This window comes from Bradyrhizobium sp. 63_E2_N1_3, assembly GCF_052076005.1.
In the GTDB taxonomy this organism is placed as follows: Bacteria; Pseudomonadota; Alphaproteobacteria; order Rhizobiales; family Xanthobacteraceae; genus Bradyrhizobium; species Bradyrhizobium barranii.
In genome coordinates this window covers 8,250,001-8,306,368 of the sequence record NZ_CP197235.1, presented here as the reverse complement: position 1 = coordinate 8,306,368, position 56,368 = coordinate 8,250,001, and the positions used below count along the sequence as shown (strand labels likewise).

General features: G+C 64.9%; 50 protein-coding genes, 2 tRNA genes, 1 rRNA gene, 1 pseudogene and 1 riboswitch (1 of these 55 cut by a window edge). Of the genes and pseudogenes, 30 read left to right on the top strand and 24 right to left on the bottom strand.

Translation table 11 applies throughout. The features are described from left to right. On the top strand, positions 1 to 445 hold the 3' portion of the coding sequence (locus AB7531_RS39470) for a DMT family transporter (protein WP_063985810.1). The gene continues 437 nt to the left of window position 1, outside the view; 445 of the gene's 882 nt are visible here — the last part of the coding sequence; the start codon falls outside the window, past its left edge; it ends in the stop codon at positions 443 to 445. A gap of 5 nt (positions 446 to 450) precedes the next feature. Here AB7531_RS39470 and AB7531_RS39465 read toward each other — a convergent pair whose 3' ends face one another. Beyond that, entirely contained in the window at positions 451 to 1,698 is a 1,248-nt protein-coding gene (locus AB7531_RS39465; RefSeq protein ID WP_063985809.1) for a glycosyltransferase family 87 protein, read from the bottom strand. Between the two features lie 334 nt (positions 1,699 to 2,032). Between AB7531_RS39465 and AB7531_RS39460 the strand changes: the two genes are divergently transcribed. The 3 genes from AB7531_RS39460 to AB7531_RS39450 all read left to right on the top strand — a co-directional run bounded on the left by AB7531_RS39460 (position 2,033) and on the right by AB7531_RS39450 (position 6,061). Further along, positions 2,033 to 3,034, top strand: coding sequence for a glycoside hydrolase family 16 protein (locus tag AB7531_RS39460; protein ID WP_063985808.1), 1,002 nt, complete (start codon positions 2,033 to 2,035; stop codon positions 3,032 to 3,034). Positions 3,035 to 3,036: 2 nt separating this feature from the next. Then, positions 3,037 to 4,530 carry a GH1 family beta-glucosidase gene (locus AB7531_RS39455; protein WP_063985807.1) on the top strand — a complete coding sequence of 498 codons (1,494 nt, stop codon included), beginning with the start codon at positions 3,037 to 3,039 and terminating at the stop codon, positions 4,528 to 4,530. Between the two features lie 187 nt (positions 4,531 to 4,717). After that, the gene (locus AB7531_RS39450) at positions 4,718 to 6,061 is read left to right on the top strand and encodes an FAD-dependent oxidoreductase (RefSeq protein WP_084795311.1); all 1,344 of its coding nucleotides are present in this window, start codon (positions 4,718 to 4,720) and stop codon (positions 6,059 to 6,061) included. Positions 6,062 to 6,151: 90 nt separating this feature from the next. On the opposite strand, the gene AB7531_RS39445 is transcribed toward AB7531_RS39450, so the two are convergent. The 7 genes from AB7531_RS39445 to AB7531_RS39415 all read right to left on the bottom strand — a co-directional run bounded on the left by AB7531_RS39445 (position 6,152) and on the right by AB7531_RS39415 (position 14,813). Further along, positions 6,152 to 6,709, bottom strand: coding sequence for an HNH endonuclease (locus AB7531_RS39445; protein ID WP_063985805.1), 558 nt, complete (start codon positions 6,707 to 6,709; stop codon positions 6,152 to 6,154). Positions 6,710 to 6,930: 221 nt separating this feature from the next. Next, on the bottom strand, positions 6,931 to 7,908 hold the full coding sequence (locus AB7531_RS39440; protein ID WP_063985804.1) for a peptidyl-alpha-hydroxyglycine alpha-amidating lyase family protein: 978 nt from the start codon (positions 7,906 to 7,908) through the stop codon (positions 6,931 to 6,933). 129 nt (positions 7,909 to 8,037) lie between these two features. Further along, a complete protein-coding gene (locus AB7531_RS39435; protein WP_063985803.1) occupies positions 8,038 to 9,813 on the bottom strand; it encodes a flavin-containing monooxygenase in 1,776 nt (591 codons plus the stop codon). A gap of 77 nt (positions 9,814 to 9,890) precedes the next feature. After that, complete coding sequence (locus AB7531_RS39430) at positions 9,891 to 10,976, bottom strand: DUF2855 family protein (protein WP_063985802.1); 1,086 nt, start codon at positions 10,974 to 10,976, stop codon at positions 9,891 to 9,893. Between the two features lie 98 nt (positions 10,977 to 11,074). Further along, positions 11,075 to 12,601 carry an acyl-CoA synthetase gene (locus tag AB7531_RS39425; protein WP_063985801.1) on the bottom strand — a complete coding sequence of 509 codons (1,527 nt, stop codon included), beginning with the start codon at positions 12,599 to 12,601 and terminating at the stop codon, positions 11,075 to 11,077. A 10-nt stretch (positions 12,602 to 12,611) separates the two neighbouring features. Next, a complete protein-coding gene (locus tag AB7531_RS39420; RefSeq protein ID WP_063985800.1) occupies positions 12,612 to 13,787 on the bottom strand; it encodes an ABC transporter substrate-binding protein in 1,176 nt (391 codons plus the stop codon). A 51-nt stretch (positions 13,788 to 13,838) separates the two neighbouring features. Next, positions 13,839 to 14,813: an NAD(P)H-dependent flavin oxidoreductase gene (locus AB7531_RS39415; protein ID WP_063985799.1), complete on the bottom strand. Its 975-nt coding sequence runs from the start codon at positions 14,811 to 14,813 to the stop codon at positions 13,839 to 13,841. Between the two features lie 178 nt (positions 14,814 to 14,991). Between AB7531_RS39415 and AB7531_RS39410 the strand changes: the two genes are divergently transcribed. Beyond that, positions 14,992 to 15,879 (top strand): LysR family transcriptional regulator, encoded by an 888-nt coding sequence (locus AB7531_RS39410; protein WP_063985798.1) that lies wholly within the window; start codon positions 14,992 to 14,994, stop codon positions 15,877 to 15,879. On the opposite strand, the gene AB7531_RS39405 is transcribed toward AB7531_RS39410, so the two are convergent. Next, on the bottom strand, positions 15,876 to 16,529 hold the full coding sequence (locus AB7531_RS39405) for a DNA-3-methyladenine glycosylase family protein (protein WP_063985797.1): 654 nt from the start codon (positions 16,527 to 16,529) through the stop codon (positions 15,876 to 15,878). The genes AB7531_RS39410 and AB7531_RS39405 overlap by 4 nt on opposite strands. Positions 16,530 to 16,753: 224 nt before the next feature. Here AB7531_RS39405 and gluQRS point away from each other — a divergent pair, with 224 nt between their 5' ends. Then, positions 16,754 to 17,626: a tRNA glutamyl-Q(34) synthetase GluQRS gene (gene gluQRS / locus AB7531_RS39400; RefSeq protein WP_441280263.1), complete on the top strand. Its 873-nt coding sequence runs from the start codon at positions 16,754 to 16,756 to the stop codon at positions 17,624 to 17,626. Between the two features lie 103 nt (positions 17,627 to 17,729). Next, the gene (locus AB7531_RS39395) at positions 17,730 to 19,004 is read left to right on the top strand and encodes an ATP-binding protein (protein WP_063985796.1); all 1,275 of its coding nucleotides are present in this window, start codon (positions 17,730 to 17,732) and stop codon (positions 19,002 to 19,004) included. On the opposite strand, the gene AB7531_RS39390 is transcribed toward AB7531_RS39395, so the two are convergent. Continuing rightward, on the bottom strand, positions 18,931 to 19,824 hold the full coding sequence (locus tag AB7531_RS39390; protein WP_063985795.1) for a YihY/virulence factor BrkB family protein: 894 nt from the start codon (positions 19,822 to 19,824) through the stop codon (positions 18,931 to 18,933). The genes AB7531_RS39395 and AB7531_RS39390 overlap by 74 nt on opposite strands. Before the next feature lie 241 nt (positions 19,825 to 20,065). Here AB7531_RS39390 and AB7531_RS39385 point away from each other — a divergent pair, with 241 nt between their 5' ends. The 6 genes from AB7531_RS39385 to AB7531_RS39360 all read left to right on the top strand — a co-directional run bounded on the left by AB7531_RS39385 (position 20,066) and on the right by AB7531_RS39360 (position 24,178). After that, positions 20,066 to 20,260, top strand: coding sequence for a twin transmembrane helix small protein (locus AB7531_RS39385; RefSeq protein ID WP_028147306.1), 195 nt, complete (start codon positions 20,066 to 20,068; stop codon positions 20,258 to 20,260). Between the two features lie 2 nt (positions 20,261 to 20,262). Next, complete coding sequence (locus AB7531_RS39380; protein WP_063985794.1) at positions 20,263 to 20,835, top strand: cob(I)yrinic acid a,c-diamide adenosyltransferase; 573 nt, start codon at positions 20,263 to 20,265, stop codon at positions 20,833 to 20,835. Between the two features lie 125 nt (positions 20,836 to 20,960). Beyond that, complete coding sequence (locus AB7531_RS39375; protein WP_038942669.1) at positions 20,961 to 21,710, top strand: electron transfer flavoprotein subunit beta/FixA family protein; 750 nt, start codon at positions 20,961 to 20,963, stop codon at positions 21,708 to 21,710. Continuing rightward, a complete protein-coding gene (locus AB7531_RS39370) occupies positions 21,710 to 22,654 on the top strand; it encodes an electron transfer flavoprotein subunit alpha/FixB family protein (protein ID WP_063985793.1) in 945 nt (314 codons plus the stop codon). The genes AB7531_RS39375 and AB7531_RS39370 overlap by 1 nt, the downstream gene beginning before the upstream one ends. A gap of 210 nt (positions 22,655 to 22,864) precedes the next feature. After that, a complete protein-coding gene (locus tag AB7531_RS39365) occupies positions 22,865 to 23,746 on the top strand; it encodes a 3-hydroxybutyryl-CoA dehydrogenase (protein ID WP_063985792.1) in 882 nt (293 codons plus the stop codon). Between the two features lie 237 nt (positions 23,747 to 23,983). Continuing rightward, a complete protein-coding gene (locus tag AB7531_RS39360; RefSeq protein ID WP_015688853.1) occupies positions 23,984 to 24,178 on the top strand; it encodes a hypothetical protein in 195 nt (64 codons plus the stop codon). 10 nt (positions 24,179 to 24,188) lie between these two features. Here AB7531_RS39360 and tlpA read toward each other — a convergent pair whose 3' ends face one another. Beyond that, positions 24,189 to 24,854 carry a thiol:disulfide interchange protein TlpA gene (gene tlpA / locus AB7531_RS39355; protein WP_063985791.1) on the bottom strand — a complete coding sequence of 222 codons (666 nt, stop codon included), beginning with the start codon at positions 24,852 to 24,854 and terminating at the stop codon, positions 24,189 to 24,191. 109 nt (positions 24,855 to 24,963) lie between these two features. On the opposite strand from tlpA, the gene argH reads away from it, so the two are divergent. From argH to lysA, 3 genes are all read left to right on the top strand, one after another. Further along, positions 24,964 to 26,361: an argininosuccinate lyase gene (gene argH, locus AB7531_RS39350; RefSeq protein WP_063985790.1), complete on the top strand. Its 1,398-nt coding sequence runs from the start codon at positions 24,964 to 24,966 to the stop codon at positions 26,359 to 26,361. Positions 26,362 to 26,454: 93 nt separating this feature from the next. Beyond that, positions 26,455 to 26,748 carry an LPS translocon maturation chaperone LptM gene (gene lptM, locus AB7531_RS39345; protein ID WP_063985789.1) on the top strand — a complete coding sequence of 98 codons (294 nt, stop codon included), beginning with the start codon at positions 26,455 to 26,457 and terminating at the stop codon, positions 26,746 to 26,748. A 23-nt stretch (positions 26,749 to 26,771) separates the two neighbouring features. Further along, on the top strand, positions 26,772 to 28,037 hold the full coding sequence (gene lysA, locus AB7531_RS39340; RefSeq protein WP_063985788.1) for a diaminopimelate decarboxylase: 1,266 nt from the start codon (positions 26,772 to 26,774) through the stop codon (positions 28,035 to 28,037). Between the two features lie 207 nt (positions 28,038 to 28,244). Here lysA and AB7531_RS39335 read toward each other — a convergent pair whose 3' ends face one another. Together AB7531_RS39335 and AB7531_RS39330 are read right to left on the bottom strand one after the other, a co-directional pair. Then, complete coding sequence (locus AB7531_RS39335) at positions 28,245 to 29,153, bottom strand: NAD(P)-dependent oxidoreductase (RefSeq protein WP_063985787.1); 909 nt, start codon at positions 29,151 to 29,153, stop codon at positions 28,245 to 28,247. Between the two features lie 60 nt (positions 29,154 to 29,213). Beyond that, positions 29,214 to 29,597, bottom strand: a complete 384-nt coding sequence (locus AB7531_RS39330; protein ID WP_063985786.1) for a carboxymuconolactone decarboxylase family protein — start codon at positions 29,595 to 29,597, stop codon at positions 29,214 to 29,216. Positions 29,598 to 29,773: 176 nt separating this feature from the next. Here AB7531_RS39330 and AB7531_RS39325 point away from each other — a divergent pair, with 176 nt between their 5' ends. Together AB7531_RS39325 and AB7531_RS39320 are read left to right on the top strand one after the other, a co-directional pair. Beyond that, positions 29,774 to 31,891 (top strand): TIGR02302 family protein, encoded by a 2,118-nt coding sequence (locus tag AB7531_RS39325; RefSeq protein WP_063985785.1) that lies wholly within the window; start codon positions 29,774 to 29,776, stop codon positions 31,889 to 31,891. Positions 31,892 to 31,894: 3 nt separating this feature from the next. Then, a complete protein-coding gene (locus AB7531_RS39320) occupies positions 31,895 to 32,800 on the top strand; it encodes a DUF4175 family protein (protein WP_063985784.1) in 906 nt (301 codons plus the stop codon). A 135-nt stretch (positions 32,801 to 32,935) separates the two neighbouring features. Here AB7531_RS39320 and AB7531_RS39315 read toward each other — a convergent pair whose 3' ends face one another. Both AB7531_RS39315 and AB7531_RS39310 read right to left on the bottom strand, forming a co-directional pair. Continuing rightward, a complete protein-coding gene (locus AB7531_RS39315; protein ID WP_028147294.1) occupies positions 32,936 to 33,310 on the bottom strand; it encodes a response regulator in 375 nt (124 codons plus the stop codon). 47 nt (positions 33,311 to 33,357) lie between these two features. Next, positions 33,358 to 34,236 carry an MJ0042-type zinc finger domain-containing protein gene (locus tag AB7531_RS39310; protein WP_231143665.1) on the bottom strand — a complete coding sequence of 293 codons (879 nt, stop codon included), beginning with the start codon at positions 34,234 to 34,236 and terminating at the stop codon, positions 33,358 to 33,360. A 181-nt stretch (positions 34,237 to 34,417) separates the two neighbouring features. Between AB7531_RS39310 and ftsE the strand changes: the two genes are divergently transcribed. From ftsE to AB7531_RS39290, 4 genes are all read left to right on the top strand, one after another. Beyond that, on the top strand, positions 34,418 to 35,077 hold the full coding sequence (gene ftsE, locus AB7531_RS39305) for a cell division ATP-binding protein FtsE (protein ID WP_014491659.1): 660 nt from the start codon (positions 34,418 to 34,420) through the stop codon (positions 35,075 to 35,077). Then, entirely contained in the window at positions 35,070 to 36,038 is a 969-nt protein-coding gene (locus tag AB7531_RS39300; protein ID WP_441280262.1) for a cell division protein FtsX, read from the top strand. The genes ftsE and AB7531_RS39300 overlap by 8 nt, the downstream gene beginning before the upstream one ends. A gap of 72 nt (positions 36,039 to 36,110) precedes the next feature. Continuing rightward, complete coding sequence (locus AB7531_RS39295) at positions 36,111 to 36,815, top strand: YdcF family protein (protein WP_063985781.1); 705 nt, start codon at positions 36,111 to 36,113, stop codon at positions 36,813 to 36,815. A gap of 11 nt (positions 36,816 to 36,826) precedes the next feature. Continuing rightward, entirely contained in the window at positions 36,827 to 37,600 is a 774-nt protein-coding gene (locus tag AB7531_RS39290; protein WP_063985780.1) for a lysophospholipid acyltransferase family protein, read from the top strand. On the opposite strand, the gene AB7531_RS39285 is transcribed toward AB7531_RS39290, so the two are convergent. Beyond that, positions 37,597 to 38,208, bottom strand: coding sequence for a gamma-glutamylcyclotransferase (locus AB7531_RS39285; RefSeq protein ID WP_063985779.1), 612 nt, complete (start codon positions 38,206 to 38,208; stop codon positions 37,597 to 37,599). The two genes, AB7531_RS39290 and AB7531_RS39285, sit on opposite strands and share 4 nt — an antisense overlap. A 110-nt stretch (positions 38,209 to 38,318) precedes the next feature. Here AB7531_RS39285 and AB7531_RS39280 point away from each other — a divergent pair, with 110 nt between their 5' ends. Beyond that, complete coding sequence (locus AB7531_RS39280; protein ID WP_063985778.1) at positions 38,319 to 39,503, top strand: DUF2125 domain-containing protein; 1,185 nt, start codon at positions 38,319 to 38,321, stop codon at positions 39,501 to 39,503. Between the two features lie 105 nt (positions 39,504 to 39,608). Here AB7531_RS39280 and AB7531_RS39275 read toward each other — a convergent pair whose 3' ends face one another. From AB7531_RS39275 to AB7531_RS39265, 3 genes are read right to left on the bottom strand one after another with little or no spacing between them, the layout of a single operon-like run. Beyond that, positions 39,609 to 40,547: a prephenate/arogenate dehydrogenase family protein gene (locus AB7531_RS39275; protein ID WP_014491665.1), complete on the bottom strand. Its 939-nt coding sequence runs from the start codon at positions 40,545 to 40,547 to the stop codon at positions 39,609 to 39,611. After that, entirely contained in the window at positions 40,544 to 41,638 is a 1,095-nt protein-coding gene (locus AB7531_RS39270) for a pyridoxal phosphate-dependent aminotransferase (protein ID WP_441280261.1), read from the bottom strand. The genes AB7531_RS39275 and AB7531_RS39270 overlap by 4 nt, the downstream gene beginning before the upstream one ends. A gap of 36 nt (positions 41,639 to 41,674) precedes the next feature. After that, positions 41,675 to 42,523, bottom strand: a complete 849-nt coding sequence (locus AB7531_RS39265) for a chorismate mutase (protein WP_063985777.1) — start codon at positions 42,521 to 42,523, stop codon at positions 41,675 to 41,677. Positions 42,524 to 42,740: 217 nt separating this feature from the next. Next, positions 42,741 to 42,820, top strand: a riboswitch (SAM riboswitch). Positions 42,821 to 42,905: 85 nt separating this feature from the next. Between AB7531_RS39265 and metX the strand changes: the two genes are divergently transcribed. Both metX and metW read left to right on the top strand, forming a co-directional pair. Continuing rightward, entirely contained in the window at positions 42,906 to 44,108 is a 1,203-nt protein-coding gene (gene metX, locus AB7531_RS39260; RefSeq protein WP_063986729.1) for a homoserine O-acetyltransferase MetX, read from the top strand. Positions 44,109 to 44,123: 15 nt separating this feature from the next. After that, entirely contained in the window at positions 44,124 to 44,786 is a 663-nt protein-coding gene (metW, locus tag AB7531_RS39255; RefSeq protein ID WP_063985776.1) for a methionine biosynthesis protein MetW, read from the top strand. 59 nt (positions 44,787 to 44,845) lie between these two features. On the opposite strand, the gene AB7531_RS39250 is transcribed toward metW, so the two are convergent. Continuing rightward, complete coding sequence (locus tag AB7531_RS39250) at positions 44,846 to 45,709, bottom strand: alpha/beta fold hydrolase (RefSeq protein ID WP_063985775.1); 864 nt, start codon at positions 45,707 to 45,709, stop codon at positions 44,846 to 44,848. Between the two features lie 215 nt (positions 45,710 to 45,924). On the opposite strand from AB7531_RS39250, the gene AB7531_RS39245 reads away from it, so the two are divergent. After that, positions 45,925 to 46,611, top strand: coding sequence for an NlpC/P60 family protein (locus AB7531_RS39245; RefSeq protein ID WP_063985774.1), 687 nt, complete (start codon positions 45,925 to 45,927; stop codon positions 46,609 to 46,611). A 125-nt stretch (positions 46,612 to 46,736) separates the two neighbouring features. Here AB7531_RS39245 and AB7531_RS39240 read toward each other — a convergent pair whose 3' ends face one another. Next, positions 46,737 to 47,525 carry an MOSC domain-containing protein gene (locus AB7531_RS39240; protein ID WP_063985773.1) on the bottom strand — a complete coding sequence of 263 codons (789 nt, stop codon included), beginning with the start codon at positions 47,523 to 47,525 and terminating at the stop codon, positions 46,737 to 46,739. 241 nt (positions 47,526 to 47,766) lie between these two features. On the opposite strand from AB7531_RS39240, the gene clpB reads away from it, so the two are divergent. After that, complete coding sequence (gene clpB / locus AB7531_RS39235) at positions 47,767 to 50,406, top strand: ATP-dependent chaperone ClpB (protein ID WP_063985772.1); 2,640 nt, start codon at positions 47,767 to 47,769, stop codon at positions 50,404 to 50,406. A gap of 79 nt (positions 50,407 to 50,485) precedes the next feature. Here the strand turns inward: clpB and AB7531_RS39230 are convergent, their stop codons facing one another. The 3 genes and pseudogenes from AB7531_RS39230 to AB7531_RS39220 all read right to left on the bottom strand — a co-directional run bounded on the left by AB7531_RS39230 (position 50,486) and on the right by AB7531_RS39220 (position 53,264). Continuing rightward, a complete protein-coding gene (locus AB7531_RS39230; RefSeq protein ID WP_063985771.1) occupies positions 50,486 to 50,752 on the bottom strand; it encodes a hypothetical protein in 267 nt (88 codons plus the stop codon). 83 nt (positions 50,753 to 50,835) lie between these two features. Then, positions 50,836 to 51,090, bottom strand: a pseudogene (locus AB7531_RS39225) (hypothetical protein); the annotation flags it as partial. A 110-nt stretch (positions 51,091 to 51,200) separates the two neighbouring features. Next, entirely contained in the window at positions 51,201 to 53,264 is a 2,064-nt protein-coding gene (locus AB7531_RS39220; protein WP_063985769.1) for a M23 family metallopeptidase, read from the bottom strand. A gap of 1,077 nt (positions 53,265 to 54,341) precedes the next feature. Between AB7531_RS39220 and AB7531_RS39215 the strand changes: the two genes are divergently transcribed. The 3 genes from AB7531_RS39215 to AB7531_RS39205 all read left to right on the top strand — a co-directional run bounded on the left by AB7531_RS39215 (position 54,342) and on the right by AB7531_RS39205 (position 56,204). Beyond that, positions 54,342 to 55,830 (top strand): 16S ribosomal RNA (locus tag AB7531_RS39215). Between the two features lie 188 nt (positions 55,831 to 56,018). After that, positions 56,019 to 56,095 (top strand) — tRNA-Ile (locus AB7531_RS39210). Between the two features lie 33 nt (positions 56,096 to 56,128). Next, positions 56,129 to 56,204, top strand: a tRNA-Ala gene (locus AB7531_RS39205). Positions 56,205 to 56,368 lie beyond the last annotated feature (164 nt).

Here is a 56,368-nt window from a genome sequence, read left to right as displayed (position 1 = left end):
TGGCTTTGCGTTCGGCGCCGACAAGCTGCTCGGCATCGCGCTCGCACTGCTCTGCGCCATCCTGTTCGCGCTCGGCAATGTCCTCAACCGGAAACCGCTGCCGATGCCGCCGCTCGTGGTCGTCGCCTGGCAGGTTGGGCTCGGCTGCGCCACGATGCTGATCCTCGGCATCCTGTTCGAGCATCCCGACATCACCGCGATCACCCCGCTGGGACTCGGCTGCTTCGTCTATATGACGCTGGTGCCGATGGGCGTCTGTTACGTCACCTGGTTCGAGACGCTGCGCCGCCTGCCGCCGACCTCGGCTTCGACCGGCATGCTGATCGTTCCCGTGATCGGCGTCGTCTCCGCCGCGATCATCCTGGGCGAGCCGCTGGGCCTGCGCGAATGGGCGGCGATGGCGCTCACGCTCGGCGGCGTGACGCTGGCATTGCAGCGGACGTAGAGGCTTTATTCCGCGGCCTGCGACAGGATGGGCGCCGGCTGCGTCCCGCGCCACAGCAGCCGCAGCAGCAGGACCAGGAGCGCCATCAGGGCGAAGCCACCCAGAGCGGGCGCGAAATGTTGGTCGGGATCGGCCTTCTGCCCGAATTGCACCGCGAGCCGCCCCGACTGCAACAGCCCATAGGCTCCGGCGAACAGGATCAGCCCGTATATGACGCTCCGCTCGCGCGGGCTTGCCATCCTGGCGAGATCGGGCAGCATCAGGGCCAGACCGATCCCGACCATCGGCAGATCGTAATCATACGCATAGGGGCTGATCATCACGGATACCATCACGGCGGCACCGAGCGTGAAGGCCGGTGAAGCGCCCCGCGCCGCACCGAGAAGGACGGCGAACAAGGCCAGCCCGGCAACTGCCGTCTGTCCCCAGAAGGCGGCGCTTGCGGGAAGGCCGGCCTTGTACAGCGCCGCATAGGTCGAGATCATGCGGAAGAGTGGGTAGAAGCCCTGCTCGAGATAGCCCGCCGATTCCCTGATCGCTCCGAGCCACGCGAGCCAGATCTGCCACCCGAAGAGGAGCGTGCAGAGCAGTGAGCTCGCCAATACGACGGCCGCGGCCGTTCCGAGCGCAATCCAGCGCCGCGTCACCAGCAGATAGACGCCGGCGGCAATCGCCAGGTGCGGCTTGATTACCATGGCGCCGAGCGCGAGGCCGGCCAACAGCTGCCGCCGCTCCACGTTGAGGCAGACCAGCCCGATCAGCGCCCCCGTCAGAAAGCCGTTCTGCCCGCAGCCGATGGTGATCGCCATCGCCGGAAACAGGATCACCAGCACCTGCGCGAAATTCCGGCCGGCGATCGCCCGGAGCGTCACGAGATAGAGTGCAAGCGTCGCGGCGGTGAAGAGGAGATAGCCGACGCCGACCGGCAGGAATGCGAACGGCGCGAGCAAGAGGTCGTATTGCGGCGGATAGGTCCAGGGCATGAAGCCGGTGGCGCCGCCGGCTGCCTCCATCTGCATCTTCAGCAGGGCATCGAAATGATAGACCTGGTCGAGATCGCCGCGCCAGACATGCTGCGCTACGATGTGGAAGGCATCGAAGTCGGAGAGCTCGCGATCCGTCCAGCCGCCGAAGCGTGCGAACCAGAAGGCCTTGAAGACGGCGATCGACGCCAGCGCCGCCAGCACGAAGCGGACATAGGTAGTCCGCTTCGATGGCGAGGACTGAACCGCTTCCAGCGTCTCGGCAAACATGAGCGACGACCTTGGACCTGATGGATCGGCGGTTGGACGGGCAGGGCCGCGGATCCCGGCCAAACTGCCATCGGAGGCTTAAGGGACGGTAACGAATGCGGAAGGATTTGGCGCCGGCGCCTCTCTGGCGGAGCCGGGGCGCGCGGAACTGGCCCGGTTAACCGCCGATCTTGCGCCCGGGATGACGCGATTTCCGGGCGAACCTGGATGCGATGTCGAGATGACCTTTTCGAAATCGCCCGCCCGCACAGATGGCCGTGCTTGCCCGCTCGAAGACAGGCGAGCTAACCTGCGCATATCCTGCCAAATTTTCTGCCAAGTTCGATGTGCGGTGATGATCGACAGTTGGACGAAGGGCGCTCTGGTTGCGATCGGCCTGTCTGCCGTGCCCGCGCCGGGCGTCGCGCAGGACGATCTCGATGCTGCGCCCGGCACGATGACGCTGCAAGTGACCACCGATCCCTCCATGATCGAGTGCCGCAAGCTTGAGACGGCCAATCCCGCCTTGCGCGCCTTCCTGCCGCTGCGCCGGACTTTCAACGATGACTTTGACGAGCATCCGCTTGCGACCGGTCGCTGGGTGCCGCATTACGCCGGCGGTGCGGCGTGGCCGGAAGCGCGCTATTGGGGCGGTGACGGCTCCGACTTCAAGCGCAAGACCAGCGCCAATGGCGAGCAGCAGATCTATGTCGATCCGCGCTATTCGGGGCGTGCGGGGACGCCGCTTGGGTTAGATCCGTTCAAGGTGAAGGACGGCGTGCTCTCGATCGTCGCCAGCCGCACGCCGCCGGAACTGAAGTCCGTTCTGTTCAACAACGAGTACATCTCGGGAATCCTGACCACGCAGGGCACGTTCGCGCAGAAGCACGGCTATTTCGAAATCCGCGCCAAGGTGCCGGTCGGCCATGCGGTCTGGCCGGCGTTCTGGATGCTGGCGGACGACGGCGGCTGGCCGCCGGAGGTCGACGTGCTGGAAGGCCGCGGCGAGCGGCCCGGCGATCTCGTGATGACGACGCATTGGCGGATTCCGTCGACCCAGAAGATCCAGTCCTGCGGCTTCGACTATGCGGTCGGCGATGCCTCCAGCATGTTCCACAATTACGGTGTGCTGTGGGAGGAGGATCGCCTGGTCTATTTCATCGACCGCAAGCCGGTCTCCGACATCAAGGTGCCGATCGGCTTCGATGATCCCATGTACATGATCGTCAATCTTGCGATCGGATCGAAATTCTTTCTCGGCGTCGGTCCGGTTGATGCGGAATCGCCGCCCACGGTCGCATTCGAGATCGACCGGATCTCCGCCTATCAGATCGACATGGAGCAAGCTCGGAGATAGCGATGTCAGCTGATGTCTCGCGGCGCGATCTTGCGAAGCTCGCGGGGCTCGCCGCGCTTGGTGCAGCGGCGGGTGCCAGGGCTGCGGATAACAAGGTTGCAGATAACAAGGCTGCAGATAATGAGGCGCCCGCATCGGCCGATCGCCACGCGCCCTTTCCCAAGGATTTTTTGTGGGGCACGGCGACCTCGTCCTACCAGATCGAGGGCGCCGTCGACGAGGACGGCCGCGGCCAATCGATCTGGGACATTTTCAGCCACACGCCCGGCAAGATCGAGGACGGCTCGACCGGCGACCGCGCCAACGAGCACTATCACCGCTACAAGGACGACGTCGCGCTGATTAAGGCGCTCGGCGTCAAGGCCTACCGCTTCTCGATTGCGTGGCCGCGGGTGTTTCCGGATGGATCGGGCCAGCCCAATCCGAAGGGGCTCGATTTCTACAACCGGCTCGTCGACGAGCTGCTCGCGAACGGCATCGAGCCCTATGCGACGCTCTATCATTGGGACCTGCCGCAGGCGCTCCAGGATCGCGTCGGCGGCTGGCAGTCGAGCGACACGTCGAAGGCTTTTGCAGATTACTCCGCCTATGTCGCCGCGCGCCTGACCGATCGGGTCAAAACCATCTTCACCGTGAACGAGGTCGGGCGCTTCGTGAACTTCGGCTATGGCTGGGGCATCGACGCGCCCGGCCTCAAGCTGCCGACCGCGCAGCTCAACCAGGCGCGCCATCACGTCGCGCTGGCGCATGGGCTTGCCGTGCAGGCGATCCGCGCGTCGGGCCGCGCCGGCACCCGCGTCGGTGCCGCCGAAAACATCGCGGCCTGCGTGCCGGCCATCGCGACGCCGGAAAATATCCGCGCTGCCGAGATCGCAACGCGTGAGCTCAACGCCGGCTTTCTTGGCGTGGTGCTGGAGGGCAAGTACACCGACGGCTTCCTCGCCTATGCCGGGGCGGATGCGCCGAAATTCACCCCTGACGAGTTGAAGATCATCGGCACGCCGAACGATTTCGTCGGGCTCAACATCTACGCGCCGCAATACTACGTCACGGCCTCCGAGCGCGCGTCGGGCTTCCGCGTGCTGCCGTTCCCAGCCTCGTTCCCGCACATGAACTCGGAATGGCTGCGGGTCGGCCCTGAGGTGATCTACTGGGCCCCGCGTCTCGCCGCAAAAATCTGGAACATCGAGACCATCTATATCAGCGAGAACGGCACCTCGTCCGAGGACAAGATCGCTACTGACGGCCAGGTCTACGATCTCGACCGCATCATGTTCCTGCGCAATTACCTGACCCAGATGCAGCGTGCGATCGCCGAGGGCGTGCCGATTCGCGGCTATTTCCTGTGGAGCCTGATGGACAATTTCGAGTGGATCTACGGCTACGGCAAGCGCTTCGGCCTCTACCGGGTCGACTTCGAGACCCAAGCGCGCCTGCCGAAGCTGAGCGCGGCGTTCTATCGGGACGTGGTGATGCGGAATGCGATCGGGGTGTGAGCTGGACGCCTAGCCCCCGCTACTCTCCTGGCCCACAATAGACCCGCGCCACGGCGCCGTTCGTTTCTCCTTGAAGCGCGCATCGCGGCCGCTCCGTTGCAATCGAAACAAAGATCTCGCGATTGGAAACATTCCCGTAGTGCGGTCCACGCACAGAAAGGTGGTGAATCGAACCAAAGGAATAAGTATGAGCCGTCATTTTGGGCAACGCGCGGTTGTCATCGGAGCGGGGATTGGAGGATTGTCTGCCGCCGGTGCGCTTTCTTCCGCCTTCCAGGAAGTCGTCATTCTCGAACGCGATGTCCTGCCGGCTTCGATCATGTCCCGCGCCGGCGTTCCCCAGGATCGGCATCCGCATCTTCTTCTGGCCGGTGGGCTGCAGGCCCTCGACTCCCTTTTCCCGGGTTTCGCGCAGGATCTTGCCGCCGCCGGTGCAGTTCCCGTGAATGTCTTCAAGGACGTCCAGTACGAGCGGCCAGATGTCGGCGCGCTGCCAAGGCGCGACTGCGGGACGTCGCTGCTGTGTGGCTCGCGGCCGCTGATCGAGCATACGCTGCGCCGAAAGGTGACTGCGATCGCCAATGTCAAAGTGCAATCGCAGAGCCGCGTGACGGAGATTGTGCCGGCTGCAACCCGGCCGATGGTGAAGTTCGAGAACGACGCAGGCGTTGGTGCGGCGATCGAGGCGGATCTCGTGGTAGATGCATCCGGCCGCGGTGCGCCGACGCTCGGCCTGTTCGATGCCCTCGGCTGGGAACGGCCGCAGGAGACCGCCGTGGGCGTCGACATCAGCTACACCACCGCGGTTCTCCGTCCGGGGCGCACCTCGTTCGACTGGCTCAATCTGGTCACGTTGCCCGATCCCGCCACGTCGGCGACGGCCGGGTTGATCATCCCTCTCGAAGGCGGGCGCTGGTTTACATCGATCTCCCATCACGGCGCGACGAATCGCCCCGGCACGTGGGAGGACTATCTTGCGGCTGCGCGCCAATTGAAGACGCCGGCGATTTACAACGCAGTCTACAAGCTCTTGCCACCCGGAGGCCTCCGGCATTTCGTGTTTGACGCGAGCCGCTGGCGGCATTTTGAACGGCTCAAGCGGCTGCCGCGCGGGATTCTCCCCGTGGCGGACTCGCTGTGCCGGTTCAATCCGGTCTACGGGCAGGGCATGACGGTCGCCGCGCGAGAGGCAAAGTTGCTGCGCGAGATCCTGGATCGCGTCGCCGGGGAGGCGGACCCGATCGAGGCCCTCCAGGCTGGGTTCATGTCCGAAGTGGGCGCGCTGCTTCAGGCACCCTGGAACATGGGCGTGAACGCTGACTTCGCCTATCCAACCACACGGGGCCAGCGCCCGGAGCGGTACGAGGAAAGCCGGCAGTTCGAGGCGGCTCTATTCCGGGCCGTCGTGGCCGATCCGGTGGTTCAGCGCGCGTTCTCTGATGTCGTGCAACTCGTCGAGCCGTTCGACCTGATCAATTCGCCCGATATCCGCCAACGAATCGAGGCTCATTCGCTGGCGCAGAATGCGTGACGTTCGATGAAACGAACCGAGGACCCGACGGGTCCTCGATCTTTCGATTTCAGCAGGTCGCACGAACGGCCGAGCGCGAACAGCGTCGCCCTACGGATCCAGCTCCGTATCCCAGTAGAGATAGTCCAGCCAGCTATCGTGCAGATAATTCGGCGGGAACAGGCGGCCGTTGCGGTGGAGCTGGTGCACGGTCGGCGCGAACGCGCTCTGGCGCGGAAACATCTTTGCCTGCGCCGGCGTGAGATTGCCCTTGCGCAGATTACAGGGCGAGCATGCCGCGACCACGTTCTCCCAGGTGGTCTGGCCGCCTTTGCTGCGCGGGACGATGTGGTCGAAGGTGAGGTCTTCGGGCGAGCCGCAATATTGGCAGGCAAAACGATCGCGCAGGAAGACGTTGAACCGGGTGAACGCGGGATGCGTGGTCGGCTTGACGAAGGATTTGAGCGAGACGACGCTCGGCAGCTGCATTTGCAGCGTGGGACTGTGGACCGCCTGATCGTAATGCGCGACGATGTTGACGCGGTCGAGGAACACCGCCTTGATCGCGTCCTGCCACGACCAGAGAGACAGCGGGTAGTAACTCAGCGGCCGGAAGTCCGCATTCAGCACCAACACCGGCCAACTGCCTTGCGAGACATGTGCGTTCAAGTAACGCTCCTGGCCTCCAATATACGCTGCGAAGCAGCATGTACTGACATACTACATGCAGCGTGACGGGATTGTGAAGCCCGCTGAGCGACTTATTCAGATGCAAGCAATGCGGCGGCGGGGTGGCAAAGCGCTCAAAACCGCCGTGATTTGGGGGGCGAGGACGACGCCGGGGGGAGGCAGGGTCGACCCGACAGCGCATCGCGGCCTCGCCCGCCCAGCTATTCCCGCACCCGCTCCAGCTTCTGCAAGCATCGCGTGGCGCGCACCACGGCCGGCATCTCCTGGTCCGGAAAACTCGTCTTCCAGTCGGTGACGCCGACCTCGCCGACATAGATGTCGCCCTTCGAATCCAGCGCGATGCCGTGCGGAGCCAGGAATTTTCCGCTGGCGACACCCGGCCCTTCCTCGCCGCCGAGCCGCGCGATGCGTTTGCCTTGCGCGTCCACGATCGACAGCCGCGGGCCGAGATTGGGCACCTTGCGGTTGACGGCGAGGCCCGGGCCGAGCTCGCCGATCACGAATGTCGGGCTCTTGCCGCCACCGCAGCAGCACAGCGCGCAGGGCCGGTGAAGGTTGTTCCACTGCGTCTCGTACTTGCCCTCGCCATCGAACACCTGCACGCGGTGGTTCTCGCGGTCGGCGACATAGACAAAACCGTCGGCGTCGGCGGCGATGTTGTGCACGATGTTGAACTGGCCGGGGTCGGTGCCGGGCTCGCCCCAGCTCTTGAGCAGCTTGCCGTCCGGCGTGAACTTGTGCACGCGCGCATTGCCATAGCCGTCGGAGACGTAGATATCGCCCTTCGGCGACAGCGCGGTGTGGGTGCAGCGATGGAACGGCTCGCCGCTCATGAACGGCGACGGCTTCTCGGGGATGCCGATCGTCAGCAGCACCTTGCCGTCGGTGGTGCATTTGCGCACGGTGTGGTCGCCGTCATCGGTGCAATAAAGATGGTCGTCGGCATCGATGTGCAGGCCGTGCGCGCGGGAGAACAGGCCTTCACCCCAGCTCCGGAGGAAATTGCCCTCGCGATCCAGCACCACCATCGGATGGGCTCCGCGGTTGAAGACGTAGACGCGGTCCTTGCTGTCGACGGCGACCGAGGCGACGTCGGTCAGTGTCCAGCCGTCGGGCAGCTTTGCGAAATTTTCGACGACGCGGTAGCGGTGCTCGCCGGTGCCGAGAATGGCTGGCATTTGTTTTTCCTCTTCTTCGTTTCAGCGGCGCGATCGTCTCTACACTGTCATTGCGAGCGCAGCGAAGCAGTCCAGACTGTCTTCGCGGAAAGATCCTGGATTGCTTCGCTGCGCTCGCAATGACGAGGCTTAAGCGGCGCCCGCCTCACGCCCCAAAATCCCTTCCTCGACCGCCTTGATCTGGAGCGCGAGATATTTCGAGTTGATCCGGCATTGCGCGAGGCTGCCGGCGATGAACCAGAGGCCGGACTGCCCGGTGCGGGCATACATGTTGCGCAGCTCGAGGCCGTCGCCAAAGCCCCAGACCGGGCCGACGCGGTCGGCGACGCCGTCGCCGAACAGTTTTCGCACCAGATATTCCTGCGGCTTGTAACCGGTGGAGAGCACGATGAGGTCGGCCGCGATCATCGAGCCGTCCTTCATCCGAGCGCCTTCGGCCGTGAAGCTCTCGATGTCCCCAAACTGCCTGAGCCCGATCGCGCCCTCGACGATCAGGTTGGAGCAGCCGACATTGAAATAATAGCCACCGCCGCGGGTGAGGTATTTGAACTGCCAGCCGGTGCCGGCCTCGCCGAAGTCGAGCTTGAATCCGACGTTGCGCAGGCCGTCGAGCAGCTCCTTGTCGAGCTCCTTCGACTGCTCGGTCAGCATCACATGGGTTTTCTTCGCGAGCGGCGTCGGCATCGAGGTCGCGATCAGGTCGTTGTCCTCGAGGGTGCCTTCGTTGTAGGTCGCATAGGCGAGCTGCGCCGACGGCTCGATATTGGTGACGAGCGTCGGCGAGCGCTGCACCAGAATCACCTCGGCGCCGCTGGAGCAGAGATCCTGCGCGATGTCGTGGCCGCTGTTGCCGGTGCCGATCACGATGGCGCGCTTGCCGGTCCAGTTCTCGCCGTCCTCGTAGCGGCTCGAATGCAGCAGCGTGCCTTTGAAATTGGCGAGGGTCGGAATATCAGGCACGTTCGCGATGCCGCTGACGCCGGTTGCCATCACAACATGGCGCGGCTGCATGGTGCGCTTGCTGCCGTCGGTGCGCCGCAGCGTGACGGTCCAGCAGCCCTTCGCGTCGTCGTAGCTACCGCCCTCGAACTCGGTGCCGGTCCAGAAATCCAGCTCCATCGCGTCGACATAGGCTTCGAACCAGTTGGCGAGCTTGTCCTTCGGGATGTAGGTCGGCCAGCTGGGCGGGAACGGCATGTAGGGCATGTGATTGACCTGCACCTGGTTGTGCAGGGTGAGCGCGTGATAGCGCTTGCGCCAATTGTCGCCGATCCGCGTCTCGCGATCGACGATCAGTGTGTCGATCTTCAATTGCTTCAGCCGTGCTGCAATCGCAAGGCCGGCCTGGCCGCCGCCGACCACCAGCACGGCAGGATCGCGATCGGCGTAGTCGCGGGCTGCGTTACGCAAATCGAGCCAGTTCGGCCCGCGGAAATCGCGTGAATAGGCCTGCCCTCGCGGCCGCGACGTGCCGAGCTGTTCCTCGAACCCTTTGAGCTCGTCGAGCGCGGTGAGCAGTGTCCACGCCTTCAGCCGGTCGCCATCGGCGGTATCGGGCACGAGCCGAACGATGCCGCTGCCGCGACCGATCACGGTCTCGAAATTGAAGATGACCTCGATATTGCTGGTGCCGGCGCGCGTGACCCAGCGCGGCGCCGCGCGGTCGGGCGCGATCGTGAAGTTGGTCGGCGCCGCCTGTGGCGCGAGCGCCCTCAGCGCTTGAGCAATCCGGTCGTGGCCCGCGATCGTCTGCAGGTTCCAGCTCAGCGCCAGCACATCGCGCCAAAAACTGTCGGCGAGGAAGAGATGGTCGAGTGCGGCCGGATCGGGCTTGCCGAGCGTGCGCTCGAACTCATCGAGCCAGGCTTGCGCCGAGACGGAAATATCCTTCGTCTTGTCCAGCATGCGCGACCTCGTGGCCGTCTTCGCGGCGTTTCCTCTGAGGTTGACGCTATACCGGTTCGACGGGCCTCGAAAGCGGTTTACCCGAGCAGCGAGAGCATGTGGCCCTGCTCAGGCGGAATACGCCCTTTCAGCGTATCGAGAAACACCTGCCGCACCGCGTCGGGGCCGCGGCTCTCGACCACGGTCAGGCTTCTCTCCAGTAGCGGCACAAAGCCGGACCATGCCGCGCCAAAGCGCTGCTCGATGCCGCCCGGGCCCCATTCCTTGGCGCGCTTGCGGATCTGGTCGGGCGCGAAGAACCAGCGCGGCTTTGCACCGGGCAGCTCGCCTTCGTCGGGCTCGGTGGCGCGATGCGTCAATCCGACGCGTACGGAGCATTTCATCCGGTCGCCGAAGTGCTGATGCAATCCGGCGCGCAGCGCGCTGTTGCCGGCCATGTCAACGAAGGCGACTGGCGCATCCGATGGCAGCGACGCAATGCGGTCATAGGTGACGACCTCGTCATAGCAACCGAGCGACGAGACAAAGCCGCTGTTGCCGGCGGACGTCAGCCCGATCACCTTGCGGCCGCGCACATGCAGCATATGGGCGAGGCCGAACGCGGTCTTGCTCGAGGCGCTGGAGAGCAGCACGGTGCGTGCGCCGAAGTCGTTGTTCTCGGCCAGAAAGTCGTCGACCAGGAACGACAGCATGAACAGCGGCCCCAGCAGCGCCTGGTAGTCGCCCTTCCGGCCGGCGTAAGCGGGATCGCCGCTGACGCGGGCATAGGCGTTGTAGACCGGCGCCACGCCCTGCCGGTGTGCGGCACCGTCGCGAAGGCCGCGCTTGCTGACGTCCGTCGCCTCGATGACGAGATGCGTCGCCATCGGGAAATAGCCGAACAGGCGCTCGCCCACGGCGATGTTCGGATGACTGGACGCGACCACCTCGCCAAAGCCCCATACCGGAATGTTGCCAAAACCGTTCGGCGCGGGAAAGAGCTGCCAGTATTTCAACTCGTCGCCCATCACCGCATAGGTGATGTTGTTGGCGGTGAAGGCGAAGCGGTCGACCTTCACGAGCAGGGCGTCAGGCGGCAGCGCATCCGCGCCGGGAAGCTCGGTCGTGACCACCTTGCACTGGTCGAGGTCATTTTTCGCAACGACGAAGTCGATCGATGTCATGGCTTTGATCCCGGCTTTGTCCGCGCCGGCATTTCATCGTTCACCCATGATCCTTTTGCAACAGCAACATAGTTTAAAACGCCGTTCGCAGCCGTTCGTTACGCGCCGGCGCGCGCGTGGCCCGCCCAATAGGGCTCCCGCAGCTTGCGCTTGAAGATCTTTCCCGTCGCCTCGCGCGGCAGCGCGTCGCGGAATTCGACGTCCTTCGGCACCTTGAAATTGGCGAGCCGCTCGCGCAGGAACGACTGGACCGCGGCGGACGAGAGCGCTGCGCCCGGCTCCGGCTCGACATAGGCGCAGAGCCGCTCGCCAAATTCGGCGTCGGGAATGCCGAACACCGCGCAATCGCGCACGCCGGGCATTCCGATCAGCGCATTCTCGATCTCGGCGGGATAGATGTTGACGCCGCCGGAGATCACCATGTCGCGCTTGCGGTCGCACAGGAACAGATAGCCGTCCTCGTCGAGATAGCCGACGTCGCCGACGCTGACGAGCCCGTCGCGGCCGGCCTCGGCGCGCGCTTCGGCCTTGCCGTGATAGTCGAAATCCGGCACCGAGGCCTGCCGCATGTAGATTTCGCCGGGTTCGTTGACGTCGCACAGGCTGCCGTCGGCGCGGAAGATCTTGACGACGCCGCCCTCGATGGCGCGGCCGACGGTGCCGGGCTTCTTCAGCGCCTCCGCCGCGGAGTGCCACACCGGAATCCCGGTCTCGGTCGAGCCGAAATATTCGTTGATGACGCCTCCCCACCAATCGATCATCGCCTTCTTCACGTCGGGCGGGCAGGGCGCCGCGCCATGAACGACAAAGCGCAGCGAGGACAAGTCGTAACGCCGCTTCATGTCGTCGGGCAGCCGCAGCAGGCGCACGAACATCGTCGGAACCATGTGCATGTGCGTGACGCGATGGCGCTCAATCAGTTGCAGCAGGTCTTCGGGATCGAAGCGCGGTTCCAGCACGATGGTGCAGCCGCTGCGATAGGCCAGCATGCCGTAGGAGTGCGGAGCGGAATGGTACATCGGGCCGTTCATCAGCACGACCTGATCCTCGTTCGGCTTGACGCCATAGGCGATCGCCCCGACGCGCTCGGACGCCGCGATCTGCTCGGGGCGCATCGGCATGCGCCGCACGCCTTTCGGCATGCCGGTGGTGCCCGACGTGTAGAACATCGGCGCGCTGCGACGAGGCGGCTGGGTGAGTTCCGCCTGGCTGTCGCGCCATTTGTCCCAATCGGTCAATCCGTCCGGCACCTTTGTGAGCGCGGCGGGGATGTCGAACGCGCCGGCAATCTCCGGCGGCGTCGGCACGACCATGAGCGCCAGTTCCTCCGGCAGGCCGTCGCGAATCTGCGGCAGCAGGTCGGCATGGCAGATCAAAATGTTGGCGCCGCTGTCGGCCAGGATATAGCGGACTTCGGCGGCCTTCAGGTGCCAGTTGATCGGCACCACCGGTCGGCCGAGCGCGGCGGAAGCCGCGACGACCTCGAACAGGGCGAAGTCATTGCGCAGCATCATGGCGACCGGCGTGCCCTCGCGCCCGCCGAGCGTGCTGATCCCGCCTGCGGCCCGTCTGATCCGCGCATGGAGGTCTGGATAATCGATCCGGCGCTCGCCGCTGATGATCATGGGATGTTCTCTACCGGTCATCGAGAATGCCGCCGAACGGCACCCAGCTCTTGCCGCTGAAGCGGCGGAGCTGAAGCTGCTGGAACGGCAGATAGTCGTCCGGACCAGTCGACACGCTCATTCCGGGCAACAGCAGCGGCAGCTTCACCTCTTTCAGCGACGCGGCCTGCTTCAAGATGTTGTCGCGGCTGACATCGTCCTTGCAGGCGCTCAGCACCGTCATCAGCAGCGTGGCATAGTGATAGCCCGCGGCGTAGTTGGAGTTCGAGAGATCCGCGGTCGGCATGTATTGCTTCATGAAGGCGAAATAGGACTTCACGCCGGGATCGTCGGCCCATTGCGGGTCCATCGTGTCCTTCTGGTTGCTCGACGAGATCAGCCCGACCGCATTGTCCAGCCCCGCCGGCTCCAGGAACGAGATCGAGGAGGCCGAGGTCGGCACGAAGAACAGCTCCGGCTTCCAGCCGATCTCGGCTACGCCCTTGACCATCTGCGAGGTGAACTTGCCGAGCACGACGCCGAGCAGCACGTTGGCGCCTGACGCCTTCAGCGTCGAGAGCTGCGAGCTGATCGTCGGCGCGCTGGTCTCGTAGCTCGCCTCCGCGATGATCATGCTTGCGGCCTTGGGCCCGAGCGCGCGCTTGAAGCCCGCGACATAGTCGCGGCCGAAATCGTCGTTCTGGGACAGGATCGCGATCTTCGCGTCGGGCTTGGACTGCAAGATATACTTGGCATAGACGACGCCCTCGGATTCGTAGGCCGCCATGCCCGGCATCGTCCAGGGATTCTTCTGCGGATCGGCCCATTTGGTGGCGCCCGAGAGCACGAACAGCTGCGGCACCTTCTTGGCGTTGAGGTAACGCTGCACGGCGCTGTTGGTGGCGGTGCCGAGCGAGCCGAACATCATCAGCACCTCGTCCTGCTCCACCAGCTTTCTCGTCTGCTCGACCGTCTTCGGCGGCGAGTAGGCGTCGTCCAGCGTGATGAACTTGACCTTGCGGCCGTTGATGCCGCCCTCCGCGTTGACCTTCTCGAAGAACGCCTCCTGCGTCCGTCCGATCGCGCCGAAGCCGGAGGCAGGGCCACTATAGGGCAGGGTCTGCCCGATCCGGATCTCGTCCGCACCGGCGCTGCCGGCGGCAAGCGTCAGCAACGACAGGCCTGTCAGCGCGGCTGTCAGCTTCATGATGTCCTCCCGTTTGTCTTGTCAGTCCAATTTTCCTGTCGGACCAAGCCGTCAGGCGCTGGCGCGCATCAGGAAATCCTGCCGGGCCTGATCGAATTCGCCCTTCATCCGGTCGACCAGCTCGGCGACCGGAGGCGCATCCAGGATCTGGCCGATGCCCTGGCCCGAGCCCCAGATGTCGCGCCACGCCTTGGATTTCATGTTGCCGCCGGAGCCGAAATTCATCTTCGTCTTGTCGGCAACCGGGAGATTGTCCGGATCGAGCCCGGCGGCGGCGATCGAGGGGCCGAGATAGTTGCCGTGCACGCCGGTGAATAGGTTGGTGTAGACGATGTCGTGCGCGGCGTGCTGCGTCAGCGCGGACTTGTAGGCTTCGTCGGCATTGGCTTCCTTCGTCGCGATGAAGCGCGTGCCCATATAGGCGAGGTCGGCGCCCAGCGTCAGCGCGGAGGCGATGCCAAAACCGTCACTGATCGCGCCCGACAGCAGGATCGCGCCGTCGAACCATTGCTTGACCTCGCGCACCAGCGCGAACGGCGACAGCATGCCGGCATGTCCGCCGGCGCCGGCGCACACCAGGATCAGTCCGTCGACGCCTTGCTCCGCGGCCTTGCGCGCATGCTTGACGTTGATGACGTCGTGGAACACCAGCCCGCCATAGGAGTGCGCGGCCTCGACGATCTCGGCGGGCGGCCGCAGTGAGGTGATGATGATGGGCGCCCTGTGCTTCACACAGGTTTCCATGTCCTTCATCAAGCGGTCGTTGGAGGCATGGCAGATCTGGTTGACGGCGTAGGGCGCGACCTTCTTGCCGGGATTGCGCGATTTGTATTCGCCGAGCTCGTCCTCGATGCGGCTCAGCCATTCGTCGAGCTTTTCCACCGGACGGGCGTTGAGCGCCGGAAACGAGCCGACGACACCGGCCTTGCATTGGGCGATCACCAGCTCCGGCCCGGAGACGATGAAGAGGGGCGAGCCGACGACGGGCAGCTCCAGATTGTTCTTGAGCAGAGCGGGCAGTGCCATCCGATCCTCCTGACAAAGCACTTCGCCAGCCTGCCGGCCGGGGTGAGCGCTTCCATGTCGATTGTCGCGTCGGCGGGGTGTCCGCCGCTGGCGTGTTTGACCCCACTATAGGGTTGGACGGCGGGCGGGGATCGTTCAATATTGAACAAGCGGATATTCAGATTTGTACGGAGCCGACGTGGATTGGGATCTCTGCAAGACCTTCGTTGCGGTCGCCGACACCGGCAGCTTCACTGCGGCGGCAAAGCGTCTGCACGCCAGCCATCCGACCGTCAGCCGCAAGATCGCGGCGCTGGAGGCGCAGCTCGGCACCAAGCTGCTGGCGCGCGCCGCTGACGGCTTCGTGCTCACCGCCGACGGCCGTACGCTGCGTGAGCATGCCGAGGCGATGGCCGCTGCCGCGCTCCGCGCCGAAGCCGCCGTTGGCGCCGGCGGTCGCAAGGCGCGTGGCACGGTCAAGCTGTCGATCGGCGCGACGCTGGCCTCGCACTGGCTGATGCCGCGGCTGCGATCGTTTCTCGGCGCACATGATCACATTCGGCTCGAGATCATCACCCATCCGTTTCCGGCCAGCGTGCGGCGGCGGGAGGCCGACGTCGTGCTGCGACCGGTCGACAGCGGCGAGGAAAATCTGGTCGGCCGCAAGATCGGCCGTCTCGGCACCGGCTTCTATGCCTCGCGCGACTATGCCACGGGCCGGTCCTTGCCGGAGCGGAGCGGCGAGTGGAAGGGGCACAGCGTCATCGGCTTCGCCGACCAGGATTCGAACGCACAGCTGGCGCGCTGGAGCGATGCGATCACCCGGCAAGGCACCATGGTGATGCGTTGCTCGTCGCAGGGCGACATGCTGGCGGCGGTGCGTGCTGGAATCGGAATCTCCGCGCTGTCCTGCTTCGTCGCGGAGAGCTATCCAGACTTGGTGCGCGTCGCGCCGCAAAAACTGGTCAGCGTCGCCGATCTCTGGCTGCTCGCCCATCCCGATCTGGTCGAGTTGTCTGCGGTGCGCGCCGTCGTCGACTTCGTGGCCGAATGCGCCCGTGCCGATCGCGAACGGCTGCGAGGCTAGGGCTGGTTGCTGATGACACCTTCGCGCTTCTTGATCACGCGATAATAGCTCCACCACAGATGCGCGGCTGCTCCGCGCAGGGGACGCCAGGGTTCGGCAAGCGGCGCCATCTGCTTCTCCGTCGGCCGCGCCTGAAGGCCCAGGCCAACTTTGATCCCCTCCTGCACGGCGATGTCGCCGGCCGGCCAGGCATCGCCGTGCCCGAGGCAGAACAGCAGATAGACGTCGGCCGTCCATGGCCCGATGCCGGGCAGCGCGATCAGCGTATGGTGCGCGGCCTCGGCGTCTTCCTCGGCAAGCACATCGAGGTTCAGCCGCTGCGCATTGATCTCGCGCGCGAGATGTTTCAGCGTCTTGATCTTGGCGGCGGACAGGCCGAGCCGTCCCAGCCGGTCGGTGCGGGCGCGGCTCACGGCCTCATGGTCGAACGGATCGAACGCGGCCGACAGCCGCCCCCAGATCGCTGCGGCGCTCGCGGTCGAAAGCTGCTGCCCGCAAACGATGTGGGCGAGCCCCGTAAAACCCGGCTCACGCCGCCGCAAGGCGGGCATGCCGGCGATCTCGAGCACGGGCTTGAGGCGCGGGTCGCGCTTGATCAGCGCGTGGACGGCGTCTTCGAGATCGGACTGGGTTTCGAGGTGGATGGTCATTTGGGTCGGCAAACTCTCTCCGGCGTCATGGCCGGGTTTGACCCGGCCATCCACGTCTCTCTAACCACACGACATGTCTAGCATGGGTGACAGTGTTCGTATCTGTCCACGACTTGACACGATCGCTGTATCGCACCGAAGAACGTGGATGGCCGGGACATAGGCGAGCGGAAGCGACGCCGTCCCTTCGGACGGCTATGCCCGGCCATGACGAGTTTCACCGCATGGCGCCACCCGTTTTCCGTTTTGCCCCCAGTCCGAATGGCCTCTTGCATCTCGGCCACGCCTATTCGGCGCTGCTCAATTTCGACCGCGCGCGCGAGACCGGCGGGCGGCTGTTGCTGCGGATCGAGGACATCGACGCGACGCGCTGCCGGCCGGAATATGAGACGGCGATCTACGACGACCTCGCCTGGCTCGGCATCGCCTGGGAAACGCCGGTGCGGCGGCAGTCGGAGCATCTCGCGGTTTATCGCGCCGCGCTCGAAAAACTCTCTGCACTTGGTCTCGTCTATCCCGCGTTCGAAAGCCGCGCGGAGATCGCCAGGCTCGTGACCGCGCGCGAGGCCGCCGGGCCATGGCCGCGCGATCCCGATGGCGCGCCGCTTTATCCGGGTGACGCCAGATCGCTGTCGGCCGGCGAGCGCGACCGGCTCATTGCATCTGGCGTGCCTTACGCGCTCCGGCTCGACATGGCGGCCGCCTGCCGACGCGTTGCCGGCCTGAGGTGGACTGAGCTGGGCGTGGGCCCCGACGGCGAGCATGGTACCGTCCCCGCGCGGCCCGAGGCCTGGGGCGACGTCATCCTGGCCCGCAAGGAGACGCCGACCAGCTACCATTTGTCCGTCGTCGTCGACGACGCGCTTCAGGGCATCAGCGAGGTCGTGCGGGGGCAGGACCTGTTTCACGCCACCTCGGTTCACCGCCTGCTCCAGGTCCTGCTCAATCTGCCGGAACCCGCCTATCGCCACCACGCCCTGATTCTGGACGAGGCGGGCCGGAAGTTGTCGAAATCGGACCGCTCGACCGGCCTGCGCGAGCTGCGCGCTGACGGCGCCACGCCCGCCGGCATCCGCCGGTTGGTGGGATTAGGTTAAGTTTCTCTGGGGGTTAGCAAAACGCCGCCGTGACTCCAGGGGTTCCGCCGTGCGATGCTTGCTTGAGAGCCTGGGGATCGAAGGGGACCCTTCGAAGGGATTCATGGCGGCGAAAACGCGCTCAGCGCGCACCACGCGAACGTCCAGGCGACCGCCTCGGAAGCGGTCCGGGGCGACCGGCCGGTTGCGCAAGCGCAGCGCCAAGGCCGTGGCGCCGGACGTGGTCCAGGCCGCGCTCGCCGCCTTCGCCCATGAGGTCCGTACCCCCCTGACCGGGATTCTTGCGATCAGCGACCTGCTCGCCACTTCCGATCTCGGCGAGCGCGAGCGGCGCTGGGCCGACACCATCAAGGCCGGTGCCGAGCATCTGGCGAGCCTTGCCACCCTGTTCGTCGATGCCGCCAGGACCGGCAAGGGGGCGGGCAAGGGTGGAAGTGCCTTGCGGCAGGATTTGTTCGATCTGCGCGCGCTCGCCCGCAGCGCCGGCGATTCGCTCGCCGGACGCGCCGCGGCCAAGGGCCTCCAGGCCCAGGTCGATATCTCCGAGAAGCTGCCGGGGCTGGTGGTCGGCGATTCCGTCCGCCTGCGCGCCGCGCTCGAGAACCTGATCGACAATGCCGTCAAATTTACCGAGCAGGGCGGTGTCGCGCTCGCGGTCGCGCCTTGGCGTCCCGCCAAAGGCAAGGCCAGAGACAAGGCGAAGGGCAAGGTCGGCGTCGCCTTCGCGGTGTCCGACAGCGGCATCGGCCTGACCATGGCCGAGATCAAGCGGCTGTTCCGCCCCTTCACCCAGGCAAATGTCACCATCGCCTCGCGCTTCGGCGGCGCCGGCTTGGGCCTTTCCTCGGTCAAGCAACTGGCGCGCGCGATGGGCGGCGACATCACGGTCGCCCCGCGGCGCGGCGGCGGCGCCACCTTCACGTTGACGATGTCGCTCGACGCGACGGAATCGCGCAAGTCCCGCAAGTCGAAGGGCGAAGCCGAGGCGGATGCGATGGCCGCGCTGCGCGTGCTCAGCGTCGAGGACAATCCGTTCGGCCGCGTCGTGCTCAACACCATCCTGACCGAGCTCGGCCACCATGCCGAGTTCATCGGGCGCGGCGAGGATGCGGTGAACCGGCTCGCGCAGGGCGCGTTCGATGCGGTGCTGATGGACATGGTGCTGCCTGGCATCGACGGCGTCGAGGCCATCAGGCGGATCCGGACCATGCCGGCGCCGCTGGCTCAGATACCCATCATCGGCGTGTCCGGCCGTGGCGAGGACGAGGCGGCCTCGCGCGAGGCCGGCGCCGACGCCTTCCTGGTCAAGCCTGTTTCTCCGCGCGCTTTAGCGACTGCGCTGCTTGAAGCGAAACGCCGTGAGGAAGCCGCGACTTGATGATTGCGGCGTTGAGCTCGCCGCCGTAGACGAAGATCGCGGCGATGAAATACAGGAACACCAGCGCGATGATCACCGAGGCGAGCCCCGCATACATCGTCACGTAGTTGTTGGCGAAGCGCGCCAGATATTGGCCGAACACGATGCCCGAGATCAGCGACGCCACGATGGTGAAGACGATGCCGGGCAGGATCTGGAGGAAGGCGCGCCGTCCCGCCGGCAGCCAGGCATGCAGGATGATCAGCGCCACCACCAGCGCACCCACGGTGATGCCGTAGCGCAGCCAGGTGAGGATGCTCTCGTTGGACTCGACGAACAGCGGGATATGGCGCCGCGCCGCCTCGATGAAGAGCGGCCCGAGCACGATCAGGAACGCCATCGCGAGCGCGGTGAAGGCCGCGACCAGCGTGTAGCCGATCGATTCAAGGCGCAGCCAGTACCAGCGCCGCATCTCCACCACCGCATAGGCGCGGTTCAGCGCGACGCGGAGCGCCTCGACGCCGTTGGAGGCGAAATACACCGACAGCGCTGCGCCGATCGTCAGCACGCCGGTGCGGGTCGTGGTCAAAACGTCGTGGACTTCTCCCGAGATCGAATCGGCGACCTGCTTGGGCCAGACCTGAAGCATCAGGCTTGCGGCCTGATCGGCAAGTTCCTTGGAGCCGAAGAAGCCGGCGAGCGAGGTCAGCACGATCAGGAACGGGAACAGTGCCATCAGCGTCGACAGCGCGATATGGCTCGCGATCGCCCAGCCGTCGTCGGCGAGGAAGGTGTAGAAGGCATCTTCCACGACGACGTAGATGGTGCGGATTGCCCTCACGCGCCCACCTACACGACAGATGCCGCTCGCTCGCCCCGTGCGCGGGGAGAGGCGAAAAAGCCGGGCAATTGGCGCAGACCAGAAATCATCGCACTACCATCTGATATTATTGACCTAAAAGCCAGATCGCGAAGCGCCCCCGTCGTCATTCCGGGCTCGATGCTTCGCATCGCCCCGGAATGACGGCGGCGGCTGCCGCGGCACCATGGCGCATCCGCAAGCACGGTGTTATCTACCCCAAATGGCATCTCTCCTGAGTACTTTCATCCTGCCGGTAGCGGCCGGCGCCGTGGCGGTGGTGCTGCTGCTCGGTCTCGTCAACATGATGCGCGGCGGCTCGCCCAACACCTCGCAGAAGCTGATGCGCTGGCGCGTGCTGCTTCAGTTTGTGGCGATCGTGATTGCCATGCTCGCGGTCTGGGCGATGGGGCGTTAAAAATGGTCACGCTGAATCGCATCTATACGAAGACCGGTGACGACGGCACGACGGCGCTCGGAACGGGCGAGCGCCGTCCGAAATACGATCTGCGCATCGAAGCCTATGGCACCGTGGACGAGACCAATGCCGCGATCGGCGTTGTCAGGCTCCACACCCATGACATGTCCGAGTTCGACGCGATGCTCGGCCGCATCCAGAACGATCTGTTCGACCTCGGCGCGGACCTCGCGGTGCCCGAGCGTGAAGGCAAGGCCGAGCGGCTGCGGGTGGTGGCAAGCCAGGTCGAGCGGCTCGAGCGCGACATCGACGCGCTCAACGACAAGCTGGCGCCGCTCACCTCCTTCGTGCTGCCGGGCGGCACGCCGGCCGCCGCCTACCTCCACGTTGCCCGTACGATTTGCCGCAGGGCGGAACGCGTGATGGTGGAACTGGCGGCCCGGCCCGGCGAGCCCGTGGGCGCCGCTGGCATCCAGTATATGAACCGCCTGTCCGACTTCCTGTTCGTCGCCAGCCGTGCCGCCAACCATAACGGCGCCGGCGACGTGCTCTGGGTTCCGGGCCAGAATCGCTGACCCATTGAGGTCGATATTTCTAAGGTCTAAAATTTGGCCCTGTCGCGCGTTGACCGGGCCGGATCAGGCCTTTAGGTTCCGCGCCAGTTGATAACCCCCCTCCCAAATTGAGTGAAAGAGGATCGATGAAGGTCTTGGTGCCGGTAAAGCGGGTGGTTGATTACAACGTCAAGGTCCGCGTCAAGGGCGATGGATCGGGCGTTGAACTCGCCAACGTGAAGATGTCGATGAACCCGTTCGACGAAATCGCGGTCGAGGAAGCGTTGCGCCTGAAGGAAGGCGGCAAGGCCACCGAGGTCGTCGTGGTTTCCATTGGACCGGCGCAGGCCTCGGAGACGATCCGCACCGGTCTCGCCATGGGCGCCGACCGCGGCATCTTGGTGAAGGTCGAGGGCACCGTCGAGCCGCTCGCGGTCGCGAAGATTCTGAAGAAGATCGCCGACGAAGAGCAGCCCGGCCTGATTATCCTCGGCAAGCAGGCGATCGACGACGACAGCAACCAGACCGGTCAGATGCTGGCCGCGCTGCTCGGCTGGTCGCAGGCGACGTTTGCTTCGAAGCTCGAGGTCGAAGGTTCTGACTTCAAGGTCACCCGCGAAGTCGACGGCGGTCTGCAGACCGTCAAGCTGAAGGGACCGGCGATCGTCACCACGGATCTCCGTCTCAACGAGCCGCGCTATGCCTCGCTGCCCAACATCATGAAGGCCAAGAAGAAGCCGATCGCGGAGAAGACCGTCGCCGATTACGGCGTCGACGTCGCCGCGCGTCTCGAGGTTCTCAAGACGACGGAGCCGGCGGGCCGCAAGGCGGGCGTCAAGGTCAAGGACGTCGCCGAGCTGGTGTCGAAACTCAAGAACGAAGCCGGGGTGCTCTGATGACGACGCTTCTGATTGCCGAACACGACAATGCGTCGCTGAAGGACGCGACCAACAAGGCCCTGACCGCGGCTGCCGCACTCGGCGCGGATGTCGACGTGCTGGTGGCCGGCCAGAACGCCAAGGCTGCGGCGGATGCCGCCGCCAAGCTTGCCGGCGTGAAGAAGGTGCTGCTTGCCGAGGGCGAGACCTACGCCCACGATCTCGCCGAGCCGCTGGCCGCGCTGATCGTCTCGCTGGCTTCCGGCTATGACGCGATCGTCGCGCCCGCGACCTCGCGCTTCAAGAACGTGATGCCGCGTGTCGCAGCCCTGCTCGACGTCATGCAGGTCTCCGAGATCACCAAGGTGGTCGCCCCCGACACCTATGAGCGCCCGATCTATGCCGGCAACGCCATCCAGACGGTGAAGTCGAAGGACGCCAAGAAGGTCATCACGGTGCGCACCTCGACCTTTGCGGCGGCGGGTGAAGGCGGCAGCGCCGCGGTCGAGAACGTCGCTGCGGCGGCCGATCCGGGCCTGTCGTCCTTCGTCGGCGAGGAAGTCGCCAAGAGCGACCGCCCCGAGCTGACCTCGGCCAAGATCATCGTCTCCGGTGGCCGTGCCATGCAGAGCCGCGAGAACTTCGCCAAGTACATCGAACCGCTCGCCGACAAGCTCGGTGCCGGCGTCGGTGCCTCGCGCGCGGCGGTGGATGCCGGCTATGCGCCGAACGACTGGCAGGTCGGCCAGACCGGCAAGGTGGTGGCCCCCGAGCTCTATGTCGCGGTGGGCATTTCCGGCGCGATCCAGCATCTGGCCGGCATGAAGGACTCCAAGGTGATCGTCGCGATCAACAAGGACGAGGACGCGCCGATCTTCCAGGTCGCCGATTACGGCCTGGTCGCCGACCTCTACCAGGCGGTTCCTGAGCTCACCGAAGCGCTCGCCAAGCTCGGCAAGTAAAAACGCGCTAAAAACACCGGCCGGAGTGGTACACTCCGGCCGGTTTTTCTTTTTCAAGGCGTTTTCTTTGGCGTGGGGCACGCCGGGGAAGCGATCCAATCTAGGTTTCGAGCCAGGATTCTGATCTAATCGAGTTTCTGATTAAATCGGACCTCCCGGCTCGGGGGATGAGGCAGGCGCGATCTGCGCGCCGTTCCGGTGGATGACATTATGGCGGCAGTGATCAAGAAGGTCGGCGTGATCGGCGCGGGTCAGATGGGCAATGGCATCGCGCATGTCGCGGCGCTGGCCGGTTTCGACGTGGTGCTCAACGACGTCTCGGCCGACCGGCTCAAGTCGGGCATGGCCACCATCAATGGCAATCTGGCGCGCCAGGTCTCCAAGAAGGCCGTCAGCGAGGACGACAAGACCAAGGCGATGGCGCGCATCAAGCTCGCCGAGAAGCTCGACGACCTCGCCGATTGCGACCTCGTGATCGAGACCGCGGTCGAGAAGGAAGAGGTCAAGCGCAAGATCTTCCACGAGCTCTGCGCGGTGCTGAAGCCGGAGGCGATCGTCGCCTCCGATACCTCCTCGATCTCGATCACGCGGCTAGCCGCCGCCACCGACCGGCCCGAGCGCTTCATCGGCATTCACTTCATGAATCCGGTACCGCTGATGGAGCTGGTCGAGCTGATCCGCGGCATCGCCACCGACGACCAGACCTTCGAGGCGTCCAAGGAATTCGTCTCCAAGCTCGGCAAGCAGGTCGCGGTCTCCGAGGATTTCCCGGCCTTCATCGTCAATCGTATCCTGCTGCCGATGATCAACGAGGCGATCTACACGCTGTATGAAGGCGTCGGCAATGTCGAGGCCATCGACGCGGCGATGAAGCTTGGCGCGCATCATCCGATGGGCCCGCTCGAGCTCGCCGATTTCATCGGCCTCGATACCTGCCTGTCGATCATGCAGGTGCTGCACGAGGGCCTCGCCGACTCCAAATATCGCCCGTGCCCGCTGCTGGTGAAATACGTCGAGGCCGGCTGGCTCGGCCGCAAGACCCAGCGTGGCTTCTACGACTACCGGGGCGCCAAGCCGGTTCCGACGCGCTGATCCAATTTCCGGTGCCGTAGGGTGGGCAAAGGCGCAAGGCGCCGTGCCCACCATCTCTCCAATGATGCGGTGGAAATTGGTGGGCACGCTTCCGCCTTCGCTCTTCGAGCTACGGCGGACAAGCCGCTTTGCCCACCCTACGGCGCTATCGCCCTCCGGCCGTGCATCCGCACCGTGACAATTCATGTCGCATTAACCCATCGCCCCTAGGCTGCGCCCGGTAAGAGGGTTTGCGTAATGGACATGATGGCGATGGTCAGCACCATGCTGGCCGCTCAGCAAGGCGCGCTACAGTCGAATATCTCGGCGACGCTGATGAAGCAGAACGCGGATATGGAGAAATCCACCGTCCTGACGCTGCTCGGCGCCGGTCAGCCTTCGCTCGCCAATGTCGGCGCCGGCGTCGGCGGCAACCTAAACGTCACGGCTTAGTACACACCGCCTAGAGCGACGCGGCGGCCTTGCCCGTCGCAGCCCGGATCAGCTTGAGCGCGTCCTCGCTCGCCCATTCCGCCGGCCCCGCGATCGTCGCGATCTCGCAGCCCTGTGGGTCGACCAGCACCGAGGTCGGCATGCCCAGGGCCCGGCCTATGGCTTTAAGGTCCTGGAAAACCTTGGCTTTCTGATCGCTAAAATAGCCGAGCCGGGTCAGGTTGGCCTCTTTCAGGAACGTCTTGGGCTTCTCGGCGTCGCGGGTGTCGATGTTGATCGCCACCACCTCGAAATTCGGGCCCGAAAGCTTGCCCTGGAGCTCGTCCAGCGCCGGCATTTCCTTGCGGCAGGGCACGCACCAGGTGGCCCAGAGGTTGACCAGCAGCGTCTTGCCGCGGAAATCGGACAGCTTCTTCGGCTTGCCGTCAGCGTCCTCGAAGACCAGGTCGGGCAGTTTTAGCGGCGCGCTCGCCACGGTCAGGGCGGCCAGTTCGCCATGGGCGAGGGGAGCGATTTTTTGCGCCGTTGCCACCGCGGCCCGGCAGGCCGGATCGCCTGAGGGCGCCCGGTTCAGGCCCAGCCCGTACAGCGCGGCGAAGCCGGCCAGCCCCCCGATCGCCACAGTGGCGATGACGAGGGGGATCCGGCGCGTGGCGGAGGGCGTCTTGTCGAGCATATCGTTTGTCATCCGGTCGCAGATATGGCTATCAGGGGCCTCTTAATACGGCTGGCTCCGGCCAGCAAACGTGCGGCAGCAGCGGCAAGCAAGGCGTGAGCAGGGGATCATGAGCAACAAGATGTGGGGCGGCCGGTTCTCGGAGCGCCCCGATGAGATCATGGAAGAGATCAACGTCTCCATCGACGTCGATCGTCACCTCTTTGCCCAGGACATTGCCGCATCCAAGGCGCACGCCGCGATGCTTGCCGCGCAGGGCATCATCACGGGCTCTGATGCGAAAAATATCGGCAAGGGTCTAGACACGATTTTGTCAGAGATCGGCAAGGGCGGCTTCACATTCAAGCGTGCCCTCGAAGATATCCATATGAACGTCGAGAGCCGCCTGTCCGAGCTGATCGGCCCCGCCGCCGGCCGGCTGCACACCGCGCGCTCGCGCAACGACCAGGTTGCGACCGATTTCCGTCTCTATGTCCGCGACGTTCTCGACGAGACCGATGCGGCGCTCGCCGCGTTCCAGGCCGCGCTCGTCAATCGCGCGCTCGAACATGCCGCGACTGTGATGCCCGGCTTCACGCATCTGCAGACCGCGCAGCCCGTGACCTTCGGCCATCATCTGCTCGCCTATGTCGAGATGGCGGCGCGTGACCGCGGCCGTTTCCAGGACGCCCGCAAGCGGCTCAATGAATCGCCGCTCGGCGCCGCCGCGCTCGCCGGCACCTCGTTCCCGATCGACCGCCACGCCACCGCGAAAGCGCTCGGTTTCGACCGCCCGATGGCGAACTCGCTCGATGCGGTCTCCGATCGCGACTTCGTGCTGGAGACGCTGTCGGCGGCCTCGATCTGCGCCGTGCACATGTCGCGCTTTGCCGAGGAGATCGTGATCTGGACCTCGCCGCTGGTCGGTCTCATCCGCCTCAGCGACAAGTTCACCACGGGATCCTCGATCATGCCGCAGAAGCGCAATCCGGATGCCGCCGAGCTCGTGCGCGCCAAGACCGGCCGCGTCATCGGCGCGCTCAACGGCCTCCTGATCGTGATGAAGGGCCTGCCGCTCGCCTATCAAAAGGATATGCAGGAGGACAAGCAGGGCGCGATGGAGGGCTTTGCCGCCCTGTCGCTCGCGATCCGCGCCATGACCGGCATGGTCCGCGATCTCATGCCCGACGAAGCGAAGATGAAGGCGGCGGCGGGCGAGGGCTATGCCACCGCGACCGACCTTGCCGACTGGCTGGTGCGGACGCTGAAGATGCCATTCCGCGACGCCCACCACGTCACCGGCCGTATCGTGGCGAAAGCCGCCGAGGGCGGGGTGGCGCTGCACGAGCTGCCGCTGAAGGAGATGCAGGCGATCGAGCCCAAGATTACCAAGGACGTGCTCGGCGTGCTCTCGGTCGAATCGTCGGTGAAGAGCCGGACCAGCTTCGGCGGCACCGCGCCGAAGAACGTGGCGTCGCAGGCCAAGGCCTGGGCGAAGCGGCTGGAAAAAGAGCGAAAATTGGGCTGAGGGCAAAATTTCGCTTATGTTTCATGGTCATCCGGCTCTCGCCAGAGCGTGCCAATCTCTGTATGGTGCGGCCCGCGTAGTGGGGATTTCGTCGTGACGTCAAAGTTTCGCCCGGCCGGCTCGGGGTGGGCCATCATTGTCTTGAGCCTGACGGCGCTCGCGCTTGCCGGCTGCGGCCGCAAGGGCCCGCTGGATCTGCCGCCGACCGCCTCCAGTGCATCCACGGCCAATGTCGCAGCTCCAACCGACACCGAGACGGAAGCCCAGAGGACGCCGAGCGTGTTCAATCCCGGGTACGGTGCGGACGCGGCGCCTGCCGCCGCCAAGGGCAAGAAGAAATCGTTTATCCTCGACCCGCTCCTGGACGAACCTCCCGGCAAAAAATGAGCCGGGATAGCTGAGCTGACGCCATGAACCATTTCGACTATCGCAACGGCGTGCTGCACGCCGAGGCCGTGAACCTGTCCGAGCTGGCCGCAACCGTCGGTACGCCGTTCTATTGCTATTCGACCGCGACGCTCGAGCGGCACTACCGCGTCTTCGCCGACGCCTTCGCCGGCGAGAAGGTGCTGGTCTGCTACGCCATGAAGGCGAATTCCAACCAGTCGGTGCTGCGCACGCTAGCCAAGCTCGGGGCCGGCGCCGACGTCGTCTCCGGCGGCGAATTGAAGCGTGCGCTGGCCGCCGGCATTCCCGCCAGCAAGATCCTGTTCTCCGGCGTCGGCAAGACCGAAACCGAATTACGTGCCGCGCTGGCCGCCGACATCCTCTGCCTCAACGTCGAATCCGAGCCCGAGCTCGAGCTGTTGTCGCGGCTTGCGACCGAGATGGGCAAGACCGCGCGCATCTCCGTGCGCGTCAATCCGGACGTCGATGCTGGCACGCACGCCAAGATCTCGACCGGCAAGTCCGAGAACAAGTTCGGCATTCCGATCGCCTATGCCCGCGAGGTCTATGCGCGCGCCGCAAAGCTGCCGGGTATCCAGGTCACCGGCACCGACGTGCATATCGGCAGCCAGATCACCGATCTCTCCAAGATGGAGACTGCGTTCCGCATCCTCTCCGAATTCGTGCAGACGCTGCGCAGCGACGGTCACAACATCAGCCACGTCGATTTCGGCGGCGGCCTCGGCATTCCCTATTACATGGACCGCGAGGCGCCGCCGGCGCCCGACGCCTATGCCGCCATGGTCAAGCGCGTCAGCCACAATCTCGGCTGCACGCTGATGTTCGAGCCGGGCCGCATGATCGTCGGCAATGCCGGCATCCTGGTCGCCAGGGTGATCTACGTGAAGCACGGCGACGGCAAGAATTTCGTCATCATCGACGCCGCCATGAACGATTTGATCCGCCCGACGCTGTACGAGGCGCATCACGACATTCTGCCGGTGACGCAGCCGGCCGCGGGCGCCGCCACGATCATGGCCGACGTCGTCGGCCCGGTCTGCGAGACCGGCGACTATCTCGCACTGGATCGCACGCTGCCGACGCCGAAGCCTGGCGATCTCATCGCCATCATGACCGCGGGCGCCTATGGCGCGGTGCAGGCCGGCACCTACAACACGCGGCCGCTGGTTCCGGAAGTGCTGGTAAAGGGCGATCAATACGCCGTCGTGCGCCCGCGCATCGAGGTCGAGCAGCTGATCGCGATGGACACGCCGGCGCCGTGGCTGTGAGGGATTGAGGGGCGGTAAGGCCGCGCCTCATCCTCGCTGTCGTCCCCGCCTAGTGCGCAATTGCGCACGAGGGGCGGGGACCCATAACCACAAGAAGTGGTTGTTTGGCTGAGCTGTAACTCCGAGTCCCCGTAACCACATCCGCCTGTGGTTATGGGTCCCGGGCTCGCGCCTCGCACGCCCCGGGACGACGAGCGTGCGGGGCGGCTACTTCCCCGCCAATCCACCCTTCGTTCCGCCGACCACAACTCCCGCCTTCTTTTCGATCGGCTTGATCGCCGCGGTGAAGTCGGACTCGGCGCCTTCCGCGCTGATCACGGTCTCCCATAGCCGTCCGACCGCGTCGGCGACCTCCATCGACAGGCCGAGCTGCTTCATCTCCTCCAGCGCCAGCCGCACGTCCTTCACCATCAGCCCCGTGGCGAAGCCGAAGTCGAACGTCCGCGGCAGCACCGAGCGCGGAAACTTGTCGCGGCTCGCGGTGTTCATGCCGGAGCCGGCATTGATGACGTCGATCATCACCGCGGGATCGAGCCCCGCCTTGACGCCCATCACCACCGCTTCCGAGGTCGCCACGATCGCGGTCGCCGACAGGAAATTGTTGGCGAGCTTCATGGTCTGCGCCGCGCCCGGCTTCTCGCCGATGAAGAACACTTTTCCGATCACGTCGAGCGCGGGCTTGAGCAGCTCGAACTCGGCTTTGGGCCCTGAGACCATCACCGCCAGGGTGCCCTTCTCGGCGCCGCCGACGCCGCCGGAGACGGGGCAGTCGATCTGCACGATGTCGCGTTTTGCCAGCAGGCCGTGGATCTTCGCCGCCATCGTCGAGCCGACGGTGGAGAGATCGATGAAGCGCTTGGCGCGGCTCCCTTCGATCACGCCGTTCGCACCCGTCGCGACCTCGAGCGACGCCTGCAGCGAGGGCAGGCTCGCCATGACCGTCTCGACCTGATCGGCGACGTCCTTCGGCGAGGTTGCAGCGGTGGCGCCGCGCGCCACGAGCTTGTCGACGGCCTCCTTGCGGGTGTCGAACACGACGAGCTTGTGCCCGGCCTCGATCAGCCGCCGCGCCATCGGGAGACCCATGTTTCCGAGGCCGATGAATCCGATGTGCATGGTGTTTCCTTCTTTCTTCTTCGTTGTTCGTTGGATGTGAGGCGGCGAACAGAGGCGGCCTCACGCCTTGCCGTCGATCTCCGCGAACACCTCGCGCGCGATGCGAAAGCTGTCGACTGCGGCCGGCATGCCGCCATAGATCGCGACCAGCATCAGGATCTCGCGGATCTCGTCGCGGGAGACGCCATTGGTCAGCGCGCCCTTCAGATGCGCGCGAAACTCGTGCTGGCGGTTGAGGATCGCGATCATGGCGATGTTGAGCATGCTGCGGGTCTTGCGCGGCAGTTCCTCGCGGCCCCACACGGTGCCCCAGCAATATTCGTTGAGCATCTCCTGGAACGGACGGTTGAAATCGTCGACGTTCTTCAGGGCATTGTTGACATAGGCCTCGCCCAGCACCGCTTTGCGGACTTCCAGGCCCTTGTCGTGCATCTTCTTGTCCATGGCGTTCCCTCTATTTCCTTGCGTTTTCCTCGGAATGGCGCGTGGAAATTACGGTGTTGCGCCCGGCCAGTCACGTCCTCGTGTTATGCGGGAAAAGGGGTCTCTCCCGTACCGGAACGGATGCCTCAGTGCTGCCGTTGTGATACGCTTCTCTACCGGGCAACCTGGAGAATTGATTGAACGGCGTCACCCCCGACCCGTCAGACCCGATCCGCGATGGCGACGCTCTGTCGCGGCTGAAGCTGGCGCAGGCCCTCGATCGGGCCATTTATGCCATCGCGTGGGAACGTGCCTGGCCACATCTGGCGCGGGTGCTGACTGTCGTCGGCCTGTTCCTGGTGGTGTCGTGGGCCGGCCTCTGGCTGGTGCTGCCGTCCGTCGTCCGTGCCATCGGTCTCGTGGCTTTTGCCGGCATCGCAATCGCCGCTCTGGTCCCCCTGATTCGTTTCCGCTGGCCGGGCCGCGACGAGGCTCTGAGCCGGCTCGACCGTGGCTCCGGTATCCGTCACCGCCCGGCGACGACGCTGACGGACACGCTGAGCTCGAAAGACCCGGTCGCGCTGGCGTTGTGGCAGGCGCAGCGCGAGCGCACGCTGGCTTCGCTCAAGCGCATCCGTGCCGGCTTGCCACATCCGCGCCTCGCCCTGCACGATCCCTGGGCGCTGCGCGCGCTGGTCATGGTGATGCTGGTCGCGACCTTCTTCGCCGCCGGCGACGAGCGCGCGATGCGGTTAGGTGCCGCGTTCGACTGGAACGGCGTGCTGGCGCCGACCAACGTCCGCGTCGATGCCTGGATCACGCCGCCGCTCTACACCGGCAAGCCGCCGGTCATCCTGTCGGCCGCCAACAAGGAGGCCGCGGCGCTGCCTGCCAGCGGCCCGCTCGCAGTTCCGGCCGGCTCGACCCTGATCGTGCGCTCCTCCGGCAGCAGCCTCGATGTCGTCATCTCCGGTGGCCTCAAGGAGGTCGCGCCCACCGAGGCCGCGCCGAAGGGCACCAACGAGAAGCATTTTACCATCACCGGCGACGGCACCGCGCATGTCCGCGCGCCCTCCGGCCAGCCGCAATGGGCGTTCGCGGCGACGCCCGACCGCCCGCCGACGATCGCGCTCGCCAAGGATCCCGAGCGTCAGGCCTACGGCGCGTTGCAGCTCTCCTACAAGATCGAGGACGATTACGGCGTCACGGGCGCCGCCGCGCAATTCGTTCCGCGCGCAACCGAAGACAAGGACGGAACCAAGGACGCGGACGGCAAGGCCGCGCGGCCGCTGTTCCAGCCGCCGCAATTCGCGCTGACCCTGCCCAATGCGCGGACCCGCAACGGCGTCGGCCAGACGGTGAAGGACCTCAGCGAGGATCCCTATTCCGGCGCGGACGTGACGCTGACGCTCACTGCCAAGGACGAGGCCGGCAACGAGGCGAAGAGCGAGCCCTTCAACATGCGCTTGCCGGGCCGGCTGTTCACCAAGCCGCTCGCCCGCGCGCTGATCGAGCAGCGCCGCATCCTCGCGCTCGACGCCAACAAGAATTCCGACGTCTACGCCGCGCTCGATGCGCTGATGATCGCGCCCGAGATGTTCACGCCGGAAGCCGGGCAGTATCTCGGCCTGCATAGCGTCGCACGCCAGCTCGAGGCGGCGCGCACCGACGATTCCCTGCGTGAGGTCGTGGCGAGCCTGTGGGCGCTTGCGGTGACGATCGAGGACGGCAACATCAGCGACGTCGCCAAGGCGTTGCGCGCGGCGCAGGACGCGCTCAAGCAGGCGCTTCAGCGCGGCGCCAGCGACGAAGAGCTCAAGAAGCTCATGGACAATCTGCGGACCGCGCTGGACAATTATATGCGCCAGTACGCGCAGCAGATGCGCAGCAATCCGCTGGCGCGGCCGGCCATCGGCCTCGACGACCAGATGAAGCGCATCGAGCGGCTGATCCAGCGCGGCAACCGCGAAGCGGCGGCGCGCGAGCTGGACCGCCTGGCCCGCGCGCTGGAAAATCCTCCGGGGCCGCCCAGCGCCGAGCAAAAAGAGATGGACGAGATTGCGCGCGAGCTGAACGATCTGCTCCGGGAGCAGAACGCGCTTCGCGACGAAACCGACCGGCAGAGCAAGGACTCCAAACGCGGCCAACGCACCAAGCCTCTGCCGCCCAAGGTCGCGGAGATCCTGCGTAAATCGAGAGAGCTGCGGCAGAAGACGCGCGGCGCGACCAGCGATCAGCTGGAGGACCTGGCAAGGCAGCAGGATGCCTTGCGCGAAGAGCTCAGGACCTGGCGTGAATCCCAGGGAGCGAGATAGCTCATGAAACACACCTCAATCTGGCAGAACGGCAAGGTCACGCGCGGAAGGCTCGCCACGGCTTGTCTCGTGCTTATGCTGTCCTGTTCCACGGCTTCGATTGGTCTCGCCCAGTCGTCGCGCGCCGACCAAAAGAGTCTGGATGCACTGCTCGACAGCGCCGAGCGGTCGATGAAGCAATCCGCCGACAACCTGAAGGACAAGAACTCGGACGAGAGCATTGGCCAGCAGTCCCGGGCGATCCGGGACATGGAGAAATATCTCTATCCCGATCCGAACGATCCCTCGGCGTCGCGCGAAGGGTCGCAGGATACGCAGGGCCGGCAGGAGCAATTGAAGAAGCGGCTGGAGGCCCTCAAGAAGAAACTCGCCGAGATGGGCTTGCAGCAGGATGGCCAGAAGGGCCAGCGCGGGCAGAAGCAGCCGGGGCAGCAGGGCCAACAAGGTCAGCAGGGCCAAGGTCAGGGTCAGGACGGCGACCAGGATGGCGATGACGGCTTCGACGCCGCCGAGAACGCCATGGGAGACGCCGGCAATCAGATCGGCGAGGGCGATGCCGACGGTGCGACGACATCGCAGGGCAAGGCCATCGACGCCCTGCGCAAGGGCATGCAGGATCTCGCCGACGCGCTCGGCGGGCAGCAGAACGGCGAAGGCCAGGATCCGGGCGACGGTGACGGCCCCGGTCAGGCTGTCGGCCGCCAGCAGAGCGGCGGCGAACGGACCGACCCGCTGGGCCGGCCGCTGCGCGGCAAGGAATACAGCGACGACTACACGGTCAAGATTCCCGGCGAGATCGATGCCCAGCGCGCGCGCCGCATCCTCGAAGAGCTCCGCCGCCGCCTGAGCGATCCCGCGCGTCCGCAGATCGAGCTCGATTACCTCGAGCGTCTGCTGAAGGATTTTTGACGTCACACTCGGTGTCATCGCCCGCGCAGGCGGGCGATCCAGTATTCCAGAGACGGTTGTGATTGAACCGAGAGGCCGCGGCGTACTGGGTGCCCCGGTCAAGGCCGGGGCCTGACAGCGGAATACGCCGCGCCCCTACGCTTTCTTCGCTGCCAGCGCGTCCGCGACCGCCGTACGGATGTCGGCCACCGAGAACGGCTTGGTCACGACGTCATGCACCAGCGCATTCAAATTCGAGGCGCGCTCGCGCTGGTCGGCAAAGCCGGTCATCAGCAAAATGGTCAGGTCGGGGAAATCGCGCGCGGCGGAGAGCGCCAGCGCGATGCCGTCCATCACCGGCATCTGGATGTCGGTGAGCAGGAGATCGAACGCGCCGTTCTCGCGGGTCAGGATTTCCAGCGCCTCGGCGCCGTCCTGTGCAGTGACGGTCTCGTGGCCGTCCATGGCGATGGCGCGCGCCACCAATTGGCGCATCGAGTCCTCGTCGTCGGCGATCAGGATTTTCGGCATGAGACCAACCTTGAGACCAGCCTCCCGTGCGGGATATGCAAAATCGATTATACGCTGCCGCCGGCAATGTCGCGCCGGTTGAAGAAGCGGACGTCGATATTGCGGCCCTCCGGCGGCGGCGAGGCCAGGCGCGAGCGGAAGAAGGCGCGCTCACCCGGCTGCAGCACGGTCTGCTCCAGCACGGTGTTCCAGGCGTAGATTTCCGCTCCCTGCGCGTCGCGCACCGCAAAGCGCAGCCGCGGGATATCGAGCGGCTTCTTGCTTTGACCGACGATCACGCCCTCGATCACCAGCACCTGCTTACCGTCCACGGTCTCGCTGGAGAGCTTGACGTCCTTGAACGCCAGCCCGCGCAAATTAACTTCGAGTCCGACCATCTTGTAGAACGCCGCCGTCTGCGGCAGCAGCCGGACCATGTCGCCGCGCCAGATGACCAGCGCCAGCACCAGCGCGCCCATGGCGGCGCAGGCGGTCGGCAGACCGAAATGGGATTTTCGCGGAGCCTCGGTGGGGGCCTGGCGCCTCACCCGCGCCCCGCGGCGGCTGAACAGGCTGCGGAACCAAGACTGGTGCTGCGCGCCGACGACGTCATCCTCGGCGGCACGGGCCGCCGCTGACCATTCGTCCTCGGTCGCCTGGGCGTCCTCGGCCGGCCAGTCGCTGGCGATCGAGGGGCTGTCGACGACAGGCGTGTCAGCGGCGCCGACGTCCCTGGCGTAGGAGTTCCACTGCTCGGCGAGGTCGGACTGGTCGTCGGCCTGGCTGGCGGCCGCCATGGCCGGGACGGACGCCTCCTCGATGGCATCCTCGGCATAGGCGACCCAGGTCTCCTTGCAGCGGGAGCAGCGGACCGTTCGTCCGTTCGCCCCCAGGCTCGCGGGCTTGATGGCGTAGGATGTCGTACAATGGGGGCAGACGATATGCATGGACACGAGCCTTGATGCACGGACTGGTCTTGACGATGCTTCGGTCGCGGAGAACCGGGCATCCCAGATGCTACAGAGCGACCGTTAACGAACCGGAAACCATAACGGTCGCAAAACCCGTTGATCGCGTGTGGCGGAGCGCAGCAGCGCGGCCCGCGCCCCCTCTCGAACGGAGCTGAGCTTGGTTCGGTTCGAAAATGTCGGATTGCGTTACGGACTGGGGCCGGAGATTCTGCGCGACCTCAGTTTCGAGATTCCGGCGCATTCCTTCCAGTTTCTCACCGGCCCGTCCGGCGCCGGCAAGACCTCGCTGCTGCGTCTGTTGTTCCTGTCGCACCGGCCGACGCGCGGCCTCGTCAACCTGTTCGGCCACGACATCTCGCAGCTCGGCAAGGACGAGATCGCGGATCTGCGCAAGCGCATCGGCATCGTGCTCCAGGACTTCCGCCTGCTCGACCACATGACGACCTATGAGAACGTCGCCTTGCCATTCCGCGTCATGGGCCGCAGCGAGTCGAGCTATCGCAAGGAGGTGATCGACCTGTTGCGCTGGGTCGGCCTTGGTGACCGCATGGACGCGCTGCCGCCGATCCTGTCCGGCGGCGAGAAGCAGCGCGCGGCGATCGCGCGCGCCGTGATCTCGCGGCCGCAGCTCCTGCTCGCCGACGAGCCGACCGGCAGCGTCGATCCGACGCTTGGCCGCCGGCTGCTGCGGCTGTTCATCGAGCTCAACAAATCGGGCACCGCCGTCATCATCGCCACCCACGACATCGGCCTGATGGACCAGTACGAGGCGCGACGCTTCGTGCTGCACCAGGGGCGGCTGCACGTCTATGAGTAGGCCCGACGACCGCGGCGTGCTGGTAGATCTCGGACCGGAGCGTCCGCAGCTTCCGCCCAAGGCGCGCAACATGTCGCCGATCGTGCCGCGCGCCTCGATCCACGGCCGCGCGCTGGTTGCTGTCGTCGCCATCATGACCTTCCTCGCCTCGATGACCACGGGCACGGTGCTGCTCGTCAGTGCCTCCGCCGCGGAATGGCAGTCGGACGTTGCAAGCGAAATCACCATCCAGGTCCGCCCGCAGACCGGCCGCGATCTCGATCGCGACACCGCGGCAGTGACAGAGGCCATCCGCGCGCAGGCCGGCATCATCGAGGTCAAGCCGTTCACCAAGGACGAGAGCGGCAAGCTGCTCGAGCCCTGGCTCGGCACCGGCCTGTCGATGGATGATTTGCCGGTGCCGCGCATGATCATCGCGCGCGTGCAGCCCGGCACGCCGCTCGATCTCGGCGCCTTGCGCGCGCGCGTGACCCAGGCCGCACCAAGCGCCAGCGTCGACGATCACCGCGCCTGGATCGAGCGGATGCGCTCGATGACCAACGCCACCGTCCTCGCCGGCATCGGCATCCTCGCCCTCGTCATCATCGCGACCATCATCTCGGTCTCGTTCGCGACCCGCGGCGCCATGGCGGCGAACCAACCGATCGTCGAGGTCCTGCATTTCGTCGGTGCCGGCGACCGGTACATCGCCAACCGCTTTCTGCGTCACTTCCTCAGGCTGGGCCTGGAGGGCGGCGTGATCGGCGGCGGCGCCGCCATGCTGGTGTTCGGCTTCTCCGAGTCGATCGCCGGCTGGTTTTCCGGGACCCCCGTCGGCGACCAGTTCGCAGCCCTGCTCGGCACCTTCTCGCTGCGGCCGTCGGGCTACATCGTGCTCGCCGTGCAGGCGGTGCTGATCGGCGCCATCACCGCGGTTGCCTCGCGCCAGACGCTGTTCGCGACGCTGAATGATGTCGATTGAGCCCGATAAACCGGACTCCACTTCGCCTCAAAACGTCCTAAAATCATCCGGGGAAGGGATCACCGACATCATATGACCTCGCCGACCGACGATCGATCGCCGAAATTGCCGCGCGGCTGGCTGCGCGCGGCATTGGTATCGACGATCGCGTTCGTCTTCGTCGGCGCGGCGGCGGGCTTCATCGCCTTCCTGGCGCAATTGCGCGGCGCTGAGATCGCGCCGGACCGCAAGGCGGACGGCATCGTGGTCCTGACCGGCGGCTCCTCGCGGGTGTCGGATGCGATGGAGCTCCTGGCGGCCGGCTACGGCAAGCGGCTCCTGATCTCTGGCGTGCACCCGACCTCGACGGCGAGCGACATCTCCCGGACGCTGCCGGAGAACCAGTCCTTCATGCATTGCTGTGTCGATCTCGACCGCACCGCGGTCTCGACCCGCGGCAACGCGGCGGAAGCGCGGCGCTGGGCCGAGGGGCGCGGCTTCAGATCGCTGATCGTCGTCACCTCGAACTATCACATGCCGCGCGCGCTGGTGGAGTTCTCGCATGCGATGCCGGAAACCACACTGATCCCGTTCGCAGTGGTCGGCGAAAAATGGCGTGAGGAGCCGTGGTGGACCTCGGCCTCCACCTTGCGGCTGCTCCTGTCCGAATACGTCAAATACATCGCCGCCGAGCTGAGGGTGCGGCTGGAGGATTTCGGGATTGACCTTTCGCCCGAGATGTCGGAGCAGCCTGCTGGCGTGGCGCCGAAGCGGCCCGCCACGGCACAGGCCAATTGATCGGACCATCGATGTTTTTGATTTTCCTGCGCTCGCTCCTCTTCAACGTGCTGTTCTATGCTGTGCTCGTATGCCTCGCGATCGTGGCGCTGCCGACCTTCGCATTGCCGCCGCGCGCCATGCTGACGGTCGCGCAATGGTGGGCGAAGGCGACGCTGTTCCTGATGCGCGTGATCTGCAACATCAAGGTCGAATTCCGCGGGCAGGAGAAGATCCCGGCAGGGCCGCTGGTGATCGCGGCGAAGCATCAGTCGTTCTGGGAGACCTTCGTGCTGCCGGGCTTCTTCAACCGTCCGATCTTCATTCTCAAGCGTCAGCTCATGCAGATCCCGGTGTTCGGCCAGTTCCTGGTCAAGACCGGAATGATCGCGATCGACCGCAAGGCCGGCGTGAAGGCGCTGCTGGACATGACGCGGCGGGCGCGCGACGCGGTGCGCGCAGGCGGGCAGCTCGTGATCTTTCCGGAAGGCACACGCCGGGCGCCCGGCGCCGCGCCCGATTACAAGACCGGCTTTGCGCAGATCTATTCGTCCTGCGGCGTGCGGTGCCTGCCGATCGCGCTCAATTCCGGCCTGTTCTGGCCGCGCCGCACCTTCATGCGCTATCCCGGCACGCTGGTGGTCGAGTTCCTCGATCCGCTGCCATCAGGCCTGCCGAAAGACGAGTTTCTCTCGCGCGTGCAAACCGCCATCGAAGACGCGACCGCTCGCCTCGTCGAAGCGGGCCGGAAAGAGCAGGAGCAGTTGATCGGCTCGTCGCCGAGCTACGCTCCGTCGCAGAGCTAGCGGTTCTCTCGATCTTCGGCGGGAGCCGGCGCGTGCAGGGAATGCGCATCACCATGCAGCATGGTCGCGAGCTTATGCAATTGCGTGTCGCGAAAACCTTCGGCCTCGATCGCCTTCACCGTTGCCGTCACGTAGTCGCGGTTGGCGCCGGACTGGCCATGGCCCTGGACGACATGGCGATGCTGGTCGGCGAACGAGAGTCGGCCGGCATATTGGACGTGGCCGCGGTCGACGACATAGGCGAGCGCGGAGACGCGCTGTCGCGCATCGTTCTCAAGCCACACCGAGCGCATCACCTCGCGATAGACGGACGTGACCTGCTCGCGCGCCCGCAGATAGGCGACGACGTCGGCGCGGTCCTTCTCGGCGACGCGAAAAGCAATGCCGCGGCAGGCGCCGCCGCGGTCGAGCCCGAGCACCAGGCCCGGCTGCTCCGGCGTGCCGCGATGCACGAAGGAGTAGACGCAGAGCGCGCGGTGCTCGCCGACCAGCCGCGCCGGGACGCGTTCCCTGAATTCGAAGCCCGGCCGCCACATCAGCGAGCCATAGCCGAACACCCAGAGGTCGCCCTTGGCTGTGGTGACGGAGGGGAGGGTGATTTCCGACATTTCGGGCACGGCTACCAGAACGACGCCCCCAAGCGAAGTGAATTCTCGGCCTTTCGGCGCGGCCGAACCCCGCTTACATTTGACAAAATCTGGGGTCAAAGGGTCGCCGCATGTCAGATATGACCGTTGCCACAGGCCGCCGCCCCCGCTGGGGCCTTTTCATCGCCCCCATTATCCTCCTGATCCTCGCCGTCGCGTGGAGCTGTTTCTGGTTCTATGCGGCCTCGCAGGCCGAAATCGCCGCAGACGCCTGGCGGGCGCAGGAGGCCAAGTCCGGCCGCATCTACGATTGCGCCAAGCGCTCGATCGCCGGCTTCCCGTTCCGCTTCGAGGTCCAGTGCTCCGGCGCCAGCGTCGCCCTGGTGTCGCAGAACGCCAGCAAGACGCCGTTCACGGCGAAGCTCGACAACATCCTGGTCGTCGCCCAAGTCTACGATCCCAAGCGCGTCATCGCCGAATTCTCCGCGCCGGCGACGCTCACCGACGGCGTCACGCAAAACACCTTCGTGGTGAATTGGAGCAAGGGCCGCAGCAGCGTGTTCGGCCTGCCGGCGGTGCCGGATCGCGCCTCCATCGTGTTCGACGATCCCGTCATCAATCGTCTCGACGGCAGCGTGCAGGTGCCGCTCGCGCGCGCCAAGCAGGTCGAGCTGCACGGTCGCCTCGCAGACGGGTCGCGGTCGGATCATCCTGTGATCGAGACCGTGCTGCACGTCGCGCAGGGCAGCATCCAGGGCGTTCATCCCTTGCTCGCCGAGCCGTTCGAGGCGGACACGCGTGCGAAGATCACGGGCCTCTCCGACCTCACCCCAAAGCCGTGGCCGCAACGCTTCCGCGAGATCCAGGCCGCCGGCGGTCACATCGAGATCGTGCAGTCGCGCGTCCAGCAGGGCGAGATGATCGCGGTTGCGGCCGGCACGCTCGGCCTCTCGGCCAATGGCCGACTCGACGGCGAATTGCAGATGACCGTGACCGGCCTCGAGCGCGTGATCCCGGCGCTCGGCATCGACAAGATGCTGGAGGAGGGGGTGCCGCAGGCAACCCTCGACCGCGTTGCGCCGGGCGTGAAGTCGCAGGACCTCAACAATCTGTTCGGCGCCCTCGACCGCGCCGTTCCCGGCCTCGGCAAGGTCATCAAGCAGAACGCCAATGCCGGCGTTGCGGCCGGCATCAATTCGATCGGCACCGAGAGCACGCTCGAAGGCAAGAAGGCCCGCAGCTTCCCGCTGAAGTTCGTCGACGGCGCCGTGCTGCTCGGCCCGGTCAAGGTCGGGCAGATTCCACCGCTTTATTAGGTGTCTCCCGTAGCCCGGATGGAGCGAAGCGCAATCCGGGGCAGGTCGCGCCGCGCTGAAAGAGATCCCGGATTACGCTTGCGCTCCATCCGGGCTACTTGAACGTTACGGCTTCTTGCCGAGCTGCGCATGCGGCCGGCCGAAATCCGGCGCTGCCGAATCCTGGCCGATCTCGACGATGCCGCGGCGGATGGCGCGGGTGCGGGTGAAGTGGTCGAACAGCGCCTCGCCGTCGCCGCGGCGGATCGCGCGGGTAAGCTTGGCGAGATCCTCGGTGAAGGTGCCGAGCATCTCCAGCACGGCCTCCTTGTTGGCGAGGAAGACGTCGCGCCACATCGTCGGGTCGGACGCGGCGATGCGGGTGAAATCGCGGAAGCCGCCGGCCGAGAACTTAATCACCTCGGACTCCGTCACCTGCGCCAGCTCGTCGGCGGTGCCGACGATGGTGTAGGCGATCAGATGCGGCAGATGGCTGGTGATCGCGAGCACGAGATCATGATGATCCGGCGTCATGATCTCGACCTTGGCGCCCATCGCCGCCCAGAACGCGCGCAGACGATCGGTGGCCGCCGCATCGACGCCTTCCGGCGGCGTCAGGATGCACCAGCGGTTGATGAAGAGCTCGGCGAAACCGGAATCGGGACCCGAATGCTCGGTGCCCGCGACGGGATGCGCCGGCACGAAATGAATGGTCTTCGGCAGATGCGGCGCCATGTCCCTGACGATCGCGCCCTTGACCGAGCCGACGTCGGAGACGATCGCGCCCGGCTTGAGATGCGCCGCGATCTCCTGCGCCACCGGCCCGCAGGCACCGACGGGAATGCAGAGGATGACGAGATCGGCATCCTTCACCGCTTCCGCATTGGTCGCCACGACCTGGTCGACGATGCCGAGCTCCAGCACCCGCGCGCGCGTCTTCTCCGAGCGCGCGGTGGTGACGATCTCGGAGGCCAAGCCCTGGAGCTTCGCAGCGCGCGCGATCGAGCCGCCGATCAGGCCGAAGCCGATCAGCGCAACGCGCTGGAAGTGCGGTGTGGTGCTCATTTGCCGGCCATGAAGTCGCGCAGGCCCTCGACGACGAGGCGGTTGGCCTCCTCGGTGCCGATGGTCATGCGCAGCGAATTCGGCAGGCGGTAATTCTTCAGCGCGCGCAACACCAGCCCGCGCTTGGTAAGATATGCGTCGGCCTCGTCCGCGGTCTTGCCATTTTCCGGGAAGTGGATCAGTACGAAATTGGCGACGCCCGGCGTCACCTTCAGTCCGAGCTTGCCGATCTCCTCGGAGAGCCAGTTGCGCCAGGTCTCGGTGAACTGCTTCGACATCGCCTGGTGCGCAGTGTCCTCGATCGCCGCGACCGCGGCATACATCGCCGGCGTCGACACGTTGAAGGGACCGCGGATGCGGTTGACCGCGTCGATGATGTGCTCCGGACCGAACATCCAGCCGACGCGCAGCGCGGCGAGGCCGTGGATCTTGGAGAAGGTGTGCGTCACCACGGTGTTCTCGGTGGTGGCGACGAGCTCGATCCCCATCTCGTAGTCGTTGCGCGAGACGTAATCGGAATAGGCGGCATCGAGCACCAGCAGCACGTGCGACGGCAGGCCGGCGCGCAGCCGCTTGACCTCGTCGAACGGCACATAGGTGCCGGTCGGATTGTTGGGATTGGCGAGCCAGACCAGCTTTGTCTTCGGCGTCACCGCCTTGAGGATGGCGTCGACATTGCAGGTGAGGTTGGTCTCCTGCGCGACCACGTTCTTGGCGCCGACCGCCATAGTCGCGATCGGGTAGACCAGGAAGCCGTGCGTGGTCGAGATCGCCTCGTCGCCGTGGCTGAGATAGGTGTGGGCGAGCAGATTGAGGATCTCGTCCGAGCCGGCGCCGCAGATGATGCGGTTGGGGTCGAGCCCGAAAGAGCGCCCGATCGCTTCGCGCAGCACGCGCGAGGTTCCTTCCGGATAGTCTTCCAGATGCGCCGCCACGTTCCTGAACGCCTCGATCGCCTTGGGCGAGGGCCCGAACGGCGTCTCGTTGGCCGAGAGCTTGAACACCTTGCGGCCCGGCTCAGCCACCGGGCTCTTGCCGGGCGTGTAGGGCGCAATATCGAGAATGCCGGGATTCGGCACGGGGCGGGACATCTTCAACTCCGGAAGTAGCTTTAGGCGGTTCGCGATCTACGATTTCGACCCGGTCGAGGGCACCGTATAGCGCGTTGCGTGGCTGCCGACGAGGGCCGTGGAGCGCACCGAGGCCCCCGCTTCGATCAGGGCAGCCTTGATCTTGTCGATGCTGGTCGCGCTCGTGACCGAGACCAGCAGCGCTGCGCCGTCGAAGGCGGTATCGGGCACTGCCACGATCTCGGCGAGCGGCGACAGGGCGCGCGCGACCTCGGCGTTCCACCCGGACACGCGCACGCTGAAGGTCTCGACCTCCGTCACCACGGCGCTGTCGGCGACGCGGGAGATCGCGAACACCGGCAGCGCGGCCGGATGGTCGGCGCGCTCGACGAAGGGCATCCGCGCGATAATCTTCGGCGCGCCGTCTGCTTCCAGCTCCAGCCACCATGGCGTGCGGCTCGAGGTCGCCGAGACCAGCGCCAGGTCGCCTTTGGACTTCGCCACCGCTTCGACCGCGGCCTGCGCGCTGAAATGCGCGACGTAAGGTACCGTGAAGCCGAAATGGAAGCGCACGGAATCGCGCATCGCCGGCTCGCTCACCGAGATGTCGGCATGCACGGAGAACGGCGCTTGGACGTAAGTGAACGTCGAGATGATGACGCGCCAGATGCTCTCGACCGTGTCGAGCGGCAGGATGCCGCGATGACGCTGGACGATGTCACGCATCATGGCGGCCTCGCGCGCCGGGCGGAACGCCGAGCCGACCTCCTGGGTCTGCTTCACCTGGATCAGGCGGTCGATGATGTCGCCGCGCTGCATCAGGAGACGATGCATGCCCTCGTCGATCGCGTCGATCTCCTTGCGCAATTCCTGGAGCGATGGTGGCGCGGGCGGACGTTGGGACATATCTGCGAGATGCTGGTGAGAGGCGTTCCAATGCGGGTCGGCCAAGGCCCATCGGCAAGGCCGGATCCGCTGCGATCGACGTCCTGATTAGGCAGTCGGCGCGGCGAAAGCAAAGAGAAATGCAAAGGGAAACCGGGCCTTTTCGGCCGGCCTTTCAGGGATGAATTTGGCTAATCCGGACCGTGACTTGACGAAAACCGCCCAAGACAGTAGCTTTTGCCCGTTCCGTGGTCATTTGAGCCGGCCGGCTTGCAGCCACGTTAAAAAACTCGCTAAACAGGCCGGGGACGCTTCCGATCCCGGCCGAACCTATCGTTCAGGCCGGGTTTTTCATGGCCTGATTCCAGCGGCAGCCTGACGGGTGCCGCAAACGAGGTCGATGATGGTTGGCGTGAAGCCCGTGCCGAGTCCCGCGATCAGTGCCGACGACCGGTCGCATGAGGCGGATCATCCGAATTCGCAGGTCGCGCAGTTCGGCGCCGAGCAACCGCTGCGGCTCGATTGCGGCATCGATCTCACCCCGTTCCAGATCGCCTACCAGACCTATGGCGAGCTCAACGCCGATCGCTCCAACGCGGTGCTGATCTGCCATGCGCTGACGGGAGATCAGCATGTCGCCAACGTGCATCCCGTCACCGGCAAGTCGGGCTGGTGGGAGACGCTGGTCGGTCCCGGCCGACCTCTTGATCCTCAGCACTACTTCATCATTTGCGCCAACGTGATCGGCGGCTGCATGGGCTCGACCGGGCCGGCCTCGATCAATCCCGCCACCGGCAAGGTGTGGGGCCTGGATTTCCCTGTCATCACCATTCCCGACATGGTGCGCGCGCAGGCGATGCTGATCGACCGGCTCGGCATCGACACGTTGTTCGCGGTGGTCGGCGGCTCGATGGGCGGCATGCAGGTGCTGCAATGGACCGCGGCCTATCCCAAGCGCGTGTACTCCGCGCTGGCGATTGCCTGCGCGACGCGGCACTCGGCGCAGAACATCGCTTTCCACGAGCTCGGTCGCCAGGCGGTGATGGCCGATCCCGACTGGCACAACGGCCGCTACACGGATCAGGGCATCCATCCGCATCGCGGACTTGCGGTGGCACGGATGGCCGCGCACATCACCTATCTCTCCGACGCCGCGCTGCATCGCAAGTTCGGCCGCCGCATGCAGGACCGCGAGCTGCCGACCTTCTCGTTCGACGCCGATTTCCAGGTCGAGAGCTATCTGCGCTACCAGGGCTCGTCCTTCGTCGAGCGGTTCGACGCCAACTCCTATCTCTATCTGACCCGTGCGATGGATTATTTCGACATCGCCGGCGACCACGGCGGCGTGCTGGCGAAAGCGTTCGCGGGCATCGAGACGCGCTTCTGCGTGGTCTCCTTCACCAGCGACTGGCTGTTCCCGACTTCGGAATCGCGCGCGCTGGTGCATGCACTGAACGCGTCGAGCGCGCGGGTGTCGTTCGCCGAGATCGAGACCGATCGCGGCCATGACGCCTTCCTGCTCGACGTGCCCGAATTCTTCGATATCGCCCGTGCCTTTCTGCAATCGGCAGGGAAGGCGCGCGGGCTCACCGCCAGGATTGACTGACAAGGACGGCTAGCGATGTCTGTGCAGGAAGTGCTGCCGCTGGGCGGCGTTGCGACGGAGCAGTCCGGCCAGTTTCGCGCCGATCATCTGCTGGTCGCCGAGATGGTCAAGCCCGGCTCGAAAGTGCTCGACGTCGGCTGCGGCGAGGGCGATTTGCTCCAGCTTCTGGAGACCCGCGGCATCGACGGGCGCGGCATCGAGCTGTCGCGCGAGGGCGTCAATCGCTGCGTCGCCAAGGGCCTCGCGGTGGTGCAGGGCGATGCCGACACCGATCTCGTCAACTATCCCGACGACGCCTTCGATTACGTCATCCTGTCGCAGACGCTGCAGGCGACGCGGCAGCCGCGGGTCGTGCTGGAGAATCTGCTGCGCATCGGCCGCCGCGCCATCGTGTCGTTCCCGAATTTCGGCTTCTGGAAGATGCGACTCCAGCTCCTGGTCGGCGGCCACATGCCGCGCACCGAGAATCTGCCGGCGACCTGGTACGACACCGCCAACATCCATTTCTGCACCATCAAGGATTTCGTCGAGCTCTGCGACGCGATCCACGTCAAGATGGAGCGCGCCGAGGCGCTGGATCTCTACGGCCGTCCGTTGCGGCTGCGATTGCCGTGGTGGGTGTGGAACATGTTCGGCGAGCAGGGCGTGTTCTTGCTCACGCGCGGGCAGGGGAAGTAGTTTCCGTCATTCCGGGCCTGTGCCTGTCGGCGCATCCCGGAATGACAGCGACTGGCAGTCTAATGCGCCGCCAGCGACCGCGGATCGCGCACCGGCCAGCGCCCGGCTTCCACCAGCGTCACGAACCGCTCCACGCTCTCGTTGAACAGCGCGGGTTCTTCGAGATTGAGCACGTGGCCTGATTTCGGAAACATCGCGAGGCCCGCCGCGGGCAGGTGCTTCTTCAAGAACAGGCTTGCCTCGACGCAGGGATCGTCTTCGTCGCCGCAGATGATCAGCGCGGGCGTTGCCACACCTCGAATGGCATCCGGCATCGTGTAAATCGATGGCCTGCCGCCCTGGAAGCCGCGCATCGTGTTCGCGGAGCCCTTGGCATCGTGGCGCGCCAGCGCGGCGTAGAAATCGGCGTGGCCGCGCGGGTCCTTCACCAGGAACGGAATCCGGCTCGGCGCCTCGCGCGTGACCTTTGCGACCTCGGCGGAGCCGAGCGTCTCGAACTGCTCGGCATTGGCGCGGCACTGCTTGCGCCAGTTGTCGAGATTCTCGATCTCCGATCCTGAGCCCACGCCGGCCAGCGTCATCGACAGCGCGCGCTGCGGCGAGTTCAACCCGATCTGGAGTGACGAATAGGCGCCCATCGACAGGCCGACGAGATGCGCGCGCTCGATCTTGAGATGATCGAGCACCGCGAGCGCGTCGGTGTAGAAATGCTTGTAGGTGTAGACCTCGCCATCAGGTACGTCCGACGGCGTGTAGCCGCGCGCGGAATAGGTGATGCAGCGATGGCCGCGCGAGAAGTAGCGCATCTGCGGCTCCCAATTGGTGTAGTCGGCCGCGAACTCATGCAGAAAAATAATCGGCGTTCCCTGACCCGCTTCTTCGAAATAGATGCGGACGTCGTCCCTGGTCGTGGCGTGGGGCATTAACTGTTTCCCTCTCTTCAAGCCGCCTTTGGAGAATTGCAGTTAACGTTGTTGTCCGCAATGCGGCAGCCTCAAGCCAGCACCGGCACAAAATCATCGCAGCTATTCGCGGGCGTGGCGTCTTTTTCTCGCCACATCCGGCGGCTTAACGGCCAGACGGATGCCGGCCATCGCACGGGCCGATTGGGGAAGTGGGGTGTCAAGAAGGATGAAGTATGTTGGAGTTGTTTGCGTCTCGCCTGTCGCGTTGTGTTGTCGCGCTGGCGATTTTCTTCGCGGCGGTTGCCGCGTTCGTTTCTCCGGCCTCAGCGCGGCCGCATCATCGTCATAGCGCAGAGCGGCACGCTTACGTGCACCACGCCAGACATCATCATTACCGTCATTATCGCCACCATGCCCGCAGCTCGCGCTTCGAGCGCGGCGCGGCGCAGTTGCAGGCGAGCGGCTTCGCCGACACCCAGGCGAGCTACAATCCGAACGCCAATGTCGGCGGCATGGCCAACAACGGAATGACCAATCCTGGAATGGCCAATAGCGGTGGCGGCTTCGGCGGCGGATCGGGCCTCGTGTCCGAGGCGCGCCGTTATATCGGCGGCAATCCGACCGGGCGCGGCAGCCTGTGGTGCGCGCGCTTCATGAACATGGTGCTGCAGCATACCGGCCATCAGGGCACCGGCTCCGACATGGCGAGCTCGTTCGCGCGCTACGGCACGCGCGTCTCCGGTCCGCAGGTCGGCGCCATCGCGGTCATGTCGCGCGGTCGCCGGGGCGGCCATGTCGGCATCATCACCGGCGTGGACGCGCAGGGCAATCCGATCATGATCTCCGGCAACAACGGCAATCGTGTTCGCGAGGCGCCGGTCTCTCGCGGCCGGATCTATGCGTATGTGATGCCGAACTGACGACGGAGCCGTAGGGTGGGCAAAGGCGCGCAAGCGCCGTGCCCACCGGCGGTGCAGCGGAGTTCGATGGACCGGAGTGGTGGGCACGCTTTCGCTTTGCCCACCCTACGGCAGCGTCGGACGGCTCACACCAGCTTCGGCGCTTCCACCGCGATCGCGTCACCGACGCCGATCTCGCCGTCGGCGATGACCTCGGCATAGATGCCGCAATCCATGTGGCCGAGATTGCGCGAGAGCGTCGGCGGTATCTCGAGATCGCGCTGCGCGGTCTTGGGATCGACGTTGACCGCCGGGCAGCGGACGATGCGCTTGACCACCTTGAGCCGGGCCTCGCCGATCGCCAGTGTCTCGCCGACGAGGTCGAGCTCGGACCAGGCCGGCCAGCCCTTCACGTAGAGATTGGCGCGGAAGCGCAGTGGATTGACTGCGGCGCCGCCGAGCATGGTCTCGATCGCCCGGACGCTGTCGAGATTGATGATCGATACGACCTTGCGGGCGACGTCGGAAAAGCTGTGGTCGCGGCCGGACAGAACTTTTGGCGGGCCCTTCAGCTCCGGCTGAAAATTCTCCGTGAAATAATCCTCGATGGCGGCGCGCCCGGCAGTGGTCTCGATGTCCCCGCTGGCGACGATCTGGCCGTCCTTGCGGATGGTCAGGCGGTTGGTCGCGTCCTCGAACCGGCTGTCGAGGGACGCCAGCCGCTCATTACGCGCCAGCATCAGGAACTGGATTTTCGGCTTCCAGGCCGGCGCCTCCGGATCGAAGCCGCTGGGTCCGTTCTCGATGGCGTAGCGGCGGTCGGCGGGCAGGGTCTGGCCGATCCGCAAGGGGACCCGGGGCAGGGATTCCGGCGTCAGGCCCTTGATCGGGTAACGGTAAAGGCCTGTGATTTCGGCAGTCTGGCTGGCTGTCATGTCGCTACTTAAGGGATTCGACCTGCTGGCGCCAAGCAGGCGGACCCGTGCACGAAATTGTGAACGCGCCTCTTCCGATCCGAGGCCAAGCTTCCCACATCTGGGTCAGGCCGGCGCCAGCGCCGGCTGCTAACGACCGCTGCCGGTTGAGGAACGTCAACGCGTCCAGCGGAAACCCAATGAAGATGCCGTTTGGAGTGCCTTAGAGGGCTCCAGGGGCAGGCCGAGGGAAAGAAAAGACATGAACATCGACAAATATACCGAACGCTCCAGGGGCTTCGTTCAGTCCGCGCAATCGCTTGCGGTGCGCGAGGGGCATCAGCAGTTTTCGACGCTGCATGTCCTGAAAGTTCTGCTGGACGACAATGAGGGCCTCGCTGCTGGTCTGATCGACCGCGCCGGCGGCAATTCCCGCGCCATCCTGAAGGCGACCGAGGATGCCCTCAACAAGGTGCCGAAGGTCTCCGGCGGCGGCGCCGGCCAGATCTATCTGGCGCCCGAGCTCGCCCGCACTTTCGACGCCGCCGAAAAGGCCGGCGAGAAGGCTGGCGACAGTTTTGTCACCGTCGAGCGGCTGCTGCTCGGCCTCGCGCTGGAAAAGACCAGCGAGGCCGGCGCGATCCTGGCCAAGGGCGGCGTCACCCCGCAAAACCTCAATGCCGCGATCGAGGCGCTGCGCAAGGGCCGCACGGCGGACTCCGCGACCGCCGAGAATGCCTATGACGCGTTGAAGAAATATGCCCGCGACCTGACCCAGGCTGCGCGCGACGGCAAGCTCGATCCGGTCATCGGCCGCGATGAGGAGATCCGCCGCACCATCCAGGTGCTCTCGCGCCGGACCAAGAACAATCCCGTCCTGATCGGTGAGCCCGGCGTCGGCAAGACCGCCATCGCCGAGGGCCTCGCGCTGCGCATCGTCAACGGCGACGTGCCCGAGACCCTCCAGGACAAGAAGCTGCTCTCGCTTGATCTCGGCGCGCTGATTGCGGGTGCGAAATATCGCGGCGAGTTCGAGGAGCGGCTGAAGGCCGTGCTCCAGGAAGTCACCGCGAGCGAGGGCAATTTCATCCTGTTCATCGACGAGATGCATACGCTGATCGGCGCCGGCAAGGGCGACGGCGCGATGGACGCGTCCAACCTGCTCAAGCCCGCGCTCGCGCGCGGCGAGCTGCACTGCATCGGCGCCACCACGCTCGACGAGTACCGGAAGCACGTCGAGAAAGATGCGGCACTGGCGCGGCGCTTCCAGCCCATCTTCGTGAGCGAGCCCTCCGTCGAGGACACGATCTCGATCCTCCGTGGGTTGAAAGACAAGTACGAGCAGCATCACGGCGTGCGGATCACCGATTCCGCGCTCGTGGCGGCGACGACGCTGTCCAACCGCTACATCACCGACCGCTTCCTGCCGGACAAGGCGATCGATCTCATGGACGAGGCCGCTGCGCGGCTGAAGATGCAGGTCGATTCCAAGCCGGAAGAGCTGGATTCGCTCGACCGCGAGATCATCCGGCTCAAGATCGAGCAGGAAGCTCTCAAGAAGGAGAGCGATCTCGGCTCCAAGACCCGTCTCGAGGGGCTTCAGAAGGAGCTCATCGAACTCGAAGAGAAATCCGCGGCCCTGACGTCGCGCTGGAGCGCAGAGAAGAACAAGCTCTCCAACGCCCAGAAGCTGAAGTCAGAGCTGGACGCGCTGCGCGTCGATCTCGCCGACGCACAGCGGCGCGGCGAATTCCAGAAAGCCGGCGAGCTGGCCTATGGCCGGATCCCGCAGCTTGAGAAGCAGCTCGCCGATATCGAGGCGCGTGAAGGCTCTGGCGATATGATGGAGGAGGCGGTCACCGCCAACCACATCGCGCAGGTGGTCTCGCGCTGGACCGGCGTGCCCGTCGACAAGATGCTGGAAGGCGAGAAGGAGAAGCTCCTGAAGATGGAGGAGCAGCTCGGACAGCGCGTCGTCGGCCAGGCCGAGGCCGTGCGTGCGGTCGCAACCGCCGTGCGCCGTTCGCGCGCAGGCCTGCAGGATCCGAACCGGCCGACCGGCTCGTTCATGTTCCTGGGGCCCACCGGCGTCGGCAAGACCGAGCTGACCAAGGCGCTGGCGGAGTACCTGTTCAACGACGAGACCGCGATGGTCCGCCTCGATATGTCCGAGTACATGGAGAAGCACTCGGTCTCGCGGCTGATCGGTGCGCCTCCCGGCTATGTCGGCTATGACGAGGGCGGCGCGCTCACCGAAGCGGTGCGGCGCCGGCCCTATCAGGTGGTGCTGTTCGACGAGATCGAGAAGGCGCATCCTGACGTCTTCAACGTCCTGTTGCAGGTGCTCGACGACGGCCGCCTGACCGATGGCCAGGGTCGCACCGTCGATTTCCGCAACACGCTGATCATCATGACCTCGAACCTCGGTTCGGAGTATTTGGTGAATCAACCGGAGGGCGAAGACACCTCAGCGGTGCGTGAACAGGTGATGGGAATGGTGCGTGGGCATTTCCGGCCCGAGTTCCTGAACCGTGTCGACGAGATCATCCTGTTCCACCGCCTGCAGAGGAGCGAGATGGGCCGGATCGTCGAGATCCAGTTCGCCCGGCTGCAGAAGCTGTTGACCGATCGCAAGATCGTGCTGACGCTCGATGCCGCGGGCCGCGACTGGCTTGCTGCGAAAGGCTGGGATCCCGCCTACGGCGCAAGGCCGCTGAAGCGCGTGGTCCAGCGCTACCTCCAGGATCCGCTTGCCGAGATGATCCTGGCTGGAGACGTCAAGGACGGGGACAACGTTGCGATCTCGTCCGAAGGCAACGTCCTGACCTTCAACGGCAAGGCGCCGCAGACCGCGGAAATCACCCAGTTCGACGCGCCGGTGTCGAAGCGGAAGCTGAACTGATCGTCGCGCTCACTGCAAAACGAAAAATCGCCCCGGAGAGGCCAACTCTCCGGGGCGAATTGCTTTGACGAGGTTCGCTCTAGCTGACTGCGGATGTTGAGCCGGGTTCGGCTGGACCTTGCTCGTCGCTGTCCTCTTCGAGCTCCGACAGGATGTCGACAAGCTCGCGCACGCGTCCGTGCGCCAGCGGGCGCAAATCATTGATCATCGGCTCGTCATTGGCGAGCCAGGCCTGGGCTTCGGCGAGTTCCTCGACCGTCGCGCCGGTTCCGATGATCTGGGCGATGGTGAATTCGTCGGCCCGATCCACTGTCTTGACGACATCGTCGCGTGAGAGGCGCCGCATGGGGATCCTCCTGTTGGTCGGCTTCCGTCAGCATTTAACCGGCAAACTCGCGTGCCGGTTCCACCGGGCTGGTTTCCTCCGCGCTACTTCCTGGTGACCTTGTAGATCGCGTTCTCGATATCAGAGGAGAAGTAGATGACGCCGGAGGCGCCGATGGCGACGCCGGTCGGGATGTTGCTGGGCAGGCTCCCGGGTGCGCCCATCAGCCCGATCGGAAGATTGCCAGCGATCTCGGTGACCTTGCCGCCGTCCGGCGCGATCTCGATCAGTCGCCTGGCGCCCACTTCCGCCACGATCAGTCTGCCGTCGCTCCCGCGCGCGATGCCTTGATGCCGCTTTGGCAAACAAAACTTGACGTTGTGGCGCAGTGAAACGACGTCGCTTGACGACGTCGCCTCCTGATCATGTTTTCCAGAGATGTCCGGTCGATTTCGGCCGGTCTAAAGGATCAGCGGTTGGTGACCTGCAACGGGCCGCCGGTTGCGTCCGAAATGCGGGCGATGGCGCCGTTGCGGCCGCTCATCATGGCGTCGAGCCGGTCGCGTTCCTTCTCGAAGCCCGCCAGCACCGTGCCTTCCAGCGAACGGCCGCGCGGCAATTTTACGCGCAGCGGATCGACGAAGCGGCCGTTGACCAGGATTTCGTAGTGGACGTGAGGGCCGGTCGACTGGCCGGTTGAACCGACGAAGCCGATCACCTGGCCCTGCCGCACCTTCTTGCCGATCTCCATGCCCTTGGCGAAAGCCGACATATGGCCGTAGGCGGTCTCGTAGCCGTTGGAGTGCTTGATGCGGATATATTTGCCGTAGCCGCCTTCGGGGCCGACCTTCTCGAGCACGCCGTTGCCGGAAGCAAAGATCGGAGTGCCGTAGGAGGTGGCCCAGTCGACGCCGGTGTGCATCTTCACATAGCCCAGGATCGGGTGGCGGCGGCCGCCGAAGCCGGAGCGCATGATCGCGTTGTTGACGGGCTTCCTGACCAGGAATTTTTTCGCGCTCTTGCCGGTCTCGTCATAGTAGTCGACGACGCCGTCGTCGGGGCTCTGGTAGCGGTAGTATTTCTTGGTCTCGCCGCCGACCGTGAGGGAGGCGAACAGCACGTCGTTCTTTTCGTTCGACGTCGTGCCCTCTTCTTCGCCGGCGTAGAACACGTCGAATGAATCGCCCGGCGCGACCTTGCGCTGGAAATCGACGTCGTAGGAGTAGATCTTGATCATGTCCTCGATGACCGGCATCGGGACTTTGTTGCGCATCGCGGTCTCGTAGATGCTCTGGTAGAGCCGCACGCCGGTGCCGTCATCGTCGTCATCGTCGTCGCTGTTGGCGTTGGCCGCGGCATCGGCGACGGTGTTCATGCTGGAGACGTCGACCGCGACGTATTTGCCGAGATCGGACAGCGCCGCGATCGCCTCGACCATGGTGTCGTTTGCAACCACGACGCGATAGGGTTGGAGGCGGGCGCCGGGGCTTGCGGGCGCCATCAGGATGCGGAGCTTTTCGCCTTCCTTCAGGCCGCCGTCGCGGCCGCGCGGGCCGAGCGTCGCGGTGATCGCCTTGATCTCCTCGGCCGTCGCGCCGAGATCGCGCAGGACGGAGCCGACGCTGTCGCCCTTCTTGACCACGTGGACGCGCTCGCCATTGGGATTGCCGCCGGTGATCTGCTCCTTGGTCTTCGGCAGCAGCGTGACGTTTTCCGGCACCACGCGCGTCTCGAAGCCGGCATAGGGATCGGACGCCGACGCTTCGGTGGCGTAGGCCATCTTCATGTCGGAGGGGCCGGTCGCGCCGGAGACGTCGGCGGTGGCATTGGCGAGCGAGGCGTAGCGCACCCCGCCATTGCCGCGCCAGTTGGCGGCGTCGCGCACCCGCATCAGGATGTCGTCGAGCGCCACCACGGCGGAAATCTTGGCCTTCGGCAGCACCGGCGACAGGTCCTTGGTGACGAAGGAGACTTCGGCATCGGGCTCGACGGCTTCGGGATTGTTCGGATCTTCCGCCGCGGTCTTCGGATCGGAGCCGACATCGGTGAGCAGGCGCTGGGCGTTGAACGGCGGGATTTTCGCCGACAGATCGCTCGTCGTCATCGACAGATTGCCGGCGATCCGGACGAACGGGCGCACCCGCATCACGTCGCGGTTGCCGACGCGGGCGACGGTGGAGACGCGGACGATGTTGCGCGAGGCCGTGGATTCGTTCGGCGGCGGCAGGCGGTCGCTCTTGTGCAGCGTGGCGGCGCGATCGGCCGCGCCGAATGCGCCGCGCAGCGCGCCTTCGACGCGCTCAGGCACCTTGGCGAAGGTCATCTCACCGTCGAGAGAAGCGAAAACGGCGCCGCCGATCAGGGCTGCGCCGCAGAGTCCGGTCAGAATTGTCCCGCTGAACCATTGCACGGAAACGCGTCGGCGATCGATGACGGCGGCCTCGGAACCATCGACGGACAGCGGCGGTTCGTGGCCGAGATCGATGATCCCGGTCTCACGCCCGTAAGCGCCGCGCGACGTCCTGTGGTTCAAACCAAGTCCCCCAATCAACGACCCAAGATGCCTGATTTCGAACCTCTCCTGGCCGCCCTCTTGAAGGGGGATCGCCGGAAAAGGCAAGCCGCACAGGCGCCCGCGCTCAGAAAGCCCTCGATGGGGCCGGCCGAAATTACGAACAGCTGGACGGGTAAAGGTCTCTCGATGTCTCTCGAATGTCGGAGGAAGGCTGCGTCATCTGCAAGATCGCCTTCCTCTGACCCAATGAAAATCGCCGGCAGCCCCCACTGGCATCCCGCGATTCAAGCTTGTCTGTACCAGAACGCCGCGGGATTGTGGCTCTAGTACGGCGCCTAATATGGAAAAGTTTCCTGAACGGCCGGGCGCAAGAAGCCCGTCTGGCAGGCGCCGGGGGACCAGGTCTGGCCTTGGCTGGAGCTCGGTCCGGCCTTGGATGGGGCTCGTCTGCCGTGAACGAGGGCTCGGTCCGGCCTGGATGGGCCTCCGCCTGCCAGGGCTTCCGGAGCCCGCCGGCGGGCAAATTTTTTTTGAGATCTTTTGCGGTGCAAATTCGATCCGGCCGTTAGCGGCCTTTCTAATTGGCTGGAATCGCTGGATTTTTTTCGATGATCCACCGTGCGACGATTTGTTGACAATGGGCGTTGACAATCCCGGGCGGGGGGGCCTATAACCCGACCACTGAGCGCGGCGCCGCCGGGTCACTGACCAAGGCGAGCGAACGCGCCACTGATGCTCCTCACCTTGTTGAGTGACACAACAGTCGACGTAAGTCGATTGGAGTTCATTCATCGTCGGTGAGGGTGTCGGGAACCCTTCCACTCTGGAAGGTAGGGGCCACCTGGTCCCGGGCTGTTTGACAAGTGAAGATGAAGAAAGAGAAACGTGGACGGCGGAGTCCTTGCGCCTCTCGGACACTGAAGAGCTTCGGCTTTTGAGTTCTGAGAGGGGACGAAAGACTTCGGCGGTACACGTTTTAAAGGAAACACCATCGCTGCCAGCGATGTGAATCGCGGGCAGCTCGACGACTTCGGTTGTCGAAATAATGGTGGGACCTCGTCAAACGTTGTGATCAGCCGGTTCAAAGTTCAAGTCCAACTTGAGAGTTTGATCCTGGCTCAGAGCGAACGCTGGCGGCAGGCTTAACACATGCAAGTCGAGCGGGCGTAGCAATACGTCAGCGGCAGACGGGTGAGTAACGCGTGGGAACGTACCTTTTGGTTCGGAACAACACAGGGAAACTTGTGCTAATACCGGATAAGCCCTTACGGGGAAGGATTTATCGCCGAAAGATCGGCCCGCGTCTGATTAGCTAGTTGGTGAGGTAATGGCTCACCAAGGCGACGATCAGTAGCTGGTCTGAGAGGATGATCAGCCACATTGGGACTGAGACACGGCCCAAACTCCTACGGGAGGCAGCAGTGGGGAATATTGGACAATGGGGGCAACCCTGATCCAGCCATGCCGCGTGAGTGATGAAGGCCCTAGGGTTGTAAAGCTCTTTTGTGCGGGAAGATAATGACGGTACCGCAAGAATAAGCCCCGGCTAACTTCGTGCCAGCAGCCGCGGTAATACGAAGGGGGCTAGCGTTGCTCGGAATCACTGGGCGTAAAGGGTGCGTAGGCGGGTCTTTAAGTCAGGGGTGAAATCCTGGAGCTCAACTCCAGAACTGCCTTTGATACTGAAGATCTTGAGTTCGGGAGAGGTGAGTGGAACTGCGAGTGTAGAGGTGAAATTCGTAGATATTCGCAAGAACACCAGTGGCGAAGGCGGCTCACTGGCCCGATACTGACGCTGAGGCACGAAAGCGTGGGGAGCAAACAGGATTAGATACCCTGGTAGTCCACGCCGTAAACGATGAATGCCAGCCGTTAGTGGGTTTACTCACTAGTGGCGCAGCTAACGCTTTAAGCATTCCGCCTGGGGAGTACGGTCGCAAGATTAAAACTCAAAGGAATTGACGGGGGCCCGCACAAGCGGTGGAGCATGTGGTTTAATTCGACGCAACGCGCAGAACCTTACCAGCCCTTGACATGTCCAGGACCGGTCGCAGAGATGTGACCTTCTCTTCGGAGCCTGGAACACAGGTGCTGCATGGCTGTCGTCAGCTCGTGTCGTGAGATGTTGGGTTAAGTCCCGCAACGAGCGCAACCCCCGTCCTTAGTTGCTACCATTTAGTTGAGCACTCTAAGGAGACTGCCGGTGATAAGCCGCGAGGAAGGTGGGGATGACGTCAAGTCCTCATGGCCCTTACGGGCTGGGCTACACACGTGCTACAATGGCGGTGACAATGGGACGCTAAGGGGCAACCCTTCGCAAATCTCAAAAAGCCGTCTCAGTTCGGATTGGGCTCTGCAACTCGAGCCCATGAAGTTGGAATCGCTAGTAATCGTGGATCAGCACGCCACGGTGAATACGTTCCCGGGCCTTGTACACACCGCCCGTCACACCATGGGAGTTGGTTTTACCTGAAGACGGTGCGCTAACCCGCAAGGGAGGCAGCCGGCCACGGTAGGGTCAGCGACTGGGGTGAAGTCGTAACAAGGTAGCCGTAGGGGAACCTGCGGCTGGATCACCTCCTTTCTAAGGATGGTTCTTCAGAAGCTTGCTTCTATCGAACCGTTTTAGAAACATCAGTGGCCAACGATCGTCAGGATTGTTGAGCTGCATTGGCGGGATTTCGCCGTCTTCGTTTCTCTTTCTTCGCGGACGAACACGCGCTGGGGCTGCAAGCTTGCAGAATCCCTGGTCCTTGACTGGATATGCGTTAGGGGCTTGTAGCTCAGTTGGTTAGAGCGCGCGCTTGATAAGCGTGAGGTCGGAAGTTCAAGTCTTCCCAGGCCCACCACACTCATCGAGTGAGCATTCGTCTTCTGGTTACGGGGCCATAGCTCAGCTGGGAGAGCGCGTGCTTTGCAAGCATGAGGTCGTCGGTTCGATCCCGTCTGGCTCCACCAGATGGTTTGATCATCGACTGATCGTGCACCTAAATCGTCCGCGAAACATCACTTCGCACTTACTAGTCCGGATGGACAGTAAGCTGCGTGATTTCTGACATCGTAAAGAGGAGATCGATCCGAGTTGGATCGGGCAACAAGCAATTGTTGCGCGATACTTCATT

Coding starts and splice junctions, on each gene's coding strand:
- tlpA (WP_063985791.1), bottom strand. CDS start 24,854: ATGCTCGACAAGACGCCCTCCGCCACGCGCCGGATCCCCCTCGTCATC.
- AB7531_RS39465 (WP_063985809.1), bottom strand. CDS start 1,698: ATGTTTGCCGAGACGCTGGAAGCGGTTCAGTCCTCGCCATCGAAGCGG.
- AB7531_RS39405 (WP_063985797.1), bottom strand. CDS start 16,529: ATGACCATCCACCTCGAAACCCAGTCCGATCTCGAAGACGCCGTCCAC.
- metW (WP_063985776.1), top strand. CDS start 44,124: ATGTCTGTGCAGGAAGTGCTGCCGCTGGGCGGCGTTGCGACGGAGCAG.
- AB7531_RS39320 (WP_063985784.1), top strand. CDS start 31,895: ATGAAACACACCTCAATCTGGCAGAACGGCAAGGTCACGCGCGGAAGG.
- gluQRS (WP_441280263.1), top strand. CDS start 16,754: ATGGCGCCACCCGTTTTCCGTTTTGCCCCCAGTCCGAATGGCCTCTTG.
- AB7531_RS39395 (WP_063985796.1), top strand. CDS start 17,730: ATGGCGGCGAAAACGCGCTCAGCGCGCACCACGCGAACGTCCAGGCGA.
- AB7531_RS39450 (WP_084795311.1), top strand. CDS start 4,718: ATGAGCCGTCATTTTGGGCAACGCGCGGTTGTCATCGGAGCGGGGATT.
- AB7531_RS39295 (WP_063985781.1), top strand. CDS start 36,111: ATGACCTCGCCGACCGACGATCGATCGCCGAAATTGCCGCGCGGCTGG.
- AB7531_RS39290 (WP_063985780.1), top strand. CDS start 36,827: ATGTTTTTGATTTTCCTGCGCTCGCTCCTCTTCAACGTGCTGTTCTAT.
- AB7531_RS39250 (WP_063985775.1), bottom strand. CDS start 45,709: ATGCCCCACGCCACGACCAGGGACGACGTCCGCATCTATTTCGAAGAA.
- AB7531_RS39240 (WP_063985773.1), bottom strand. CDS start 47,525: ATGACAGCCAGCCAGACTGCCGAAATCACAGGCCTTTACCGTTACCCG.
- AB7531_RS39360 (WP_015688853.1), top strand. CDS start 23,984: ATGGACATGATGGCGATGGTCAGCACCATGCTGGCCGCTCAGCAAGGC.
- AB7531_RS39270 (WP_441280261.1), bottom strand. CDS start 41,638: ATGTCCCGCCCCGTGCCGAATCCCGGCATTCTCGATATTGCGCCCTAC.
- AB7531_RS39310 (WP_231143665.1), bottom strand. CDS start 34,236: ATGCATATCGTCTGCCCCCATTGTACGACATCCTACGCCATCAAGCCC.
- AB7531_RS39375 (WP_038942669.1), top strand. CDS start 20,961: ATGAAGGTCTTGGTGCCGGTAAAGCGGGTGGTTGATTACAACGTCAAG.
- AB7531_RS39330 (WP_063985786.1), bottom strand. CDS start 29,597: ATGGACAAGAAGATGCACGACAAGGGCCTGGAAGTCCGCAAAGCGGTG.
- AB7531_RS39365 (WP_063985792.1), top strand. CDS start 22,865: ATGGCGGCAGTGATCAAGAAGGTCGGCGTGATCGGCGCGGGTCAGATG.
- AB7531_RS39440 (WP_063985804.1), bottom strand. CDS start 7,908: ATGCCAGCCATTCTCGGCACCGGCGAGCACCGCTACCGCGTCGTCGAA.
- argH (WP_063985790.1), top strand. CDS start 24,964: ATGAGCAACAAGATGTGGGGCGGCCGGTTCTCGGAGCGCCCCGATGAG.
- AB7531_RS39430 (WP_063985802.1), bottom strand. CDS start 10,976: ATGACATCGATCGACTTCGTCGTTGCGAAAAATGACCTCGACCAGTGC.
- AB7531_RS39435 (WP_063985803.1), bottom strand. CDS start 9,813: ATGCTGGACAAGACGAAGGATATTTCCGTCTCGGCGCAAGCCTGGCTC.
- AB7531_RS39370 (WP_063985793.1), top strand. CDS start 21,710: ATGACGACGCTTCTGATTGCCGAACACGACAATGCGTCGCTGAAGGAC.
- AB7531_RS39315 (WP_028147294.1), bottom strand. CDS start 33,310: ATGCCGAAAATCCTGATCGCCGACGACGAGGACTCGATGCGCCAATTG.
- AB7531_RS39415 (WP_063985799.1), bottom strand. CDS start 14,813: ATGGCACTGCCCGCTCTGCTCAAGAACAATCTGGAGCTGCCCGTCGTC.
- lysA (WP_063985788.1), top strand. CDS start 26,772: ATGAACCATTTCGACTATCGCAACGGCGTGCTGCACGCCGAGGCCGTG.
- AB7531_RS39335 (WP_063985787.1), bottom strand. CDS start 29,153: ATGCACATCGGATTCATCGGCCTCGGAAACATGGGTCTCCCGATGGCG.
- AB7531_RS39380 (WP_063985794.1), top strand. CDS start 20,263: ATGGTCACGCTGAATCGCATCTATACGAAGACCGGTGACGACGGCACG.
- AB7531_RS39230 (WP_063985771.1), bottom strand. CDS start 50,752: ATGCGGCGCCTCTCACGCGACGATGTCGTCAAGACAGTGGATCGGGCC.
- AB7531_RS39460 (WP_063985808.1), top strand. CDS start 2,033: ATGATCGACAGTTGGACGAAGGGCGCTCTGGTTGCGATCGGCCTGTCT.
- clpB (WP_063985772.1), top strand. CDS start 47,767: ATGAACATCGACAAATATACCGAACGCTCCAGGGGCTTCGTTCAGTCC.
- AB7531_RS39265 (WP_063985777.1), bottom strand. CDS start 42,523: ATGTCCCAACGTCCGCCCGCGCCACCATCGCTCCAGGAATTGCGCAAG.
- AB7531_RS39300 (WP_441280262.1), top strand. CDS start 35,070: ATGAGTAGGCCCGACGACCGCGGCGTGCTGGTAGATCTCGGACCGGAG.
- AB7531_RS39285 (WP_063985779.1), bottom strand. CDS start 38,208: ATGTCGGAAATCACCCTCCCCTCCGTCACCACAGCCAAGGGCGACCTC.
- AB7531_RS39245 (WP_063985774.1), top strand. CDS start 45,925: ATGTTGGAGTTGTTTGCGTCTCGCCTGTCGCGTTGTGTTGTCGCGCTG.
- AB7531_RS39280 (WP_063985778.1), top strand. CDS start 38,319: ATGTCAGATATGACCGTTGCCACAGGCCGCCGCCCCCGCTGGGGCCTT.
- AB7531_RS39425 (WP_063985801.1), bottom strand. CDS start 12,601: ATGATCATCAGCGGCGAGCGCCGGATCGATTATCCAGACCTCCATGCG.
- AB7531_RS39420 (WP_063985800.1), bottom strand. CDS start 13,787: ATGAAGCTGACAGCCGCGCTGACAGGCCTGTCGTTGCTGACGCTTGCC.
- AB7531_RS39455 (WP_063985807.1), top strand. CDS start 3,037: ATGTCAGCTGATGTCTCGCGGCGCGATCTTGCGAAGCTCGCGGGGCTC.
- metX (WP_063986729.1), top strand. CDS start 42,906: ATGGTTGGCGTGAAGCCCGTGCCGAGTCCCGCGATCAGTGCCGACGAC.
- AB7531_RS39275 (WP_014491665.1), bottom strand. CDS start 40,547: ATGAGCACCACACCGCACTTCCAGCGCGTTGCGCTGATCGGCTTCGGC.
- AB7531_RS39385 (WP_028147306.1), top strand. CDS start 20,066: ATGGCATCTCTCCTGAGTACTTTCATCCTGCCGGTAGCGGCCGGCGCC.